This window comes from Secundilactobacillus hailunensis (genome assembly GCF_005405185.1).
Lineage (GTDB): Bacteria > Bacillota > Bacilli > Lactobacillales > Lactobacillaceae > Secundilactobacillus > Secundilactobacillus hailunensis.
On sequence record NZ_BJDO01000001.1, the window covers coordinates 60,139 to 117,809 of the forward strand.

The 57,671-nt window shown below is 45.8% G+C and carries 57 protein-coding genes and 1 other annotated feature (1 of these 58 running past the window's edge); of the genes, 6 read left to right on the top strand and 51 right to left on the bottom strand.

What is annotated here, in order from left to right; all coding sequences use genetic code 11:
• A partial coding sequence (locus tag FFM73_RS00265; protein WP_137629875.1) for a KxYKxGKxW signal peptide domain-containing protein occupies positions 1-4,455 on the bottom strand: 4,455 nt, incomplete at its 3' end.
• Between the two features lie 410 nt (positions 4,456-4,865).
• Between FFM73_RS00265 and FFM73_RS00270 the strand changes: the two genes are divergently transcribed.
• Positions 4,866-5,468 (top strand): TetR/AcrR family transcriptional regulator, encoded by a 603-nt coding sequence (locus tag FFM73_RS00270; RefSeq protein WP_171001133.1) that lies wholly within the window; start codon positions 4,866-4,868, stop codon positions 5,466-5,468.
• A 161-nt stretch (positions 5,469-5,629) separates the two neighbouring features.
• Here FFM73_RS00270 and glpK read toward each other — a convergent pair whose 3' ends face one another.
• The 3 genes from glpK to FFM73_RS00285 all read right to left on the bottom strand — a co-directional run bounded on the left by glpK (position 5,630) and on the right by FFM73_RS00285 (position 8,457).
• Positions 5,630-7,141 (bottom strand): glycerol kinase GlpK, encoded by a 1,512-nt coding sequence (glpK, locus tag FFM73_RS00275; RefSeq protein ID WP_137629806.1) that lies wholly within the window; start codon positions 7,139-7,141, stop codon positions 5,630-5,632.
• A gap of 172 nt (positions 7,142-7,313) precedes the next feature.
• On the bottom strand, positions 7,314-7,502 hold the full coding sequence (gene thmT, locus FFM73_RS00280; protein ID WP_137629807.1) for a 2-hydroxymuconate tautomerase: 189 nt from the start codon (positions 7,500-7,502) through the stop codon (positions 7,314-7,316).
• 64 nt (positions 7,503-7,566) lie between these two features.
• Complete coding sequence (locus tag FFM73_RS00285; protein ID WP_137629808.1) at positions 7,567-8,457, bottom strand: YitT family protein; 891 nt, start codon at positions 8,455-8,457, stop codon at positions 7,567-7,569.
• Positions 8,458-8,628: 171 nt separating this feature from the next.
• Here FFM73_RS00285 and FFM73_RS00290 point away from each other — a divergent pair, with 171 nt between their 5' ends.
• On the top strand, positions 8,629-10,050 hold the full coding sequence (locus tag FFM73_RS00290) for a C69 family dipeptidase (protein WP_137629809.1): 1,422 nt from the start codon (positions 8,629-8,631) through the stop codon (positions 10,048-10,050).
• A 42-nt stretch (positions 10,051-10,092) separates the two neighbouring features.
• On the opposite strand, the gene FFM73_RS00295 is transcribed toward FFM73_RS00290, so the two are convergent.
• From FFM73_RS00295 to recG, 17 genes are all read right to left on the bottom strand, one after another.
• Complete coding sequence (locus tag FFM73_RS00295) at positions 10,093-10,413, bottom strand: hypothetical protein (RefSeq protein ID WP_137629810.1); 321 nt, start codon at positions 10,411-10,413, stop codon at positions 10,093-10,095.
• A 139-nt stretch (positions 10,414-10,552) separates the two neighbouring features.
• A complete protein-coding gene (gene rplS / locus FFM73_RS00300) occupies positions 10,553-10,915 on the bottom strand; it encodes a 50S ribosomal protein L19 (RefSeq protein ID WP_054656370.1) in 363 nt (120 codons plus the stop codon).
• A gap of 126 nt (positions 10,916-11,041) precedes the next feature.
• Entirely contained in the window at positions 11,042-11,794 is a 753-nt protein-coding gene (gene trmD, locus FFM73_RS00305; RefSeq protein WP_137629811.1) for a tRNA (guanosine(37)-N1)-methyltransferase TrmD, read from the bottom strand.
• Entirely contained in the window at positions 11,794-12,315 is a 522-nt protein-coding gene (gene rimM, locus FFM73_RS00310; protein ID WP_137629812.1) for a ribosome maturation factor RimM, read from the bottom strand. The genes trmD and rimM overlap by 1 nt, the downstream gene beginning before the upstream one ends.
• Before the next feature lie 75 nt (positions 12,316-12,390).
• Positions 12,391-12,648, bottom strand: coding sequence for a KH domain-containing protein (locus FFM73_RS00315; protein WP_089136571.1), 258 nt, complete (start codon positions 12,646-12,648; stop codon positions 12,391-12,393).
• Between the two features lie 9 nt (positions 12,649-12,657).
• Positions 12,658-12,933, bottom strand: a complete 276-nt coding sequence (gene rpsP, locus FFM73_RS00320) for a 30S ribosomal protein S16 (RefSeq protein ID WP_054656367.1) — start codon at positions 12,931-12,933, stop codon at positions 12,658-12,660.
• Positions 12,934-13,076: 143 nt separating this feature from the next.
• Positions 13,077-13,364 carry a hypothetical protein gene (locus FFM73_RS00325; protein ID WP_137629813.1) on the bottom strand — a complete coding sequence of 96 codons (288 nt, stop codon included), beginning with the start codon at positions 13,362-13,364 and terminating at the stop codon, positions 13,077-13,079.
• Between the two features lie 3 nt (positions 13,365-13,367).
• Positions 13,368-14,618, bottom strand: a complete 1,251-nt coding sequence (locus tag FFM73_RS00330; RefSeq protein ID WP_137629814.1) for a vWA domain-containing protein — start codon at positions 14,616-14,618, stop codon at positions 13,368-13,370.
• Positions 14,619-14,633: 15 nt separating this feature from the next.
• Complete coding sequence (locus tag FFM73_RS00335; RefSeq protein ID WP_137629815.1) at positions 14,634-15,791, bottom strand: ATP-binding protein; 1,158 nt, start codon at positions 15,789-15,791, stop codon at positions 14,634-14,636.
• A 65-nt stretch (positions 15,792-15,856) separates the two neighbouring features.
• On the bottom strand, positions 15,857-17,305 hold the full coding sequence (ffh, locus tag FFM73_RS00340) for a signal recognition particle protein (RefSeq protein ID WP_137629816.1): 1,449 nt from the start codon (positions 17,303-17,305) through the stop codon (positions 15,857-15,859).
• A gap of 18 nt (positions 17,306-17,323) precedes the next feature.
• Positions 17,324-17,665, bottom strand: coding sequence for a putative DNA-binding protein (locus tag FFM73_RS00345; RefSeq protein ID WP_137629817.1), 342 nt, complete (start codon positions 17,663-17,665; stop codon positions 17,324-17,326).
• 132 nt (positions 17,666-17,797) lie between these two features.
• Positions 17,798-19,285, bottom strand: coding sequence for a signal recognition particle-docking protein FtsY (gene ftsY, locus FFM73_RS00350; RefSeq protein WP_137629818.1), 1,488 nt, complete (start codon positions 19,283-19,285; stop codon positions 17,798-17,800).
• A 21-nt stretch (positions 19,286-19,306) separates the two neighbouring features.
• On the bottom strand, positions 19,307-22,858 hold the full coding sequence (gene smc / locus FFM73_RS00355) for a chromosome segregation protein SMC (RefSeq protein WP_137629819.1): 3,552 nt from the start codon (positions 22,856-22,858) through the stop codon (positions 19,307-19,309).
• 24 nt (positions 22,859-22,882) lie between these two features.
• Positions 22,883-23,587 (bottom strand): ribonuclease III, encoded by a 705-nt coding sequence (gene rnc / locus FFM73_RS00360; protein ID WP_137629820.1) that lies wholly within the window; start codon positions 23,585-23,587, stop codon positions 22,883-22,885.
• 100 nt (positions 23,588-23,687) lie between these two features.
• Positions 23,688-23,936 carry an acyl carrier protein gene (gene acpP, locus FFM73_RS00365; protein WP_137629821.1) on the bottom strand — a complete coding sequence of 83 codons (249 nt, stop codon included), beginning with the start codon at positions 23,934-23,936 and terminating at the stop codon, positions 23,688-23,690.
• Positions 23,937-24,007: 71 nt separating this feature from the next.
• Positions 24,008-25,045 (bottom strand): phosphate acyltransferase PlsX, encoded by a 1,038-nt coding sequence (plsX, locus tag FFM73_RS00370; protein WP_137629822.1) that lies wholly within the window; start codon positions 25,043-25,045, stop codon positions 24,008-24,010.
• 16 nt (positions 25,046-25,061) lie between these two features.
• On the bottom strand, positions 25,062-27,095 hold the full coding sequence (recG, locus tag FFM73_RS00375) for an ATP-dependent DNA helicase RecG (protein ID WP_137629823.1): 2,034 nt from the start codon (positions 27,093-27,095) through the stop codon (positions 25,062-25,064).
• Between the two features lie 574 nt (positions 27,096-27,669).
• Here recG and FFM73_RS13155 point away from each other — a divergent pair.
• On the top strand, positions 27,670-27,942 hold the full coding sequence (locus FFM73_RS13155) for a helix-turn-helix domain-containing protein (RefSeq protein WP_373278611.1): 273 nt from the start codon (positions 27,670-27,672) through the stop codon (positions 27,940-27,942).
• 146 nt (positions 27,943-28,088) lie between these two features.
• Entirely contained in the window at positions 28,089-28,604 is a 516-nt protein-coding gene (locus tag FFM73_RS00385) for a hypothetical protein (protein WP_137629824.1), read from the top strand.
• A 985-nt stretch (positions 28,605-29,589) separates the two neighbouring features.
• On the opposite strand, the gene fakA is transcribed toward FFM73_RS00385, so the two are convergent.
• A complete protein-coding gene (fakA, locus tag FFM73_RS00390; RefSeq protein ID WP_137629825.1) occupies positions 29,590-31,293 on the bottom strand; it encodes a DAK2 domain-containing protein in 1,704 nt (567 codons plus the stop codon).
• A gap of 19 nt (positions 31,294-31,312) precedes the next feature.
• Positions 31,313-31,675 carry an Asp23/Gls24 family envelope stress response protein gene (locus tag FFM73_RS00395; RefSeq protein ID WP_137629826.1) on the bottom strand — a complete coding sequence of 121 codons (363 nt, stop codon included), beginning with the start codon at positions 31,673-31,675 and terminating at the stop codon, positions 31,313-31,315.
• Positions 31,676-31,883: 208 nt separating this feature from the next.
• On the opposite strand from FFM73_RS00395, the gene rpmB reads away from it, so the two are divergent.
• Positions 31,884-32,069 carry a 50S ribosomal protein L28 gene (gene rpmB / locus FFM73_RS00400; RefSeq protein WP_137629827.1) on the top strand — a complete coding sequence of 62 codons (186 nt, stop codon included), beginning with the start codon at positions 31,884-31,886 and terminating at the stop codon, positions 32,067-32,069.
• A 165-nt stretch (positions 32,070-32,234) separates the two neighbouring features.
• Here rpmB and FFM73_RS00405 read toward each other — a convergent pair whose 3' ends face one another.
• The 11 genes from FFM73_RS00405 to gmk all read right to left on the bottom strand — a co-directional run bounded on the left by FFM73_RS00405 (position 32,235) and on the right by gmk (position 44,194).
• A complete protein-coding gene (locus FFM73_RS00405; RefSeq protein ID WP_137629828.1) occupies positions 32,235-32,882 on the bottom strand; it encodes a thiamine diphosphokinase in 648 nt (215 codons plus the stop codon).
• On the bottom strand, positions 32,883-33,533 hold the full coding sequence (rpe, locus tag FFM73_RS00410) for a ribulose-phosphate 3-epimerase (protein ID WP_137629829.1): 651 nt from the start codon (positions 33,531-33,533) through the stop codon (positions 32,883-32,885). It lies immediately after the preceding gene.
• A gap of 10 nt (positions 33,534-33,543) precedes the next feature.
• Positions 33,544-34,446 (bottom strand): ribosome small subunit-dependent GTPase A, encoded by a 903-nt coding sequence (gene rsgA / locus FFM73_RS00415; RefSeq protein WP_137629830.1) that lies wholly within the window; start codon positions 34,444-34,446, stop codon positions 33,544-33,546.
• Between the two features lie 84 nt (positions 34,447-34,530).
• On the bottom strand, positions 34,531-36,528 hold the full coding sequence (gene pknB, locus FFM73_RS00420; protein ID WP_137629831.1) for a Stk1 family PASTA domain-containing Ser/Thr kinase: 1,998 nt from the start codon (positions 36,526-36,528) through the stop codon (positions 34,531-34,533).
• Positions 36,528-37,271 carry a Stp1/IreP family PP2C-type Ser/Thr phosphatase gene (locus FFM73_RS00425; RefSeq protein ID WP_137629832.1) on the bottom strand — a complete coding sequence of 248 codons (744 nt, stop codon included), beginning with the start codon at positions 37,269-37,271 and terminating at the stop codon, positions 36,528-36,530. The genes pknB and FFM73_RS00425 overlap by 1 nt, the downstream gene beginning before the upstream one ends.
• A gap of 12 nt (positions 37,272-37,283) precedes the next feature.
• Entirely contained in the window at positions 37,284-38,630 is a 1,347-nt protein-coding gene (gene rsmB / locus FFM73_RS00430; RefSeq protein WP_137629833.1) for a 16S rRNA (cytosine(967)-C(5))-methyltransferase RsmB, read from the bottom strand.
• Positions 38,627-39,574: a methionyl-tRNA formyltransferase gene (gene fmt, locus FFM73_RS00435; protein ID WP_137629834.1), complete on the bottom strand. Its 948-nt coding sequence runs from the start codon at positions 39,572-39,574 to the stop codon at positions 38,627-38,629. The genes rsmB and fmt overlap by 4 nt, the downstream gene beginning before the upstream one ends.
• An 18-nt stretch (positions 39,575-39,592) precedes the next feature.
• Positions 39,593-42,007 (bottom strand): primosomal protein N', encoded by a 2,415-nt coding sequence (gene priA, locus FFM73_RS00440; RefSeq protein WP_137629835.1) that lies wholly within the window; start codon positions 42,005-42,007, stop codon positions 39,593-39,595.
• A gap of 2 nt (positions 42,008-42,009) precedes the next feature.
• Positions 42,010-43,221: a bifunctional phosphopantothenoylcysteine decarboxylase/phosphopantothenate--cysteine ligase CoaBC gene (gene coaBC / locus FFM73_RS00445; protein WP_137629836.1), complete on the bottom strand. Its 1,212-nt coding sequence runs from the start codon at positions 43,219-43,221 to the stop codon at positions 42,010-42,012.
• Positions 43,222-43,359: 138 nt separating this feature from the next.
• Complete coding sequence (gene rpoZ, locus FFM73_RS00450) at positions 43,360-43,572, bottom strand: DNA-directed RNA polymerase subunit omega (protein ID WP_137629837.1); 213 nt, start codon at positions 43,570-43,572, stop codon at positions 43,360-43,362.
• Position 43,573: 1 nt separating this feature from the next.
• Positions 43,574-44,194: a guanylate kinase gene (gene gmk, locus FFM73_RS00455; protein WP_089136590.1), complete on the bottom strand. Its 621-nt coding sequence runs from the start codon at positions 44,192-44,194 to the stop codon at positions 43,574-43,576.
• 164 nt (positions 44,195-44,358) lie between these two features.
• On the opposite strand from gmk, the gene FFM73_RS00460 reads away from it, so the two are divergent.
• Entirely contained in the window at positions 44,359-44,694 is a 336-nt protein-coding gene (locus FFM73_RS00460) for a hypothetical protein (protein WP_137629838.1), read from the top strand.
• A gap of 104 nt (positions 44,695-44,798) precedes the next feature.
• On the opposite strand, the gene recN is transcribed toward FFM73_RS00460, so the two are convergent.
• The 17 genes from recN to FFM73_RS00545 all read right to left on the bottom strand — a co-directional run.
• Entirely contained in the window at positions 44,799-46,511 is a 1,713-nt protein-coding gene (gene recN / locus FFM73_RS00465; protein ID WP_137629839.1) for a DNA repair protein RecN, read from the bottom strand.
• A 92-nt stretch (positions 46,512-46,603) separates the two neighbouring features.
• Complete coding sequence (locus FFM73_RS00470) at positions 46,604-47,056, bottom strand: arginine repressor (RefSeq protein WP_089136593.1); 453 nt, start codon at positions 47,054-47,056, stop codon at positions 46,604-46,606.
• Between the two features lie 80 nt (positions 47,057-47,136).
• Positions 47,137-47,952 (bottom strand): TlyA family RNA methyltransferase, encoded by an 816-nt coding sequence (locus FFM73_RS00475; protein ID WP_137629840.1) that lies wholly within the window; start codon positions 47,950-47,952, stop codon positions 47,137-47,139.
• 9 nt (positions 47,953-47,961) lie between these two features.
• Positions 47,962-48,864, bottom strand: coding sequence for a polyprenyl synthetase family protein (locus tag FFM73_RS00480; protein ID WP_137629841.1), 903 nt, complete (start codon positions 48,862-48,864; stop codon positions 47,962-47,964).
• Positions 48,857-49,123 carry an exodeoxyribonuclease VII small subunit gene (locus tag FFM73_RS00485; RefSeq protein WP_137629842.1) on the bottom strand — a complete coding sequence of 89 codons (267 nt, stop codon included), beginning with the start codon at positions 49,121-49,123 and terminating at the stop codon, positions 48,857-48,859. Before FFM73_RS00485 ends, FFM73_RS00480 begins: the two co-directional genes overlap by 8 nt.
• Positions 49,120-50,475: an exodeoxyribonuclease VII large subunit gene (gene xseA / locus FFM73_RS00490; protein WP_137629843.1), complete on the bottom strand. Its 1,356-nt coding sequence runs from the start codon at positions 50,473-50,475 to the stop codon at positions 49,120-49,122. The genes FFM73_RS00485 and xseA overlap by 4 nt, the downstream gene beginning before the upstream one ends.
• 1 nt (position 50,476) lies before the next feature.
• Positions 50,477-51,328 carry a bifunctional 5,10-methylenetetrahydrofolate dehydrogenase/5,10-methenyltetrahydrofolate cyclohydrolase gene (locus FFM73_RS00495; protein WP_137629844.1) on the bottom strand — a complete coding sequence of 284 codons (852 nt, stop codon included), beginning with the start codon at positions 51,326-51,328 and terminating at the stop codon, positions 50,477-50,479.
• A 165-nt stretch (positions 51,329-51,493) separates the two neighbouring features.
• The gene (nusB, locus tag FFM73_RS00500) at positions 51,494-51,916 is read right to left on the bottom strand and encodes a transcription antitermination factor NusB (protein ID WP_137629845.1); all 423 of its coding nucleotides are present in this window, start codon (positions 51,914-51,916) and stop codon (positions 51,494-51,496) included.
• Positions 51,913-52,356 carry an Asp23/Gls24 family envelope stress response protein gene (locus FFM73_RS00505; RefSeq protein WP_137629846.1) on the bottom strand — a complete coding sequence of 148 codons (444 nt, stop codon included), beginning with the start codon at positions 52,354-52,356 and terminating at the stop codon, positions 51,913-51,915. The genes nusB and FFM73_RS00505 overlap by 4 nt, the downstream gene beginning before the upstream one ends.
• A gap of 30 nt (positions 52,357-52,386) precedes the next feature.
• Complete coding sequence (gene efp, locus FFM73_RS00510; RefSeq protein ID WP_137629847.1) at positions 52,387-52,953, bottom strand: elongation factor P; 567 nt, start codon at positions 52,951-52,953, stop codon at positions 52,387-52,389.
• 85 nt (positions 52,954-53,038) lie between these two features.
• Positions 53,039-54,094, bottom strand: a complete 1,056-nt coding sequence (locus FFM73_RS00515) for a M24 family metallopeptidase (RefSeq protein ID WP_137629848.1) — start codon at positions 54,092-54,094, stop codon at positions 53,039-53,041.
• 65 nt (positions 54,095-54,159) lie between these two features.
• Complete coding sequence (rpmA, locus tag FFM73_RS00520; RefSeq protein WP_054655079.1) at positions 54,160-54,456, bottom strand: 50S ribosomal protein L27; 297 nt, start codon at positions 54,454-54,456, stop codon at positions 54,160-54,162.
• A gap of 21 nt (positions 54,457-54,477) precedes the next feature.
• Positions 54,478-54,807 (bottom strand): ribosomal-processing cysteine protease Prp, encoded by a 330-nt coding sequence (locus tag FFM73_RS00525; RefSeq protein ID WP_137629849.1) that lies wholly within the window; start codon positions 54,805-54,807, stop codon positions 54,478-54,480.
• Between the two features lie 17 nt (positions 54,808-54,824).
• Positions 54,825-55,133: a 50S ribosomal protein L21 gene (gene rplU / locus FFM73_RS00530; RefSeq protein WP_054655075.1), complete on the bottom strand. Its 309-nt coding sequence runs from the start codon at positions 55,131-55,133 to the stop codon at positions 54,825-54,827.
• Positions 55,134-55,153: 20 nt separating this feature from the next.
• Positions 55,154-55,228: a sequence feature (ribosomal protein L21 leader region), on the bottom strand.
• Positions 55,229-55,301: 73 nt separating this feature from the next.
• Positions 55,302-56,060: a carboxyl transferase domain-containing protein gene (locus FFM73_RS00535; protein ID WP_373278610.1), complete on the bottom strand. Its 759-nt coding sequence runs from the start codon at positions 56,058-56,060 to the stop codon at positions 55,302-55,304.
• On the bottom strand, positions 56,057-56,917 hold the full coding sequence (locus FFM73_RS00540; RefSeq protein ID WP_137629850.1) for an acetyl-CoA carboxylase carboxyltransferase subunit beta: 861 nt from the start codon (positions 56,915-56,917) through the stop codon (positions 56,057-56,059). The genes FFM73_RS00535 and FFM73_RS00540 overlap by 4 nt, the downstream gene beginning before the upstream one ends.
• Positions 56,918-56,920: 3 nt before the next feature.
• A protein-coding gene (locus FFM73_RS00545; RefSeq protein ID WP_137629851.1) for an acetyl-CoA carboxylase biotin carboxylase subunit crosses the window boundary here: on the bottom strand, positions 56,921-57,671 show its 3' portion. It continues 626 nt past the right edge of the window; the window shows 751 of its 1,377 coding nt (coding positions 627-1,377); the start codon falls outside the window, past its right edge; the stop codon is at positions 56,921-56,923.

Below are 57,671 nucleotides of genomic sequence, written 5' to 3' on the forward strand. Positions count from 1 at the left end.
TACGTCGTCACTGTACTCGCCGGAATCGCTCTGGTAATTACTATTATCATTGCTCAACTGCGTACTGTCGCTGTTGACAGCCGTTTGCTGATCCGAAGTTACGTTGGAACCCAGATCACTCTTTTCCTTCGTATTATCCGAAGTCAATTTACTGTTATCATCACTGAAGTTGCTCAGATCATTGCTCGTCTTGTTCTCATCGCTGGTCAAGGTGCCCGAGGTGGTATTGCTATCACTTAAGTCCGAAGCCACGTTGCTCTGATCACTCTGGAACTTATTCGAGTCGCTGTTGACCTTCGTCTGATCACTGTTGATCGCGCGCTGGTCATTGCTCAACGCATTCGACTTCGCACTGGCGGCACTCGTGACGTCGTCACTGTACTCGCCGGAATCGCTCTGGTAATTACTATTATCATTGCTCAACTGCGTACTGTCGCTGTTGACAGCCGTTTGCTGATCCGAAGTTACGTTGGAACCCAGATCACTCTTTTCCTTCGTATTATCCGAAGTCAATTTACTGTTATCATCACTGAAGTTGCTCAGATCATTGCTCGTCTTGTTCTCATCGCTGGTCAAGGTGCCCGAGGTGGTATTGCTATCACTTAAGTCCGAAGCCACGTTGCTCTGATCACTCTGGAACTTATTCGAGTCGCTGTTGACCTTCGTCTGATCACTGTTGATCGCGCGCTGGTCATTGCTCAACGCGTTCGACTTAACCATAGCTTGATCACTAGCGTATGCATTTTTATCATTATTGTTGGGAACATAGACTGCATTATAATCACTAGTGAACTGTGCAGCATTAGTAACAGTAAGTGCTGATCCAAGACCGTTTTCTTCCTTGCCGACATCACTAACTACGGTACTTTCATTAGTACCCACTCCACCTAAGTCACTATTTAAATTACTTAAATCATTCGAAACCGTCCCAGATGTTGTATCCGAAACCGCAATGTCGCTCATAAACTTCGTTTGATCCGAGGTGAAATCGCTCTGGTTAGGAGTGAAATTGCTTAAATCACTGTTAAGTTGGGCATCATCACTCTTCAGTACCCCGTCATTAACATAGGTGCTGTGACCATTAGAGGCATTAGCACTATCCGTATTGAATATAGTCGTATCACTAGTTAACTTGGCAACTTCATCAGAGGTCCCATTTGAGCCAACGTCTGACTTCTCATTACTCAAATCAGAACTAACTGTACCCAAATCAGAATTCATATTGTTAACATCGCTAAGAACATTAGCTATATCACTGGAAAGGCCAGCTGAATCGTAGTTGCTTTTAACTAAATCTGAAACAAAGTCAGATTGATCATTTGTTAATTTATCAGAAACACCATTAAAGATACCGGCATCTGAAGCTAAAGCGGAGGAATCCTTGGACTGGTTGTTAGTATACGCAACAACTATGCCAGCCTTACCATTATTCGCACTATCAAGAAGCGCATTATCATATGTCAAACTCGTTGCTGGTGTGACTGTTGGCTGCTCAGTACCAGTTGCATAATTTGAAATTGTTAACGTCTGTCCTAAATCAAGAGTCAACCCATTAGCAGAAGCTGTACCATACGCTACTTTGCTTCCTTGTGAAACAGTCGCACCATCACTATTAGTAATGGTATAGTCAAAGGTTTGACCTGCAGGTACATTAGTTGCTGTAACTGAAACCGCCTGGGTCTGTCCCTCTTTAATTTTCTGGGAGCCATAAATAATCTTAATAACCCCACCATTTTCTGGAACAGCATACGTACTTAAATCTGCTGGTTTAGAAATAGGCTTACCATCAAATGTCAAACTTGCAGGTAAATTGGAAGTATCAATACTGCCACCATATACGCCAGTCAAAGCAGCACCACTAACATTAGTGGTAATTGGTTTGCTGAGATTTGTATCAGTCGTACTGATAACATCGCCATCACTGTTCGTTAATGTTGTCCGATATATAGGCTGTTCTGAATAAGCCAGTGCGTTAGCCTTCACTGCAGCATTATAAAAACTCGTGAAGTATGCTTTAGACTGTGGGCTGACATAGTTTGCCTGCTCATGAGGGTTAGTTTCTGATGTATCAACGCTAGCATCAGGAGTTAAAGTAAGCGCTTGACCAGCACTATCTGTAAGTGTTTGGCCACCCTTAGCTGGATTAGTGACCCGATCCCAAACAGCATCCTCTGTTGCTTGCGGAGTATCACCTGTTACTTTTCCAGTTGCTAAATCTTTTAGAGCAGCATCATAAAATGGCTTGATGTAGTGGTAAACATCCCAAGCACCTTGTTGGAATGTCTCTACCTGAGTCTCTTTAGTTGTATCAATAGTTGAATCTAGATTTGCAACTTTAATGTCCTTGGGTGCCGTAGTTGCAGTAATTCCAAGCGCTGTCCACGCAGCATCAGGATCAGCTGCATTTTCTGAGTACATAATTGAAAGCGCCTTATATTTCCCGAGCATAGCTGAACCATACAGCGTACTTACAAGTGCTTTTGAATAAGCATAATAAATATCATTAAAAGCAGAAAAGTTACTGAATGCTTTCATATTCCCAGTTTCAGTCTGAGCGTTCCAATCACTAACTGAGCCGGGAGCTGCAGCCCCAACGTATTCTGCCAGCGTTTCTGTATCATTTACGCCAGCAATACCTTCCATAATACCTAAGCCAGACAAAGCTTTTTTTGCATTCTGATACATTGCTTCTAGGTGAGGCAAAATAGTTGTCAATGAATAAGAGCCATCAATCGTCATTAATGAATGTACCAACGGATAAAGGTTAGCATCTACTTCACCCTGAACCCCAGTATCCGTTGTTGAAGTCACTCCACTAAGATCAGAAATCGTATTAACAGCGGGCATTATCTGATTCAGCACATATTTTTCAGCAGAAGGCACAATCGCATCTATATACGTTGCAAAAATACTATCGATAAACTGACTAAAAACACTGTCATAAAAGTCTTGACTCATTCCTGCAGGCAATTTAAAGGTACCAAGTGACCCCTTTAAATCATCAGCAGTAGCTTGCGGATTTTTATAATCCGTTGAGTGTAAAATGTTTTTTAATGAAAAAGCATGCACATCCTGTTCAAGGGATTGCAAGACACCTGTTCCGGAATCGTCCATACCAGTTTGGGCCATCGCAGCTTTTTGCTGAGGTGACATGCCGTCAATAGCTTTATTCAACTGGCTAACATAACTATCAGAAGCACCATCAAAGTAATAGTAGATTTCCGATAAGTAATTCATATAGGTTCCGAAAGTGGTCGCGTCATTTTTAACTGGCTTCAAGAAGTTACTAAACCTCAATGCATCAGTCGAACCGGAACTATACTCAGTTTCAAGTTCGTTATAATAATTCTGCAATTGAGAAACACTCGCGTTAGTCACAACTTGCTTGGTAGTTAAATCCGTATATGATCCAGTTCCAGCAGCACCCATCAGTGCAATATCACCCATTGTTACAGGAGTTGAAAAAACAGTTTGAACCGAACGCGCTTGTTCATCAGATACCGTACTTGTAGAATACGTCCGCCAAGTTTCTCCTGCCGCTGAAACCGTTAAATTAACCGACTTAAAACCGGCAGTTACCAGTCTCGATTGGATCGAGGTAATTGTCGTTTCGTCAGTAGCTGAGTTCAAGGCTATCGTTAAGGTACCATCTGTGCCAACCTTATAAGTGGATCCAGTTGGTAGACTGGTCAATACCGCAGTTTGAGCAGCAGTTAAATCAACAGGAGCTGTTTTAGCTGCATCACTAGTGGCTGTTTTAGAAGCACCTTGACCCAACTTAACTGAATTTTGAGTTAAATCTAGGGTTGTCGTATCTGAATCAGATGAAGTCTGTCCTGTTTTTACGTTATCACTGCTGTCTGTTGTAGTAGTCTTGCTGGTTGTATCAGCTGTAGCGTTACTGTTATCAGGCAGTGTCTTCGCATCGGACAAGGTACTAGTACCAGATAAAGCGCTGGAATCAGTACTGTTGGTCCCATTGGAAGCAGGCGTGACCGCAGTTTTAGCTGATGTCACATTACCGCTACTGGCATCAGATGCGCCAGAGTTTGTAGCCTTGGTGGCAGTTTTATCCGTGTTCGTTTTTGTTGAGTCAGTAGTTGCTGTATCAGCCGTACTCGTTTTTGTTGAATTGGAAGTTGCTGTATCGGCTGTTGTCGGCGTATTAGCTGCAACATCGCTACCGCTAGATTCATTGGAACTAGACCGTAAAACAGCCGTTGTCGATGATTGGTCAGCTGCTGACACCGTTCCAGTAGATTCTGTTTCTGCATCCTGTTGCGTATCGGCGCGAACAGTATTTGGTGAAAATGTCGCTAACACCGCTGAAAAGCCTAAAGTTAACAAGCTGGCAAATACAAAATTCTTACCAACTTTATACATCTTGTAATGTAATTTTTCATCCGTTAAATCATGAACTAATTGTCGTTCTTTGCGTTGATTTTTTTGCATCATAAAATTCCCCCCAATTCTAAAATTCAGGACCGGCAACTAACTACACTAATAGTTGCAAAATCGGGCATCCGTTTGGCCCCACTCCTCCAAGAAAGGGACTTCTACTCGAAATTAACGATCCATATCATACACTTACCTGACATTGTACATTATTTATACTTAATGTATATAAACACTTCGGCTAAAAGTGTCTATTTTTACTAATTTTTTAATAGTAAATTATTATGTTTTAAAAATAGCGTATCTAACAAGTTGATTGTAAAAAAGGTCTTCTCTTACATAGCTATCGAATTTAATGAAAGCATGATTAACCAGTGTTTTAGCCCAATGAATGCTTACTAAAAGTAATATAAAGTGGTATAATGCTGACATTGAACACTGAAGCATCACTTAAAAAGGCGGCGAACAATATGGCTGACAATTCCTTATCAAGTAATCATCAATCACATCGAACCACTGAACAACTGATTGTTCAATCATTCATTAATTTGTTAAATAAGACACCCAATCACCCACTGAAAGTGACTGATATTTGTCGGGAGGCTTCCATAAATAGAGGCACTTTTTATCATTATTTTGAAAGTGAAGCGGAACTAATTGAAGCCTGTGAAGACCATTTAGTTAATAAATTTTTTTTATTCGGACAACAGATTTTTAAACACCAAACCCTGACTTCCTTTACAAAGCAGCTATCAACTATTCATCTTAATTTTTTCAAACAATTTGTTGATGAACTGCCGCTAATCGATGTATTGTTGCATAAATCACCCAGATCTCACCTAACCGATAAATTAATCGAAGTCATTGAAAATAGCGGCACTGCAGGTTTAGCAATGTTAGCGCCGCACTCAAATAAACAGCTTAGAACCCTGATTGCAGTCGATAGTGCTGCAGAGGTAGTCGGTCTGCTTTCATATTGGAGTATGCATCCCGATATAAAACCTAACGTGCTAGCTGATTTATTATCACTTAGCGAAAAAGGTCAATTTACCCTGCTTCAAGCTAAAAATTAATGTGCTACATAGAAACTAAAAACTGGTATTGGTGAATAACCAATGCCAGTTTTTTTAACATATATAGAAAAAGTACAGCCACAAAATTGTGACTGTACTTTTAAGACACCATCAATATGATTTGATAATAACCCAATTAATATTCAATGTTCATTTAAATTTTACAGATTCTTCTTCGGTTTAAATAACTGAGTGGCCTTAACCGCTTGCTGCCAGCCGGAGTAACAATTCTCGCGGTCTTTAGCAGACATTTGCGGATCGAATTCTTCGCCAGCTTTATGCATCTTTTTAATTTCATCCATATCCTGCCAGAACCCGGTTGCTAGGCCCGCCAGATAGGAAGCACCCAGCGCAGTCGTTTCAGCAATCGCTGCCCGTTGAATATGGGTATTTAAAATATCAGCCTGGAACTGCATCAAGAAGTTATTGTTGGCAGCTCCGCCGTCCACACTCAGCGTCTTAATATCAATGCCGGTATCAGCGGCCATGGTATCCACGACATCACGGGTCTGGTACGCAATGGCTTCCAGCGTGGCTCGGATAAACTGTTCTCGAGTTGTCCCACGCGTCAATCCAAAGACCGCCCCACGGACTTCCTGATCCCAATAAGGGGCACCCAGTCCAGTAAAGGCTGGTACCACGTAGACGTCGTTAGTCGTTTTGGCTTCCACCGCCATTTTTTCGGATTCAGAAGCGTGTTTAAATAGCCGCATGCCGTCTCGCAGCCATTGAACAGCTGAACCGGCAACGAAGATACTGCCTTCTAGAGCGTAAGTCACTTCATTATTGATCCCGTAAGCAATGGTCGTTAATAATCCCTTGTCAGACAGCGTCGGTTCGGTACCGGTATTCATCACGATGAACGCCCCGGTGCCATAAGTGTTCTTAACGGATCCCTTGTCAAAGGCGGTCTGTCCAAACAACGCCGCCTGCTGGTCACCGGCGATCCCGGCAATTGGCACCTGCAGGCCAAAGAAAGTAAACCCAGCCGTGTAACCAAAGGTGTATGACGATGGGTGAACCTCAGGCAACAGACTAGCCGGAATGTTTAACAGGTCTAGAATCTCCTTATCCCACTTTAAATCGTGGATGTTAAACAGCATGGTCCGTGAGGCGTTGGTATAGTCAGTCGCATGTACCCGGCCACCAGTGAGCTTCCACAAGATCCAGGTATCGATCGTGCCAAATAATAATTCGCCCTTTTCAGCCCGTTCACGCACGCCAGGCACGTTATCCAAGATCCACATGATCTTAGTTGCTGAGAAGTAAGAGTCGATCACCAAACCGGTCTTTTTGTGAATTAGATCAGCGTAACCCTTGGCTTTCAGTTCATCCGCGATCTGACTGGTCTGCTTTGACTGCCAGACCACGGCATGGTAGACCGGCTCACCCGTATTCTTGTCCCAGATAATGGTCGTTTCACGTTGGTTGGTGATCCCGATACCCCGAACTTTGTAGGGCTGAATCTTTGCGTCAATGACCGCGTCTGAAATCACCGACTGTACGGCACTCCAAATCTCATTGGCGTCATGTTCCACCCAGCCAGGCTTTGGAAAATGCTGTGTGAATTCACGTTGCGCCTGACCCACAATTTGACCATCCCGGTTAAATAGAATTGCCCGTGTACTCGTCGTACCCTCGTCAATTGCCATTATATACTGTTCGTCATTCATCGATAAGTCTCCATTCGTTTACGTTCTCAAGATAGTTAATCAACCTATAGTATACCGAAGAACGGCGAATTAGCCAACTAAATTTCATTTAAAAGGGGTGATATCAGCACTGTAATCGGTTACACAAAGCCCATCAAAAAAGGGTTAACGCAGTTTCGTTAACCCTTTTGAATTACTTTTCATCGCTTTTAAGAACACCGGCAACACCGTAACGGTTCTTGGCCATTTCTCTCAAAATAACGTGAACGTGTTCAGCGGGTGCACCCGTATCTTTAACAACTGCATCCGTCACGTCTTTAACTAAGTCTTTAAGCTGTTCTTGTGAACGGCCTGCGATTAAATCAATGTTTACGATTGGCATGTGCAATGTCTCCCTTGTTTAAGATGTTAAAAGTATACCCTGTTTCCAGTTTTCAGGCAAGTTTCTAAGATTGTTCCTGCCGTGCCTTTAACTGCTCCGTTTCATCGTAGAAGTTACCCTCAATATCCACGGTGCTGACGAGGTTCACAAACGATTCCGGATCCACCGTTTTGACCACGTGTTCCAGTTCGTACAGTTCATAGCGGGAAATAACCACCATTAAAACTGCTCCTGGCCGCCGCTTATACGCCCCTTGAGCTGGCAGGATCGTCACCCCGCGGATCAGCGTGGCTTTTAGCCCATCGATGACATCATCCGGCTTAGTAGTCACAATAAACGCGGTCAGTTTTTGGTGCCGGGTATGAATGGCATCCACTACCCGCGACATGCCATACAGCGAAATAATCGTGTACATGGCATTTTCCCAGCCAACCAGTGTGCCGGCAACCAAAACAATCACCATATTAATGGCGATCATCAACGTCCCAATAGTTTTACCCGTGGTCTTCTCCAGGATCACCGCGATAATATCCATCCCACCAGTAGAGAAGCCATACTTGAGTGGATAAGCTACCCCGACACCGGTCAAAATACCACCAAACAGCGCACTTAGCAGCGGATTATGTGACAGAGTCTGAATCGGCAGTACCACGGCTAGAATAGAAGTGAGAAATGAGGTCAAGAAACTGTAAATCGTAAATCCCCGGCCAACTTTTAACCAGCCTAGGATGCCAATCGGCACGTTAAATAACAGGATCAGCCAACCGGTATTAATATGGAAATGAAACCACTGCAGCGCCAAAATGGATAGAATTTGCGAAACCCCATTGATCCCCGCGCTAAAAATATTACCTGGAATCAGAAAAAAGTTCAGCGCAATGGCGTTGATCAACGCTGATCCAACGATCAAAGCACATTTAATTGCGAAGTCTTTACGGTCGATAATTGCCTGCATATCAAGCACCCTTTCAACTAATTTGAGTCACAGCATTTATTTAATCACATTTTAGTGGCTTTGCCTATATCAATTAGCCGCTTGGCTTACTTTTAGACTGGTTTATGATACCATGCTTTGGACTGATCTATGATAGAATGCACTTAGCAATCAAGCATTGGAGGAATTCACATGACAGTTACACCTTATTCAGCCTGTACCAGTATTTTAATCGGTAAACAGGCCTCGGTTGATGGCTCAGTAATGATTGGCCGAAATGAAGATTCACGTCCGGCCTGGCCGAAACGCTTTCTGGTTCATCCGGCTGCCACGACCAGTCAAGCTAATTTTGAATCAACGGATAACGGTTTTAAAATGCCGTTACCGGATACCGCTTATAAATACACCGCTACTCCTGAATGGACCGATAAATACGGGTTGTTTGAAGAAGATGGCATCAACGAATACGGCGTGGCAATGAGTGCCACCGAAAGTACGTATGCCAACGACCGGGTATTAGCTGCCGACCCCTTAGTCAAAGATGGCATTGGTGAAGAAGCCATGGTCACGGTTACCTTGCCCTACGTCAAAACCGCCCGTGAAGGCGTTAAACGACTGGGTGCCATCGTAGCGCATTACGGCACGTCTGAGTCCAACGGCATTTTGTTTGCTGACCGTGATGAGGCTTGGTATTTTGAAACGGGTTCCGGTCACTACTGGGTCGCCCAGCGGATCCCGGATGACAGTTACGCGGTGGTAGCCAATCAAATGGCGATTCAAGAGGTTGATTTTGACGACCCTGAGCACTTTATGTGGCAGCGTCACATTAGTGATTTTGTCCGTGAAAACACACTGAATCCGCACCGTAACAGTTTTAATTTCCGGGAAATCTTCGGTACTAACAGCCAAATGGATGCCTACTATAATCTGCCACGGGTCTGGTACGGTCAAAAAATGTTCAATCCAAGTAGTGAACAAGCGACCAACAGCCATCAGTTACCCTTCATCCGCCAAGCAGAAAAATTATTATCGGTGGACGATGCCAAAGCGTTCTTGAGTTCTCACTTCCAAGAAACCCCCTATGATCCAATTGGTGCGGGCTCTGAAGCGGATAAGAAACGTTTCCGGCCAGTTAGTCTCGCTACGACACAGGAATCCCACATCCTGCAACTACGACAATTTAATCAACCTGGATTGTCTGGCATTCAGTGGCTGTCTATGGGGCTTACCGCTCAAAGCGTCTACGTGCCGTTCTACGCCGGTATTACGGAAACGCCGGCCGAATACCAGCGTGGTCTGGAAACGTACAGTCCAGACAGCGCCTACTGGGTCTTCAAACAAGCTGGCGTTTTGGTTGATGCGCACTACGACCAATTTGGTGACCTATTAAAACAAACGCAAAAAGAGTTGAACCAGCAATTTGGACGTTCAGTATTACAGACGGATCAAAAAGCGCAGCACTTAAATGGGATTGAACTGAGTGCATTACTCACACAAGAAAGTATGGCAAATGCGGCACTCGCTTTAAAAAAATACCGTGAGTTAACCGCCGAATTAATTACCCAAGCCACTGCTTTTTCACCATTAAGTTATAAACATGATGCGAATTTGTAACAAAAAGGCACCCACCTTTGAGTGGATGCCTTTTTGATTACCTTAAACTTGAGATAAGAAGTAAATGCCTAGGATCAGAAACAGCGCTGCTTCAAAACTCATGGCAAGTTTTGGCAGCCAATTTCGACTGACTTTAGTGATTTTTCCAGCCCGTTTTTGTGCACTGGCAATCACTGCGCCTAATCCCCACTGCATCAGTATGATCACCAACATTGCTATTAATACGCTACCAGTCAGAAATTGAAAATGAGAATCAACCATTTTAAATAACAGCGTGACCAGTGCCACCAATGCGCTGCCCTGAACCACTAATTGCGTGCTGAAAAGGTGGCGCTGCCGCGGTGTAAATTGATTACCAGACATCTCTGTCACTTCCTTTAGTTAAACCTGTTAACCTCAGAATACAGGTTCAAGTGACAGAACTCAAGAATTTCAATGACACAAAAAAGCGTTCACGTCAGCTAACTGCTAACATGAACGCTTTTTTAACAGAAACGGTCGACTACTTACGAGGACGACGAGCTTCTGGGATACGAGCTGCTTTACCGTTTAATGCACGGATGTAGTAAAGTTTAGCACGACGTACACGGCCGTAACGGATAACTTCCACTTGGGCAACACGTGGTGAGTGAACGGGGAAAGTCCGTTCAACACCAACACCGTTAGAAATCTTACGAACAGTATACATTGATTGGATACCAGTACCGTGACGTTTAATCACGACACCTTCAAACAATTGGATACGTTCGTGAGTTCCTTCAACAACCTTGGCGTGAACACGAATGGTATCCCCAGGGCGGAAGTCAGGAATATCTGTCCGTAATTGATCCTTGTTGATCTTTTCGATTAATTGGTTTTGGCGCATATTGTTTCTCTCCTTCAATCAACATTCATACTCATTCTCGACAGCGGAATGTTGTTAATTGTGGCTAAACAGCCAGTTACTAGAATATCATATCTAAATACCTGAGTAAAGGTTTATTTATAATTACTACTGGTTATCATCTAAATCAATCTGAATATCGCGTAATTTGCGCTTTTGATCGCCAGTCAGGTCTAATTTCTCCAATAGATCTGGCCGTCTGAGCAGCGTGCGTTTCAGCGACTGAATCTCCCGCCATTCATCGATTTTCTGATGGTTGCCGGAGATCAGCACATCGGGTACCTTCATGCCCCGAAAATCAGCTGGCCGCGTGTATTGCGGGTATTCCAGCAAACCAGTCGAAAACGAGTCGCCGGGAGCAGATTCTTCGTTGCCTAATACTCCGGGTAACAACCGGGAAATGGCATCGATCATCACCATGGCCGGCAACTCCCCGCCAGTTAAGACGTAATCGCCCATGGAAATCTCATCCGTAACTAAGGTTCGAATCCGTTCATCGTAGCCTTCATAATGGCCGCAAATAAACGTCAGGTGGTCTTCATGAGCAAAGTTTTCGGCAACCTTTTGCGTAAAGGGTACCCCAGCTGGGTCCATTAAAATAACCCGGCCTTTTTCATGGCCTAAGTCTTGCGCCTTTTTCTGCGTTGCTGCCATGGCATCAAACAGCGGTTGGGCTTGCAATAGCATTCCCGCGCCGCCACCGAAGGGATAGTCATCTACGTTGCCATGCTTGTTGGTAGAATATTGACGAAAATCAGTTACTTCAACTTCCAGCTCATCGCGATCCAAGGCCTTGCCGACAATCGAGTCGTGCAGCGGACCGAACATATCTGGAAATAAACTAAGTACATCGATTCGCATTACTCCAAGCCCTCCATCAGTTCGACAATCACCTGTCCAGCTGACAGATCGATTTTTTTAACCACTTGGTCGATCACGGGTAACAGCAGATCATCCTTACCAGGTCGGGCCACCACCCAAACATCGTTAGCACCAGGTGCCATAATTTCTTTAATGGTACCGATTTTCTTGCCGTCTTCAGTGACCACGTTGAGGCCAATTATCTGATGATAGTAATATTGACCATCATCTAAATCCTTATCACTAAGATCTTCTTCTGCAACTTTCAAAATCAGACCCTTATACTTTAAAACATCGTTGATATTGTCATAGCCGGCCAGCGTAATGAGGATAAACCCCTTGTGCTGACGCGCACTGTTGATCGTAATCGTGCCAATTGGTTTTTGATCCTGGTCGTTTTTAAAGAGCGCTAACTGGCTGCCCTTCTTAAACCGCTGTTTGGGAAAATCGGTTTCGGCAACCACGCGCAGTTCACCACGAATGCCGTGGGTGTTAACAATGGTTCCAACTTTATAGTACATTTAGGCACCTGCCTTCCACTTGATAATTTATCTACGAGAATAAAGAGTAACAAAAAAGCCCCCGAGACATGAGTCTCATTTGGGAGCTTTAGACTCATCGTTAATGACAAGTCGCACACGCTTGGGATCATTGATCCGTACGCTATATACGATTGTGCGAATTGCAGAAGCAACGTGCCCCCGCTTACCAATTACACGACCCACATCGTCACCGGCAACCGTTAAGTGATACTCGTAAAACCGATCAGTTTCAACGCGCTTGATCTCAATGGCTTCTGGATGTTCAACTAGGGGTGTTACAATCGTGGTAATTAATTTTTTAAAGTCAGTCATGACTGATCACTACTTTTTTGAAAACTTAGCTTCGTGATACTTCTTCATGATACCTGCTTGGGAAAGTAATGTCCGAACAGTATCTGAAGGTTGGGCACCGTTGTTTAACCAGTTCATGATACTCTCTTCTTCAAGTTCAACTTGAGCTGGTTCTACAAGTGGGTTATAAGTCCCAACTTTTTCGATGAAACGGCCATCACGAGGACTCCGTGAGTCCGCAACAACAATACGGTAGAATGGGCGCTTCTTAGAACCCATTCGCTTTAAACGAATCTTTACTGACATGCATGACACCTCCTGTTAATTCTTTCAACGATAAATAATATACCAGTTATCTAGTGGGTTGTAAAGGTTTTTTTCTTTACACCTTGAAACAATGTGGCTGTAAGCCTGAATAACCTTTTTAAATTTAATCACGCAAAATAATTTCACTTAAAGGGTTGCAGTAAAAATTCCCGGCTGCCCGGCGCAAAATCAGCTTGATGCTGATGAATAAATGCCATGACACTGCCATAATCGCTGGGATCCGCAAACTGGTGATCAGTTTGAACGGCCTGCAGCGACAGTGCAAATTGTAAATCGTCAACCGTCATGAACTGTCTGGCTAACGGGTTTTCGTCGTTTACGCGCTGCCAGTCATTTTTCAAAATACTTTGTGCCCGCTTAAACGGCAGATCTTGCTGGATCACGGCACGTAATTGCTGTCCTGTCAGCATAAGCTACTTCCTTTCACGAATCACGGTGACCATTCCAATGGCTTTTTTAACCGACAGATCAGCCTTGGTGGTCGTTAAACCCCAGATCAAATTGGTTAATCCATGCGTATCCACCGCATCTTCACCATGCCCATCGGTTAGAATCAGTACCAGCGCATTACTATCGTTAGCACCCCGTTTAAGTAACCAATCAAAAATCGGCTGGTAAGCAGTCCCGCCGCCAGCAACCCGCTGAAAGATCACTTGGTTGCCGTGCGAAACGGATTGCTGCCGGTCATCATACACAACCGCGTCAAACGGAATTATCGTTATTTTATCACGATAGCGCTTTAATAGCTGGACAATCTGTCCGAGAATGTTTTGGACTTCATCATCCGTCATGGAACCGGATTGGTCCACAAATAAAAACAACTGGCGGGTCGCCGCTCTAGTCACCCCTGGTAATTCCAGTCGGTATGGCTGCCGGCGGTTAAACCGGTTAAACGCCGGTTCCTGTAATTTTCGCGGTCCGTTTAGACCAACCATGACGAGTTTGCGCCAGTCCAAGCCCAATTTTATTGGTCGCCGATTCAGCCGGTGTTGTAATCGAGTCGGTATTAAGCCCCGCTGCTTGGTCGGGGTCTCCTGCCAAGAACTCACTACCAGTTGATCTAACTGTAATTGCGCCTCTTGATCCAGTTTCTGCCAACCAACGTGAGTTTCCGGTGACTGGCCCAGCATTTTTTTGACCTGTTGTACCTTGGTTCCATCTTGATCTTTTTTTAAGACTAGTTTCAATTGCGCCAAATATTCTGCCGATCCCAGATCAGCCGCTAAATGCAACCCTAATTTAAAATTAACCTGCTGGCGCGTGACAGCCCCTGGATATAGCGGATGCAGGTGGTCGTTGATCGCCATATCCGTTGCTAATTGAACCAGCTGGTCCGCACCTTGTCCTGCGTAACGCTGAGGGTGCTGCCAAGCTAAATGGCTCACCACGTGTTCCACTAGACTCAACAGGTCTTCGTCCGAACGCACCATCTCATTTAAGCGCTGTGGGTTAATTAACAAGGCTGGCCGCTTAGCTGTGGTAAGCGCAATGGCTACTGGCAGCTGCGGATCAACCCGTTTATCTAGACGTAGCAGTAACTCACCGTAAAAGCGCTGAGAATTTAGCAGCTGACTGGTAACAGCTGCAAACAGTCTTTGAGTCTGCTGCTGGGTTTTTTTCGGCTCTTTTTGGGTCGCCAAGTCGTTTAACTGCGAATGAAACATCAACTAGGCCTTCTTTTAGTTAACGTCATTTTTCAATCCAATCGCCGTCAGCTGATCGTACAGCTGCTTAACGACCGGATGCTGCTGAGCTGCCTCATAAAGCTGTTCCAACAAATTAGGCACTTCGGCGAGTTTCAGTGCCACCGCAAACTGACCGTCCACCGGCATCAAATTTAACAGCGTGGTAAACCGCGCGGCATAGGTTTCCTTAGTCAGTGGAAATTCACCGGCCTGCTGAATCAAACTGTTCATGATCGACTGCTGCTGGTCAATGCCAGCTTCATTAAAAATCTGGGTCACTGTCGGGTCTAATAGATCGCCAGTATAGATTTCTTGTGCGCTGAGGCCCACCTGCTGCTGACGGACGAACTGTTCGAAGCTGCGAGCCACCGTGACCCCAAGATCACCTTGAAGCAGGTCTAAGCGCAATTTTGACTGCTGATCAGCAGGTAATTGATTAAGTTCTTGTAAGTTACGCGACACGCGCTGCCAAGCTCGAGGTGTGGGATAGAGATCATCATCGTGGTCAGCCGGAGCCAGTTGCTGTGGATTTTCTTCAATATACCGGCGCACGCTTTTAACGATGTTGCCCGGACCTTGCGCCCACTGCAGCCAATCCGCTGTATCAGCCCGCATCACTAGGCGCACGGTCCGGTCATTAATGGCGGCGTCTCCCACCGTCACACCATAGTCGCTGGTTTCAAACCCCGTCATGGTCGCGTCAGGATTTTCAGCTAACACCATGCGGACTTGATCAGGCAGCCGCAAGGAATTGATCTGCCGCTGAAGTACCAGGTTCATTAACTCACTTTGCACCGCCTGCGTACCGCGATTAAACTCATCCAAAAACCAAATGATCGACTGCTGCGGATGCGCTTCGGCCCACTGAATAATTTCAATCAGGGTATGGGTATAACCAAACTTAACGTCGGCTAATTCACCATACTGCGAAGTTTTCACAAATGCCGCATCCGTCATGGGCGGTACTGGGATGGCCAGATCACCTTTTTCAGATAGGCTGACCACAGTTGTAAACAGTTTGGCATTCATTTTCGCCGCAACCGTTTGAATTAATGCTGACTTGCCAATTCCGGCCTCACCAACCACGGCTGGTACGTTACCAGCTTTGATCACCACCGGAATGGCTGTTACTAATTCTTGAAACGATAACATCTATCCGCCTTCTTCTTATTTCCAAAAAAGAGCCCAGGATATGCACCCCCGACTCCATAGCTGACTTATTTACGACGCCGCTTTAATTTGTTACGTCGCTTTTTATTTTTCTTAATGCGCCGAGACATTGACTTCATTGCCATCTGGCCCATTTTGCCGCCCATGGCGTTACCCATGCCGGCATTGTTCATCATGTTTTGCATTCCGGACATATTCCCATTAGAAACTTGATTCATCATCTTTTTCATTTGGTTAAACTGCTTGATCATCCGGTTGACTTCTTGAACTGGCCGACCAGAACCAGCTGCAATTCGCCGCCGCCGTGATGGATTCAGCACGTCTGGTTCCGTCCGTTCCTGTTCCGTCATCGAGTAGATGACCGCCTTCACGTGTTCCAGATCTTTAGGATCCATTTTGGCATTGGCCAAAGCTGGGTTATTCGCCATTCCAGGAATCATCTTCATGATCTGATCCATGGGCCCCATCTTTTGAATCTGCTGCATTTGATCCAAGAAATCGTTGAAATCAAACGAGTTTTCCCGCATCTTTTCGGTTAATTCCTGCGCGTGCTTCTCATCAACGTCCTTTTGGGTCTTTTCAATCAGGGATAGCATATCCCCCATACCCAGGATTCGTGAAGCCATTCGGTCGGGATGGAAGACGTCCAGATCAGACATCTTTTCACCTTCACCAACAAACTTGATTGGTTTGCCAGTTACCGCACGAATTGACAGTGCAGCACCACCACGGGTATCACCGTCTAACTTGGTTAAAATGACCCCGGTGACATCGAGTTTCTCATCAAAACCCTTGGCAGTCGCCACGGCATTTTGACCAGTCATGGCATCCACGACCAGCATAATTTCATCAGGATGGGCTAACTCTTTGATCCGCGCCAGTTCGTCCATCAGCTGTTCGTCGATCTGCAGCCGACCAGCAGTATCAATAAAGACGTAATCGTTATGGTCAGCTTCGGCTTTAGCCAGCCCTTGACGCACGATTTCCACTGGGTCAGTGTCCGTTCCCATTTCAAAGACGGGCACGTCGATCTGTTTACCAACGGTCACTAATTGGTCAATAGCGGCTGGCCGGTAAACATCAGCAGCAATCATTAACGGACGGGCCTTTTCTTCGGTTTTAAGCCGGTTAGCTAATTTACCGACCGTGGTCGTTTTCCCAGCCCCTTGAAGCCCAGCCATCATAATAACGGTGGGAATCTTCGGTGACTTATTTAGTGGGACGGCCGTTTCACCCATCGTTTTGGTTAATTCTTCGTCAACGATCTTAACGATTTGCTGGGCGGGGTTTAAACCTTCCAGTACCTTGGTACCGACTGCTCGGTCACGGACCGTTTTAACGAAATCCTTCACCACGTCAAAGTTAACGTCGGCTTCTAGTAAAGCCAGTCGAATCTCACGCATGGTGTCGCGTAAGTCGCTTTCAGAAATTTTACCCTTGCCACGAAGTTTCTTCATGGCGTTTTGTAAACGCTCGGTTAGTCCTTCAAATGCCATTTGTTATGCACCTAACTTTCATTCTTCTTCAGCCGATTCCAATTGGTGGACCAGCTGGTTAAGTTGTTGATCTTTTGGATAATGTTTTGCGACATAGCTCTGAATCTCGTCCGCTAGCTGATTGCGCTGAGTGAACTCTGCCAGCAGATGGAGCTTTTTTTCATAGGTTTCCAGAATTTTTTCAGTCCGTCGAATATTATCATAGACTGCTTGACGGCTGACATTAAAATCCTCCGCAATTTCGCCTAGTGAATAATCATCGCCGTAATAGAGCTGCATGTAATCATTTTGCTTCTTAGTCAACAGCGGCTGATAAAAGGCAAACAGCGAGTTGATCCGGTTATTTTTTTCAATCTCCACGTTGCCACCTCCATTCGCCTGCAGATAAGTTTAATCTAGCCTATTCATTATACCAAATTCTAACTATTACGATAGGGTTTCCTTGGAAAAGTCAAAAAGTCGTTAAGTCCCGATAGACTAACGACCTCTTGTCTATTTAACATCGATCAACCCTTTGAACAGGCCATAGACAAATTCACTTGGTTCAAATGGCCGGAGATCATCCACTTGTTCACCTAAGCCCACGTACTTAACTGGTAAATGCAGCTCGTTTCTAATGGCCAAAACGATCCCGCCTCGCGCGGTCCCATCCAGTTTGGTCAGGACAATGCCGGAGACGTTGGTCGCTTCCTGAAACAGCTTGGCTTGGTTCAAGGCGTTTTGACCAGTAGTTGCGTCCAGCACCAGTAAGACTTCGTGAGGGGCATCCGGAATTTCGCGGGTGATCACGCGCTTCATCTTCTCCAATTCGTTCATCAAATTGGTTTTGTTCTGCAGCCGGCCAGCCGTATCCACAAATAAAATGTCGTAGTTTTCGCTCTTGGCTTTTTTGAGGGCGTCATAGACCACGGCAGACGGGTCACTTTGCTCTGGCTTTTTAACAATGTCCACGCCATCCCGCTGCGCCCAAACATTCAATTGCTCGATTGCACCGGCACGGAAGGTATCTGCTGCGGCTAACAGCACTTTTTTACCCTGCTGTTTGAACAGGTTGGCCATCTTACCGATCGTAGTGGTCTTCCCGACACCGTTAACGCCGACAAAAAGAATCACGGTTGGCCCCTCTTTAGCAAAGTTCAACCCATTATTTTCGTTGGTGCCAGCCTGATCGTAAAGTTCAATCAGTTTTTTAACCACCACGTTTTGAACGTCTTTAGACTTCTTCACGTTTTTAAGCTTCACTTCTTCACGCAGCTCATCGCTGATCTTCATGGCCATATCGTAGCCAACATCCGCGCCAATCAGCGTTTCTTCCAGATCATCGAAGAAGTTCTCATCAACGGAACGGAAATTAGCCAGCAAATGATTCAACCGCTGACCAAACGTTAGCCGCGATTTTTCTAGACCTTTGTCGTAGCGCTCAGCATCGGTTGTTGCCGGCTGTTCGTCATCGCTAGATTCAGCATTGTTGGTTCCAGTATTGTCAGCAGCTAGTGTCGGTTGTTCGACGTCAGTTTCAGCTTGTTTTTTTTCTGGTTCAGCCGATTCCGCTTGCTGCGATTCAGGCTCCTGAGATTCAGATTTTTGTGACTCAGGTTCTTGATCAGTACTGGTTTCAGGTGTTTCAACTGTTTCTGTCTGCTGCTCGTCTTGATCAGCAGGCGTTGCTGACTCTGCTGGTTTTTCTGGAGTCGCTTCAGTCGCTTTAACCGTTTGTGGTTCTACTGGTGATTCAGCTTCATCAGACTGATTTTCATTAGTAGGTGTTTCAGCAATTTGAGCTGGCTTTTCCGCTGCTGGTACATCTGATATAGTGACAGTCTTAGCAGCCGATTCATCCGTTTTAGGCGTTTCTTTTACTGTTTCTGCTGTTTCTGTTGAATTGTCGGTTTTTGGTGTTTCCACTTTTGGTGCTTGTTCGTCAGTTTTTTTCGACTTATCCTGCTTGGCACGGCGTTTGAAAAAATCAAATAATCCCACAAGATCACATCCTTTATCACATTATTTTGAGGCTGGTACTTGATCTAGATCTACGGAAACCAGTTTAGACACACCGGATTCCTGCATCGTGATGCCGTATAGACGATCAGCTTGAACCATGGTTTCCTTCCGGTGAGTGATCACAATAAACTGTGTATCATCGTTAAAATTATTCAAGAAACTTGCAAATCGAGCGGTATTAGCTGGATCCAAAGCCGCTTCTGCCTCATCCAGCACGCAAAATGGCGCTGGCTGAACTTGCAAAACCGCAAACAAAAGCGTAATGGCCGTTAATGCCCGCTCACCGCCAGAGAGCAGCCGCATATTTTGCAGGCGTTTGCCAGGTGGTTCAGCCATGATTTCAATGCCGGTCGTCAGTAAGTTCTTGGGTTCGGTCAAAACTAGCTTGGCTTCACCGCCACCAAACATTTTAATAAAGGTTTCCTGAAACTTCTGATTTAAGACTTTAAACGTTGTATCAAAGCGTTCGATCACTTGCTGATCCATTTCAGTCATCGTTTCTAACAAATTATCTTTTGAGGCGCTGAGATCTTCTTTTTGCTGGGTCAAAAAATCATAACGAGTCTTGACTTGGTCATACTGATCAATGCTGCCAACGTTCACGTCTCCTAAATCAGCCAAGCCGCGCTTAAGTAGCTTCAACTTTTCTTGGATCTTAGCCAATGGTAACGCCACTTGATGCTGCCTGGCAAAGGCCAAACTCACGTGGTAAGTTTCGGCCAGTGTTGTTTGGTGCTGATCGACTTGCGAACTGAGCTGTGAACAAGCCACGTCTAATTTCTGGACTGCTAACTGTTCGTTATTTAGCGTGGCCGTCGCCAATTGGTTGGATCGTTCCAAAGTGGCCTGCTGGTCATTTGCAGTACCCAGGTCCAAATTCAGCTGTTTTAAAGTGGCCTGCAAATGTTGCTCCTTGTCAGTCAGCTGCTTCAAAGTGGCTTCGTGCGTCTGAGTCGACTCGCCAGTCTGAGACTGGGCCGCGTTCAGCGTATCAATGCGTTGCTGCAGCGTCTCAATCTCATCTTTCAGCGTCTTGACACGCTGGGCTTGTTCCGTGGTCTCTTTACTTAGTTGTTTGGCTTGCACCGACTTGGTAGTCACGACTGCCCGCTGATCTTGATACTGCGTACTCAGTTGCTGAACCGATTCACTGCGTTGATCCTGCTGCTGTTTTAGCGTCGCCATTTGGGCTTTTAACGCTGCTAGTTTTTGTTCAGCAGTCGCTGTGTCTTGCTGGTTATGTTTTAACTGACCAGCAAAATCTTCACCATCCTGGTCAAGGCCCCACTGCGCTTGGTGAGTCGCAATTTGTTTTTTAATTGAGGCCACGCGATCCGACAGTAATTTAACCTGATTTTCGGCTTGCTGACGCGTTGCGTTTAACACATTGAGCTGGTCTTGATAATCACTGGGATCCGCTTTTTCTTGGACAGCTTTCAGCTGCTTTAATTCGGTCTGTTTAGCTGCCAGTTGACTGGTCATTTGCGTAATGTTGGCCTGCAACTTAGTCAGTTCTTGTCTCTGACTCAAAATGCCATGGTGTTCGTGTTTATCCTTACCGCCAGACATGGCCCCGCTAGTCGAGATCACTTCCCCAGCTAGTGTAATGATGCGATAACGGTGGTGAATCAGGTTAGCTAAAGCCACGGCATGGTCTAAATCAGCCGCAAAAATCACGTTACCCAGTAAATGATCCACAACTGGTTTTAACTGTGTCTCGCTGACCTGCACTAAATCTGCAGCCACGCCTAAGAACCCAGGCGCCTGCTGACATTTGGCTAACACATTCTCGGCCACGTAAGTGATCTTCAGTTTATTCAGTGGCAAAAAGGTGCTACGGCCAAGCTGATGTTTGGTCAAATACCTAATCGCCGCCTTACCAGCCGTTTCATCGCTGACCACCACGTGTTGCTGCTGAGCCCCAATGGCCGCTTCAACCGCCTTGGTGTACTTTGCTGGCACATTTAAGATCTCCGCTACGGGACCGATGATGCCAGTCAGCTGGCCAGCAGCTTTTAACACCGCTTTAGTTCCTTGATAAAAGCCGGTGTAATTTTGCGCTAATTCCTGCAGACTTTTCAAGCGGGCCTTAGCCTGCTGGCTGATCTCCAGAGCAGACAGCCACTGCTCATTTAACTGATCAATTTGCTGCTGCCGTTTTTGGTGCTGTTCTTTAAGCTGCTGACAATTAGCTTGCAGGTCGTCAAATTGCTGCTGCTGTGTCTGCAATTGCTGCTTAGCTGTGTTTAATTTAGCCTCCTGCTGGGACCGCTCAGTCTGCAATTCACGCAGTCGCTGATTGGCTTGCTCACTGGCAGAAGTTGCCCGTTGCTGATTCTTTTCTAAAAACTGTTTTTGATTATGCAGCGTCGTTAGCGTCTGTAGCTGATCAATGTAATCGTTTTGCAGTTGGTCAGCTTCATCCGCCAATTTTTGCTCATCCAAGGCCGCCAGCTGAGTCTTCAACTGACTAGCACTGCTACGATCAGTTTTCAAAGCTTGTTTTAACGTTTGCAACTGCATCTCAGTTGCCGTTAGTTTAGCCTGAACCTGTTTCAGGTTCGTTTGGGCAGCGTTAACCCGTGTACTTAACTCACTTAAGGTTTGCTGCTGGTGTTTTTGGCGTTCTGAATCAACCGCCTGCGCGCCAGCCATTTGCTGTCTGCGCGACGTGATATCCAGTAACTGCTGGTTAGTGTCGTCCTTTTGCTTGGTGAGTGACTGTGTGGCTTGACGGGCCTGCTCTAACTGCGCAGAGTTGTCGGCCAGCTGTTTTTTAGTGTCCGTTACTCGTGACTGCTTTTCCTTTAGTTCAGCTCGTTGATCTTTCAAACGTGTCTGTAAGTCATCACTCTCAAGAACAAGCCGCGTCTGGTCCAGTTCATCAAACTGCTTTTTTTGCGCTACGTATTCCTTAGCTAAACTAGCTTGCTGCGCTAGAGGTTCAATTTGACCCCCTAGTTCTGTCATGAGATCGTCGACCCGATCAATGTACCCCGCTGTTTGGTCCAGTTCGCGCTTGGCTTTTTCCTTACCCAACCGGTACTTAGAGACGCCAATCAGTTCTTCAACGATAAACCGCCGTTCTTCGGGTTTACTGTTAAAAATCGCTTCCACGCGACCTTGTGAGATCATTGAAAAGGCATTATCGCCAATCCCTGAGTCCATAAACAGGTTCAAAATATCTTTTAACCGGCAGTCTTGGCCGTTGAGCTGATAACTGCTGTCGCCATTGCGAAACAGTTTTCGAGTGACGTTGATTTCACTGTATTCTGACTTTAAATACTGGTCAGAATTATCCAAAACCATGGTGACGCGGGCCCGATTCAACGGCTTGCGCTTGGCAGAGCCATTAAAAATCACGTCTGGCATCCGGCTGCCACGCAGATTCTTGGCGGATTGTTCGCCCAGCACCCAGCGAATCGCTTCACTGATATTGGATTTACCACTCCCATTGGGGCCCACGATGCCAGTAACGCCATCCTCAAATTCGATTTTGGTATCGTCCGCAAACGACTTGAAACCACTAATTTCTAGCGATTTTAGTTTCATAGCTGTTCCCCACTAACTTCAATATTAGACTTCGTGATCCGGTTCAAGTTTAAACAAGGCCTGCTTGGCAGCACCCTGTTCCGCGTTCTTCTTGGAATGGCCAACGCCGACACCCAGTTCTTTACCGTCAATTTTGACGGCCACTTTAAAGGCCCGGTCATTATCCGGTCCATTTTCAGACAGTAATTCGTAATCGATTACCGCAGGACCGTTCTTTTGCGCAACTTCCTGCAGTTCCGTCTTGTGGTCAAAGAATTCATCAAACCGACCCTCATCAAGTTTTGGAAAAATGACCTGGTCAGAAAATTTACGGACTGGTTCCACTCCTTGATCAAGGTATAAAGCGCCAATAAAGGATTCAAAAATATCGCAAAGTAATGAATCCCGTTCCCGAGCGTGCGCCTTCTCTTCACCCTTGCCTAACCGGATGTACTGGTCAAAGTGGCATTCCCGAGCGAAGCTGGCAAAACTGTCTTCGTTGACCATGGCTGCCCGCAGACGGGTCAAGCGGCCCTGCGGCATTTTGGTGTAACGCTTATAAATGTAGTCGGAAACAACTAACTGCATGACCGCGTCACCTAAAAATTCGATCCGTTCGTAAAACTTTAAATTCTGATTAGGATGTTCGTTGACGTAAGACGCCTGAGTAAATGCCTCGTCCAGCAAACTCTTATTTTTTATTACAATATTAAAATTAGTTTTAAGTAACTCATCTAATCCCTTAATCAAGATTCGTAACGCTCCTTTTTAATTTAATTTGATACAAGGAAAAAGGCTGTGACAAAACAAATCGTTTCACCGCAACCTTTCCGTTTATTAATCGATACTGCTATTTCTTAGCACTGTTAGACGCAATGTAATCAACAGCTTCACCAACAGTGTTCAAGCTTTCGGCCGCATCGTCCGAAATCTCCGCACCAAAGGTATCTTCCAGTTCCAAAATAAATTCCACAAAATCAATGGAATCCGCATCAAGGTCGGTCTTAAAGTTTAAGTCTAACGTGATCTTGTCACGGTCAACTTCAAACCGGTCCGCAATGATGTCAGCTATTTTATTAAAAATTTCATCTTTAGACATAATTTACCTCACCCTAATTTAGTTCAACAATCAGTTTAGCACAAACCATTCAGAAACGGTAGAACTACTGCTTACTTCTGCATGTCAGCCTTGGCCTGCGCCATCTCTTCACTGTGGGCGTTAAAGTACTCGACCACGTTATCAACGGAATGGTTTTTAAGCATAGTCTGGATCTGACCGATCGTGTTGGCAATAGTTTCAGCCTTAGCTGAGCCATGGGTTTTAATGACCGGGGCCTTCACCCCCAGCAAAACGGCGCCACCATACTTTGAATAGTCCATTTTAGACTGAATATCTTTAAAGACCGGTTTCAGCATGGCTGCTCCCAGCTTACTGGAGATTCCGCCAGCCATAATGCTGCTCTTGATCAATTTTAGCATGGACAGTGCAGTGCCTTCAGTGTTCTTAAGCACGGCGTTGCCAGTAAACCCATCCGTAACCACCACGTCAGCTGCTCCGTTTAAAAGTTCACGCGACTCCACGTTACCGATAAAGTTAAGGTCTTTGGCAGTCGCCAAAACTTCATGAACGGCCTTGTGGACCATATCGCCCTTATCCGCTTCGGTCCCGTTATTGAGCAGGCCAATGCGAGGATTTTTAACGCCCATGACGGTCTGGGCATAATACTTGCCTAAAATAGCGTACTGGTACAAATTAAACGGTTTAGAATCGGCGTTAGCACCTACGTCCAGCATCAAAAACTGATTCTGATCTGGATTATTCAACACGGGTAGTGTCGTAGTCAATCCGGGACGGTCGATCCCTTTGATCCGGCCAATGATCAGCAGACCGGCTGCTAACAAAGCCCCGGTATTTCCTGCTGAAAAGAAGGCGTCATCCTTCCCATCACGAACCGCCTGCGCAGCCAGCACGATACTGGACTGCTTTTTACGCCGAATGGCACGGACGGGTTCGTCTTCCATCGCAATCACTTCATCCGCCTGAACGAGATTGATATGATCCGCGTTGTTCAAAAACGGTTTGACTTTGTCAGTTTGACCGTAGAGATCAAACTCAATTTCTGGATAGCGGTCACGGGCAAGTTCAATCCCCGCAACAACTTCTTTAGGGGCGTAATCACCGCCCATTGCATCAACAGCAATTTTCAATGTTATTCATCCTCTCTTAATCAAACATATAAGCGTGTTCTTCAGCTTGCTTGAGATAATTGACCAAGACTGCGTTTTCTGGTTGATCCTGCCAGCCAGGCGTACTGGTCAATTTTTTAGCTTCATCTTGGGCCACACTCAGCATGGTTAGATCAGCAATCGGATCACCAACCTTAAAATCAGGCAATCCGGACTGCTTTTTACCTAACACATCACCTGAGCCTCGCAACTCCAAATCTTTTTGTGACACGACAAACCCGTCGTTGGTCTCGGTCATGACCCGCATTCGGTCGACGCCGTTTTTATTCTTGGGATCAGCAATCAAAATACAGTAAGACTGCTGATCAGACCGGCCGACCCGACCACGAAGCTGATGCAGCTGCGCCAGCCCAAAGTGGTCGGCATCATAGATCATCATCACAGTGGCGTTTTTCACGTCCACCCCAACTTCAATCACCGTCGTGGCAACGAGTACTTGGTATTGGTTATCCTTGAACGCCTGCATGACCGCTTCTTTTTCATCGTTTTTCATCCGGCCGTGCAGTAAACCGACCTGATAATGCTGCGGGGCGAAGTAAGCGGAAAACCGTTCGTAAATCGCTTGGGCGTTCTTCATGTCCACTGCTTCGGATTCTTCAATCAGCGGAGTAACCACGTAAGCTTGATGCCCAGCGGCTAACTCCCGTAAAACAAACTGAATGGCGGAATCGATTTGAGCATTCTTGATCCAATGCGTGGTAATCGGCTTTCTGCCAGCTGGTAGCTCATCAATCACTGAAATGTCCATTTCACCATAGCTGGTAATCGCCAACGTTCTGGGAATCGGTGTCGCGGTCATCGCTAGGACATCCGGATTATCACCCTTTTGCCGTAGTGCTTGCCGCTGAGCCACGCCAAACCGGTGCTGCTCATCAATGACCACTAACCCCAGACGGTGATAGTCAACGCCCTCTTGAATCAGGGCGTGCGTGCCAATAATCAGGTTGATCTCACCAGACGCTAACCGGGGTAAAATTTCTTTGCGCACGGCTGGCTTGGTAGAGCCGGTCAATAACACGATATTCACCGGCAAACCTTCAAATAACGCCTGTAAGTTATTGGCGTGCTGTTCTGCCAAAATTTCGGTTGGCGCCATCAAGGCCGCCTGGTAACCGCCAGTAATGGCCGCATACATACAAATTGCTGCCACAACGGTTTTTCCACTGCCAACGTCCCCCTGTAAGAGCCGGTTCATGTGAATCGGCCGTTTTAAGTCAGCACAGATTTCATTGACCACCCGTTTTTGGGCAGCCGTCAGTTCATAAGGCAGCGCTTGAACGAAGCGCTTTAGTCGCTGATTATCATAGTCAATGGCGATGCCAGCCTGAGTTTCGTCACGGCGTTTCAGCAGTTGCAGCTGCATTTGAAAGCGAAAGAACTCTTCGAATTTTGCTGATCGCCGGGCCGCCTTAGCTGCCTTTAAATCTTTTGGAAAATGCATGTCGTGAATCATCTGCGCCCGGTCAAGCAGGCGGTAGTGCGTTTTAATCGTAATTGGAATTAAATCGTGAATCTCCGTGTGGTATTTGTCCCAGGCCGCAACGACTAATTGTTGAATGGTCTTTTGGCGAATCCCCTGATTAGACGGGTACACGGAGGCCATGGGGTCAGCTTTGCCACTGCTAAGGATCTTCATACCGTTAAGCTGCTTACGGTTAGCATCAAATCGGCCGTAGACCATAATCGGTGATTCAACTTCAATACTCTTCTTTAACCATGGTTGGTTGAAGAAAGTCACGGGGACCACGTCTTGACCAATCAGCAGCCGAAAATTCAGTCGGCTTTTTTTGCGGCCAAAACGACTTAAGGTCGGCGGTGCGGCCACAATGCCCTTTAAGGTCACTTGCTCCTGATCGCCGATTTCGTTTAACGCCTTCACCCGCAAATCTTCGTAGCGAAACGGATAGTAAGTCAGTAACGATTCGATTGTCGTAATACCCAGATCTGCCAGTGCCGCAACCCGCTTCGGTCCAACGCCTGGCAATACCGTTACGGAATCAGATAACCCCACGAAACTCCCTCCTAACCTAACAATTAACAAACAAAGTGCCGGTTCTATTGAGCCGCCACTTGATGAAGCTGAATGACTTTAATTATTCGACACCGTTTGTGGCGTTCGAAGTTTAAATTATCAAACAATATTTTAGTTTACAACGTCCTACATTATAATCGAAATAAACCGAAAAAACCAGCCGGCCATCGCATGACTCTGGGGATGGTTCACTGATTTAATCACACAAATGGTCAAAATAACTTAACGTTAATTACTTGACTAACGCCCTCTTTTTCTACTAAGTTCCGTTGGCAGAAAAACTATCTTGACATGTACTTTGTTCTAAGCAATGTAATACTTCCGTTTTCAAAACTAGTTTTCTCAATTTCATCTTCTTTTACTATTTGTAATAGAGTATAGTATTCTAAGATTAGTAAAACACCTGCAAATATAAACACATAAATCAGATAATATTACTGATCGTAATAATACAATTTGATTTGAAAGGAGAATTCAAATTATGAACACAAGCCTACAAATTGAAAAATTACGAACATCACTTGGATGGCCATAGCCACAGTTGACCGACCAAGTGTCAGTAAGTCAAAGTACAGTTGCAATGTGGGAATCTAATAAACGTAAAGTTAACACTGAGAATTTATTAAAAACATCTCAATTGTTCATTGTCTCTACTGACTATCTGCTTGGCAATAATTCCAAGCCCAACAGTGCTAATAAAAATACCAACGATTTGTATAAGTTTCTGAAAACCAATTTCAGCTCAATAACTTGCCAAGGTGAGATCATCACCCAAGAAGAAAAAATTAAAACTTGCTATAACATTGATTTTCTGAGAACGACATGACAAGCATTAGAAATTATGATTTATGACAAATGGCTAAATCAAACAGTTGTTTAATCTCAAAAATTTAATTTATCTAACCCATACACAATGATTAATGTATTCCAAAACAACACACTAAGTGAAAAACAAAAATGGAGATATTTCAAATGAAATTAAAACAATATGCGTTCGGAGCAATCACAGTGCTATCACTAGAAATTGGTTTTCAAATTAATCTGCAACATGCTAAGGCGGATACATATTACGCAACAACTGGAGTAAAACATTATATGCCTAAAAGTTGGCGTGGAACATATTACACTACTGCAGGTGACGTAATGAAAGTAAGCACCTACTCTATTTCGCAAAATGGCAAAAATGTTTACAAAAGCAGTTGGCATGGTTGGCGGAAACTCGCTTTTGGCCGAATTAACCCTTTATACGCAACTACTCGTAAACATAAAGTTTACACACTTAATGCATCAGCAAAATATGGCTACGAAACTAGTCACGAATGGAGACTGACTCGGAAAAATGGTAAAGCAGAATTAATTCACTATGGTGCTATGGGCTCTTTATCAATCTGGCATAAATATTATGCAAAAAGATCGTCAAAATCAAGAACCACAATTGTAAATACTGATAGCTACAACTTAAATTATACTACCGCAAAAAATCTTTGAATCGATGCGTAGGTGGCACAGTATTTACTAGAATAACTGCTTCCCCTAATCATCGGTTTGGACTGTCAAACACGTTAGATGATTTTGAAAGTGATGTTTTTGCAGTCCGTTTGATTCATGGTGGTATACCACTAAAACTCAACCGCTTATCCCGTGAAGATAATTATATGTATCAAGGAGTCTACGTCACATACAACGGACAGCAATATGTAACCAACGGTGAACCTGACTATGGCGACATAGTACCCTACAACACAACTGTATCGAATGGAGTAGTAAATTCTGGATGTAAACCAACAGACACTAACTCAATTCTAGTTCAACATGATTACAGCATTAATGTATCCGACCTGTGGACATACACTAATCCACAAACAGGAAGTCAGACCAATTATAAATTCTCTCTTAAACAAAATAAGTGGCTTGTAACTGACTGATAAATTGATTTACTTATAAAAACCAAATAAAGCCAAAGAAAATTATTATTAGGTATTACTTTGGGGCAATGCTAGGAACCTGTATTCCTTACAGACACTAGCAAACATATCACCTTGAATTCCAGCTTTACTCGGAGCCATTATGCTGTCTGACTATTGTAAAAACTGACTAATGAGTAGAATATCACGAAAAGAATTCAACAAGACTAATCGTGATTACGTGTAATTATAGTGCATATTTAGCTTATAATATTTATGTCAATTTCACTTCAAACAATAGATTTATCGTTCAGTTAAACTAATTCAATATGCCCAAAATAGAATCAAAGTTAGCGAACTTATTATGATGTTTCTAAATCTTAGTGCTATTACTATCTACATCACTAACAAAAGCCTGCATTTAGTTATTTTGGTGTATGCGAGATTTCACCAGCATGGCATAAAAACATTGAATAACATATGAACTGGAATAAAATGGAGACACTCGCTAAACGAGTGTCTCCATTTTATTCCAGTTCAATTTAATTTAACTATATTGATTCTGGATACTATTCCACCGAGATCACAAACGGATAAACCGGTTGGTCACCCTCGTGAATCTCAACTTCCAGCTCATCATCGATCTTTTCAACGGCTTCCTGAACGTGTTCAGCAGTTTGCTTATCCGTATCAGCGCCGTAAATAATCGTCACAATTTCACTGTCTTCATCGACCATCTTAGTGACCATTTGAATGGCAGCTTTTTCGGTGTTATCAGTTACGACCGAAATCTTACCGTCAATGATGCCCATGAAGTTGCCCTTCTTGATATCAAAGCCATCGACTTGGGTATCACGGATGGCGTGCGTTACCTCACCGCTCTTAACAGTCGACAGGTTGTCTTCCATGGCGGACTGGTTTTCTTCAAGGGTATGATCCGGTTCAAAGCCCAACATTGCGGTCATGCCTTGAGAGATCGTCTTGCTGTGCACGATCACTGCCGGAACATCAACGACCTTAACTGCTTGTTCAGCAGCTAAGAAAATATTGCCGTTGTTCGGCACAATGATGGCTTGCTTAGCGTGGCTTTCTTGAATCGCATCCGCAATGTCTTGGGTACTTGGATTCATGGTCTGACCGCCAGAAATAACGGTAGTGGCACCTAAACTCTTAAACAGGGTCTGCATCCCCTTACCGGCAGCAATCGTAATGATGGCCGTTTCAGGGGCTTCAGCTGGCGCTTCGGCAGTGGCAACTGGTGCTTCATTAGCAGCTTGTTCTTCATCATTTTCAATGATGGTTTCCTGCTGCAGCCGCATATTATCCACTTTGACTTTAGCCAGGTCACCAAATGATTGACCCCAAGCCATCACCTTACCTGGATGTTCAGTATGAACGTGAACTTTCACAATTTCATCATCATTAACCACTAATAATGAATCGCCCAGCTTAGCCAGATAATTGTAGAAGGTATCGTAGTCAAACTTGTGTTCAACTTGCTTCCCCTTACCAATGCGAACCATGATTTCGGTGCAGTACCCATAAACAATGTCGTCAGGGTTCAATTTACCCTGCACACTGCGATGGTGTTCAGCATCGACCATTTCATCCATTTCAGTTGGATTAGGCTGGTGAGCGCCCTTTTGAGCCGTTTCACGGCCATTTAAGACATCATCAAACGCTTGGAACACAAAAGTTAGCCCTTGGCCACCAGAATCCACCACACCAACCTGCTTTAAAACAGGTAATAGATCAGGCGTGGTTTTTAAAGCAGCCGCAGCAGCATCATAAGTGGCATCCATCACGGCCACGATATCATCTTCACGAGCCACCGTCTTGCGAGCCGCCTTAGCAGCTTCCCGAATAACCGTCAGGATGGTGCCTTCAGTTGGCTTCATAACCGCTTTATAGGCGGTTTGAGCACCAGCAGCAATGCCATCGACCAAGTCAGAAGCTGACAGGGTATCTTTGTCCGCAATGGCCTTTGAAAAGCCCCTAAAAATCTGCGATAAAATAACACCAGAGTTACCACGGGCACCCATTAACAGTCCCTTTGCGAGGGCTTGGGCTAATTCACCGACTTTGGTGCTACTTGATTCGTTAACGTACTTTAAGCCGCTATCCAACGACAAACTCATGTTAGTCCCAGTGTCACCATCGGGCACCGGAAACACATTTAATGAATTAATGAATTCAGCGTTTTGATCCAGTGCTGCTGAGGCAGCCTCAATCATTTTGATGAACTCATGATTCGTTATTTCTTTCGTTTGCAACAACTTTATCCTCCGCTTCTTACTCACTTAATACTTGAACGCCTTGAACTGTAATGTTAACAGCATTGGCATTAATTCCAAGCATGGTTTCCAAATTATATTTCACTTTTGATTGAACGGTTCGGGAAACTTCTGAAATCTTCGTTCCGTAGCTGACAATAATATTGACATCAACTGCAACCCCGTTATCTTCTTGACGGACGACAACGCCCTTGGCATAATTATTGCGATTCAAAATAACATTTACGTTATCCCGGATCTGGTTCTTGCTGGCCATGCCTACAACACCGTATGAATCAGTGGCAGCACCACCAACGACTGTAGCAATGACATCATTATCAATATCGATCAAGCCATGTTTTGTTTTAATTTTTACGGCCATCAAAAGTAGCCTCCTTGCATACTAGTCTTCACGATAATTTATATTACCACAAATTGGGCATTACCGTTATGATAATTAATCGGATTGATTGCTGTCAAGTAAAATTACTTGAAAGAAAACTATTGCATTCCACCGGGGGTTATGCTAAATTATTTTAGTGAGCTAAAAAGCAACGTTTTTTAGATAAGTCTAAAAGGAGGTAGTTCCCATGGCAAAAGATTTCATCAACGGCAAGCGCACTCGTTTCGGTAACAAGCGCTCCCACGCCTTGAACTCATCACGGCGTACTTGGAAGCCAAACTTGCAAAAAGTTCAGATTTTAGTAGATGGCAAGCCTAAAAAGGTTTGGATTTCTGCACGGACTTTGAAGTCAGGTAAAGTGACTCGAGTTTAGTTAAGAAAGTTTGGCACGGTAGCCAAGCTTTTTTTGTGAATTTTTAAAATCTTTCTTTCAACCAAAAGAACCACTGCTAACGATCAATTTCGTTAACGGTGGTTTTTTTGTGCAACTAAAAAAGATCAGGTGCGATCAATCAGCACCTAACCTCTTTAAAAACGATTAATCTTTACTTTGAATAACAGCCACCATGCCGCTATCAAATGAAAAATGGTTCGTCTCACCGATAAATTCATTACTAGCGTAAGAAATTGGTCGGGTCACGTTGGCATTTTTCAAATTATACTTTTCATCAGGCAAAGTCAAATTATTGACCGGTTCCATGGTCACGAAAGCCAGATATTTTTTATCGGGTTCCTTAGTGATCTCGTAGGCCCCTGGTACATAAAACGTAATGGTATTTTGTTTATCAATGAAGCGAATATGCGGTGCAAATTTCCGGTACCGCGGTTCCAAAACCATCCAAAGATTGGCCAAAAAATGGTCTAAGCGACCACCAGTCGCCCCGTAAATGTCTAACCGGTCGTAGTGGAATTCATGTAGTGCCACGGTCACAGCTAGCTGCGTATCGGTTTCGTCTTTTTCCGGCTTGGCCTGCCGAATATCAGCAACCGCACCTTTGACGCGCTTCAGTTCATCAGCAGTCAGCGAATCAAAATCGCCAATGGCCACTAATGGCGTGATACCCAGCTTTAATAAGCGCAGGGTTCCGCGGTCAGCACCGATCCAGTCACCGCTCACCTTACCGGCAGTTAGCTGGTCAGGCCATTGACTGGTAGGACCACCTACCAGTAAGTTAAGATGTGTCATTTACTTGGTCGCATCCTTCAAAGCTTTAACTTTAGCAGCAGGATCAACCCCATCAAAGACGTATGAGCCAGCAACAGCAACGGTTGCACCAGCTTTTTGGCAATCCACGATGGTCGTGTTCTTAACACCGCCATCAACTTCGATGTCAAAGTCATAGCCTTCAGTTTGTTTCAACTGATCCAATTGGGTAATCTTCTTTAACGTTTCAGGCAGGAATTTTTGACCACCGAAACCGGGGTTAACCGTCATGACAAGCACTTGGTCAACCATGTACAGTACTGGCTTGATTGCTTCCACGGGAGTCCCTGGGTTGATGACCACTTCAGCCTTAGCACCAGCGTTTTTGATCAACTGCAGTGCCCGGTGAATGTGTGGCGTTGATTCAACGTGCACACCAATGATGTCAGCACCGTTTTCAGCAAACTGTTCAACGAACCGTTCTGGATTTTGAACCATCATGTGAACATCCAAAGTCATGTTAGTAATTGGGCGAATGGCCTTTAACCAACCTGGACCATAGGAAATAGCGGGTACAAATGAGCCGTCCATAACATCAATATGGAGGTATTCAGCACCGGCCTTGTCCACTTTTTCAATATCTCTTTGAAGATTAACATAATCAGCACTTAAAATTGATGGTGCGATTTTCATACATAATCCCTCATTTCTCAGATTTGCGATAATTTGGTTTTTGATTCTTCAGAGTCTGATACAGCTGCAGGTAATTGTCATAACGCGATTGTAAAATATCTCCTGACTCAACTAATGCCTTCACAGCACAGCCGGGTTCATTGACGTGGACACAGCCCCGAAAACGACAATCGACAGAAGCGCGCCGGAACTCCCGGAAATACTTACCTAATGATCTGGCGTCCATTGAAAACGTATCGTACGACGAAAACCCCGGGGTATCAGCGATCAAGCCACCAGCTACTGCTAATAATTGAACGCGCCGGGTCGTATGCTTCCCACGATTCAGGGCAGCAGAAATCTCGCCGGTAGCCAACTTTAAATCAGGGGCCACGTGGTTCAGCAGGGTCGATTTACCAGCCCCAGTCTGCCCCATGATGACACTGACCTTACCGGTTAACAGGTCGTCCACTTCTTTTAGTGCCACCGCTGAAAATGGTTCGGCCGTATACACGACCTGATAGCCAATTTTACGGTAAGCAGCTGCAATACCAGCAAATTCAGTCTGTTCCGCTGCCGTCAGCAGATCGGTCTTGGTCAGATAGATCACCGGTTCAATATCAGCGATCTCCAGTGCCAATAATTGCCGATCAAGCAGATTAGTTGAAAAGGCTGGCTGGCGCACAGCTGTTGCCACGATTGCCTGATCAACGTTGGCCACCGGTGGTCTGACCAGTGAATTACGCCTGGGCTTAACCTCTAAAATATAGCCTTCGTGATCGTTAGGCGCATCGATCACAACACGATCCCCTACTAACGGCGTAATTTTCCGGTTTCGAAAATTGCCGCGAGCACGGGTCCGTACCAGTCTTCCTGAGTCCGTCATGACATCATAGAAGCCACTTAATGATTGTCGAATTTGGCCTTCCGCCACATCAACGCCACCTTTCATAATTCTGGATAATTAAAACCAGTTCTCTTATATTATAAAAGAACTGGTTTTAAAATGCAGTAATTATTAATGAGAATTTTTAGTTACGTTGTTATCGGATAAAATAACCTTACCATCCCGAATGATCTTATAGCCACCATTCTTGCCAGAAGCCACCGCAAACGGAATCGAGACTTGGGTATCCTGAGCAATAGTTAATTGCTTATAAACCGTCTTGTAGTCGTGATCGTGATCCCGAATGTAGATTTGAACGGTATTCACGTCATCGCTGGACGATGAACTGTTGCTCGTACTTGAATCACTCGAGCTAGAAGAACTGGCTTCAAAGGGAATATCCACGTCAACGTTAAAGTCTTCAATTTTGGGCTCAGACTTAGAGACTGGCTTTTTCCCTCTGGATAAAGTAACGACAACGGTTGAGCCTTCCCTGACCGTACTGCCGGCCCCGGGAGTTTGGTCAATGGCCGTATCTTTAGCCCGATTATTATATTTGTATCTATAGGAGATATTGATCGATTCACGTGTGGCATACCGCTGAATCTGGGCCTTGCTTTTACCAGTTAAATCAGCCAATTGCAATTGCCGCTGACCAGCTGAAACCGTTAAAGTCACCGTCGTATTCTTCGGATCGATGCGCTGCCCATTTTCGATACTCTGCTGCAGCACGTTGCCGATTGGCACTTCATTAGACGACTCATTTTGCCGCCTAACGGTCACACCCTTGGCCTTTAATAGGGCTTCCGATCGCGTATAGGATTGACCCACATAGTTGCCAACTTTGACTAACCGGGGTCCCGTACTGACATAGAGACTGACCTTAGCGTTCTTTTTAGCCGTTTGTTCCGCTGCCGGTGACGTTTTAATGATCAGGTTCTTCTTAATATCCACACTGGATTGCCGCTTAATTGACCCAGTATTTAAATTATTATCGGATAATTTTTGCTGCGCCTCATTCACCGTCAGACCACTCACATCCGGTACCGTTACCGATTGGGGACGGCCCAACCAAAACGCCAGGCCCACCGCTGCCAGCAAAATAACCGCTAACCCCAGTAAAATGTAGCGTAAGCGCCGTCGATGCCGACGCTTTTTTTTCGGTTTAACCGGTGGCGTGTCATCTTTTTTCTGTGTCAACGGGTCCTCATCTTGCGCCACTTGCGAATGTAACGCAGCCGGATCAAGTACCTTAGTTTCACCATCATCAATTTCTGAATTAGGGACAAACTTGGGTTCTGATGCCCGTCTCGGCGATAACGACGTCTCCAGATCATTGGCCATATCGGTTACCGTTTCATAGCGGTCAGCTGGCCGTTTGGAGGAGGCTTTTAAGACCACGTTTTCTAACGCCTGGGGAATCCGCGGGTCAAATTCACGGACAGAAGGAATATCGGATTGAAAATGCTTAATAGCAATTGAAATCGCGGTTTCACCCTTAAAGGGCACCGTTCCCGTCAAAAGCTCATAGAGAATGATCCCTAACGAGTAAATATCGGACTGCTTAGTGGCCATGCCGCCACGGACCTGTTCAGGAGATAAATAGTGAACTGAACCCAAAACCGTGTTCGTTTGGGTCAGCGCGTTCTCTGATAGGGCCACTGCGATTCCAAAATCGGTAATCTTGGTAACCCCATTTTCATCGATCAGAATGTTTTGCGGCTTCAGGTCTCGGTGAATAATATTATGTTCGTGCGCGACTGCCACGGCGGACAGCACCTGTTCCATAATGTTGATGACTTCTTGATACGGAATGGGAAAGTGTTTTTTGATGTAAGCTTTTAAGTCCATCCCCTTCACGTATTCCATCACCATGTACTGCATGCCGTTTTCTTCACCCACGTCATACACACTCACGATGTTTGGGTGAACCAGCTCAGTTGCCGCTAGTCCTTCCCGCTGAAACCGCTTGATGGTATGGGGATCATCGCGTAGATCAAGTCTCAATAGCTTCACGGAAACGTCCCGGTCTAAAATGAGGTCATGGGCTAAATAAACGTTTGCCATGCCACCTTCACCCAAGGCCTTAACGATTCGGTATCGGCCACCTAAAACGTAATTTGGTCGCATTAGTCAGCCACCTCCGATTGGTCATCGATCAAGATCACACTAATATTATCCAAACCGCCAGCATCGTTAGCTAACTTAATGAGTTCATCACATTTTGCCTGCAACGCTGCGTCGGATTCAAGGACGGCTTGAATCCGATCATCATTGACCATATCGCTTAATCCATCTGAACAAAGCAGAAGCATATCGTTATCCGTCAATTCTAAGTAATGCATGTCAATTTGGACCGCTTTTTCAATCCCTAAAGACCGGGTAATGACGTTTTTCTTAGGGTGCACCCGGGCCGCCTGTTTTGACAGTTCGCCCCGTTTGACCAGTTCATTGACCAGCGAATGGTCTTCCGTCACTTGAGAAAAAACGTGATCACGCAACAGGTAAGCCCGGCTATCACCAATGTTTCCAATCAGCACCGTCTGATCAAAGATCACCGTTAGCACCACGGTCGTACCCATTCCCTTTAGATCAAGATACTGTTCAGACCGATCGCGAATGTCCTGATTTTCAGACGAGATCTGGTTTTGCAGCCAGTCTTTGGTTTCATCGATCGTTTTAACCTTGGTCGGCTGAAACGAATGGCCCATGTGCGCTACCGCCATTTCAGAAGCCACATCGCCACCTTGATTGCCGCCAATACCATCCGCAATGATGGCCAGTGTCACGCCACTCTGGTTGGTAAATATGCCAATGCTATCTTCGTTATCTTGTCGGCGCTTCCCTATTGCTGTTCGATAAGCAATCTGCATGAATTTCCTCCACTAACGTACCCGCTTAAACTGACCGATAAAGAAACCGTCAGAATCAAAATCATCCGGGTAAATTTCAAGATAATCAGTTGTCCGGTCCGCCTTTAAATCACGGGCAGTTTCCACCCGCTGTGATTCAAAATCAGGGTTTGCAGCCAAGAAGGCCTTCACCACGTCCCGGTTTTCCTGATTAAGTATCGTACAAGTACTGTAAGTAATTATACCGTTAATTTTCACTTTTTGAGCAACGGCGTTTAAAATATCCAGTTGAATTTTGGCCAAGGATGTGACGTCTTTCAGCTGTTTTTCATAGCGAATTTCGGGCTTACGCCGAACTAGGCCAATTCCTGAACAGGGCGCATCCACTAAAATTTCGTCAAAGGTCTGATCTTTAAAGACATCCTGGATCTTACGGGCATCAATAGCCTGAGTAACGACCCGATCACTCACGTTCATCCGGCGAGCGTTTTGCTTGACCAAATGAACTTTGTGTTCGTGAATGTCCAAAGCCACGACCTGGCCCCGCTGATCAGCTGACAGCTGTCCGGCGATCTGAACCGTTTTACCGCCAGGTGCTGAACAGGCATCAAGGATCATCATGTCCGGCTGAATCTGCATACTTTCTGCGGGCAGCATGGCACTTTCATCTTGAATCGTCACTTGACCGGATTTAAAGAGCTTCGCCTGATTAGCGGGCTTACCGCTAAGTACAAATCCCTGAATGGCCACTTGACTGTCCGCCACTTTGTAGCCTTCTTCTTCCAAGGCCGCCTTCGCATCCGCCATGGAAAGCTGTTCCGTAGCGACCCGAATGGACTGGTTAGCCGGGTGATTGATACTCTTCAAAATACTGGTAGTTTTATCGGTCCCCAGCTGGTCAGTTAACTCACTGATCAGCCATTCTGGCACGGAATAGACAAGGCTTTGCCGTTTGATTGGATCATCAATGTCAGCAGGATCCTTGATCCCTACTCGGTCCATTTGGTGTAGCACACCGGTCACAAACCGGCGAATACCCTCATGGCCACGGGTTTTGGCAATTTCAATCGATTCATCAAAGATCGCCCGCTTGGGAACCCGTTCCAGATATTGCATCTGATAAACGGCCGTCTCTAGTAAGATCATGACCCAGTCAGCAACCCGCTTTTGGTTTTTGATGAAGGGTTCTAGCTGGTAATCGATAGTCATACGGTGTTGAATAACGCCGTACACGATGGTGGTCATTAAGCCAGCATCACGTTGGGAAATATTGGAATCATCGATCATTTGATTCAGTTGCAGGTTAGAATAGGCGCCATTTTTGACGCGGGTCAGTGCTGTAACGGCCATTGACCGCGGATTGTTATCAACTTTACTCATAGTTTAACCACCTGTTCGCCCTCTGTTAGGGCATCCTCAGTTCCGTTTAAAAAGTCAGTAATGCTTTGTTTTGGTTTTCCTGCCGGCTGCAGCGCATTGATCTGCAGGGTGCCATGGTCGCCCGTGGACAACACTAAGCGGTGCTTTTCATGCACAACCACTTTGCCTGGTGCTAGATCCGTCTTTTCCGGTAAAACTGTCACGTCCCACAGTTTTGTACGGGTACCTGACAAAATGATATACGACGTTGGAAATGGCCGTAAGCCACGAATTTTCGCGTCGACCATTACCGCTGACATACTAAAGTCCACTTCTTCTTCAGCCGGTTTGATGGTTGGTGAAAAGGTCACTTTTTTCTCGTCTTGTGGAACTGGATTAACGTCACCGTCGATTAACTTCGGCAGGGTTTCCAGCAGTAGATCACGGCCCAGCACACTTAATTTATCAAACATGCTGCCCACGTCATCGGTCTTTTCAATGGGGATCGATTTTTGACTAATAATATCGCCAGCGTCCATCTTTTTAACCATGTAAATGATTGAAACACCGGTTTTAGCATCGTTGTTCATCACGGCATAGTGCACTGGCGCGCCGCCACGGTACTTAGGCAATAACGAGGCATGCACGTTAATGGCAGCCGTTTTAGCCGACTTTAACAGCTTGGTGGGCAAGAATTGCCCAAAGGCCGCGGTGACGATAAAGTCCGGTGCCAGTTCAATGGCCCGAGCCATTTCTTCACTGCCGCCAATTTTTTCCGGCTGCAGAACTTCAATATCGTGTGCCAAAGCCACTTTTTTAACTGGTGAGGCAGTCAGCACGTGTTTGCGGCCAACTGGTCGATCCGGCTGTGTCACAACGGCTTTAACTTCGTAATGGTGTTGAATCAGCGCTTCTAGAATTGGCGCTGAAAATTCGGGTGTTCCCATGAAGACAATTGATGTCATACTTGTTCTCCTTTTGGCTTACATAAAGCTCATTGGATTGCGGTCGATTGCAATTTGCAACCCGCCACGAGACTGTTTTTGGGCCTGTCCTAAAATCTTGAACAGAGCCGAATCCAGTTGTGATTCACGTTTATATTTGATCACTAATTGATAATAATAGCGTTTGTTCACGCGGGCAATGGCGCCTGGCGTGGGCCCCAGAATGATTGCTTGGGGACTTAAAATCGTTTTTAACTGGCGCACGATCTTGACCATGGCTTCAGCTGCTTTACGCTCTTCCACGTCACTAACGGTCAACTTAACCGCAAAATAATACGGCGGATAGTTGCCCCGGTGACGCAGCTGCATTTCCCGACCAAAAAACTGTTCGTAGTTCTGCGTTTTCGCCAGCTGAATCGCGTAGTGGTCCGGATTATAAGTCTGGATAAAGACCTGACCGGGTTTGGACGCTCGGCCAGCTCGGCCGCTAACTTGAGTCAGCAGCTGAAAGGTCCGCTCACTGGCACGAAAATCAGGCAGTCCTAAAGCAGTGTCGGCGTTCAGCACGCCAACTAACGTCACATCGGGAAAATCCAGCCCCTTAGCGATCATTTGCGTCCCTAATAGGATATCTGCCTGGTGGTCGCCGAAACGTTTCAGCAGGCGCTCGTGAGCACCCTTTCGCCGGGTCGTGTCAACGTCCATCCGAATCACCCGGGCAGTTGGCAATAATTCGGTCAATTCTTGTTCAACTTTTTGAGTACCCGTGCCGTAATAGCGGATATGGTGCCCATGGCAGTTGGGGCAAACGTGCGGAATCGGTTCTTCATGGCCGCAGTAATGACACTTCATCGTTTTGGTATCCATGTGCAGTGTCAACGAAATATCGCAGTTGGGACATTGCAAAACAAACCCGCAGTCCCGACACATCACAAATGACGAATACCCGCGACGATTTAGCATCAATAGCGACTGTTCCCCACGTTCCAGCCGGGTCTGCAGCGCCTGCAGCAACACACCAGAAAAATTACTTTCCTTGTGGTGCCGTAATTCCTCAGTCATATCAACGATCGTAACTTGCGGCAACGCCTGGTGATTGACCCGGTTGGGCAACAACAATCTAGTATACACGTTCTTTTCGGCCCGTGCCCGACTTTCTAGTGACGGCGTGGCACTGCCTAAAACCACTGGGCAATGATGGTACCGCCCACGCCACAGCGCAACGTCGCGGGCGTGGTAGCGGGGATTGTCCTCTTGTTTATAGCTGCCTTCATGCTCTTCATCCACAATAATGACACCTAAATGTGTCAGTGGCGCAAACACCGCGGAACGCGCGCCGACTACTACTTGAGCCTCGCCACGCTGGATTCTGCGCCATTCATCAAACCGTTCACCGCTGGACAAACCGCTGTGCAACACTGCCACTTGTTTACCGAAACGACCACGAACCCGGCCGACAATTTGCGGCGTCAACGAAATTTCGGGCACCAGCATCAAAGCCTGCTTCCCCTGTGACAGCGCGTTAGCCATCGCCTGCAAGTAGACTTCGGTTTTACCGCTGCCGGTAACTCCCTCTAACAGAAACGTTTCAGACTGTTCATGATCAGTAGCCGAACAAATTGCACTGACCGCTTTATTTTGATCCGGGTTTAACTTTAAAGGCTTCGTTTTAACCACGGCCGTCTGAAACGGGTCGCGATAAACTTCCACGGCCTTTCGAGTCAGCCAGCCGTTTGCTTCGCCAGTCTTTAAACTGCTGCTGGAAAGCTTTAATTGATGTTCTAAGTCCGGCTGGCTGATGGTGTCGCGATGGTCAATTAAATAATCGAGCAACGTGGCCTGTTTCACCGCCGTTTTTCTCAGTGATGAACGCGCAGCCGTTAATTCGGACACGGTCATCGCCGGTTTGATCATCATCATTTTTTTAACTTTAGACTGGTTACTAACTTCATAACGCACAGTAATTAAGTGCTGGCGATTTAGGGCCAGTAACTGTTTGACCGTATCCGTGGATAATGAATCATCCCACAATAGTTCTGATTGGTCGCCAAATAACTGCTGGCGAATATTGGCAGCCAGCTGCTCAGTGGGACTGACCCACTTTTGATACTTCGCTTTTAAAGCGTTGGGTAACATGGTTTGCAGACACGTAATGGTAAACGCATACGTGGTGTGCGCCAGCCAATCCGAAAGCTGCATCAGTTCGGCATTCACGATGGGTGCCGGATCCATGACGGTGTCAATGGTCTTCAAAACCACATCCGGATCTGGTTTAGCGTCCGGCTTGACCTGCCAAACAAACCCCTGTACTTTCCGGCTGCCATTGCCAAAGGGAACCACCACCCGCATACCGGGCTGCAGCTGGTCCACTAAGGCTGGCGGTATTTCATACGAATAAGGCGTATTGGTCTGCATCGTTGGTACATCCACGATGACCTCAGCGATTTGCGTCATGCCTACCCCTCTTTTTGTAGCCGTTGGCTGATTTGATCAACCACTTGCTTAGCAATGGTGTGCTTATCCGCCAAGGTGGTTTTAATGGGCGCCTGATCCGGCTGTAAAATGGTGACTTGATTCGTATCACCATTAAACCCAACCCCTGGTTTGGAAACATCATTAGCAATTAACAGATCAAGCTGTTTGGCAATCAACTTTTGATTAGCGTTATCCAGTAAGTTTTGCGTTTCAGCCGCAAAGCCCACAGTGATTTGACCCGGTTGCTTTAACCGCGCCACCTGCTTTAAAATATCGGTCGTTTTGATCAGTTTGATCGTCAGTTGATCATTATCAGCGGACTTTTTAATTTTTTGATTTGACGTATTCACGGGCTTAAAATCAGCGACCGCCGCGGCCATGACTAAAATGTCGGTTTGTTTAAACGCCTTAGTCACCGCTTCAGCTAAGTCTTCCGTTGTTAGCACTGGAATCAGTGAAACTCCCGCTGGCGGCGTTAACTTCGTTGGTGCGGAGATCAAGGTCACCGTGGCGCCACGCTGCTGCATTTCTTCGGCAATAGCGTAACCCATCTTGCCCGAAGAATCGTTGGTTATAAAGCGCACCGGGTCGATTCGTTCACGGGTACCGCCGGCGGTCACCAGGACTTTTTTACCGGTTAACGGCGTCTTCTGTGGGCGTAAGGTTTCAATTTGCTGCATGATAGCTGCGGGCTCTGGCATTCTGCCGCGACCGCTATAGCCTTCAGCTAAGAACCCTGTCGCTGGTGTCATCACGGTGACGCCATCCTGTTTTAGTTGCACAATATTACGGCTAGTCGCCGCACTGTCTAACATGTGCTGATTCATTGCCGGCACGACTAACTTAGGTGCCGTAGTGGCCATCAGCGTGAGACTGGCCATATCATCCGCAATGCCGTTAGCCAACTTGCCAATGATATCAGCGCTGGCTGGCGCGACAACCGCTAAATCAGTCCAGTCAGCCAGTTCAATATGGTCGACTGCCTTAACTTGCGTGCCAGCAAACATATCGGTTGCCACAGCGTTTTTGGATAAGACTTGAAAACTGAGTGGCGTCACAAAGGCTTCAGCCGCTTTCGTCATGACCACTCGAACTGCTGCACCGGCTTTAACCAGTAGGCGGGTCAAAGCCAGCGCCTTATAAGCCGCAATACTGCCAGTGACATACAGTGCAACGTGTTGTTGTTTCGCCATTTTTAATGCCCCCAAACGTTTCGTTAATTAATCTTTATTATTGTACCAGAGTAAATGCCACCTTGCACAAACAAAACCGCCGTCTTAACACCCACTTAATTGGGGGTCAAAACAGCGGTTCAGTAGTGGTGAAGCTTATTAGATCTGGTCAGTTTCATCTGGGTCGATAATAATTTTACCAGCCGCAATTTCTTCCAATGCTTGGCCAATCGTTTTTGGTGATTCATAGTGGTCCAGTAACGGCTTAGCGCCAGCATCTAATTGGTGAGCACGCTTGCTAGCAAGCATGATCAATGAATAACGGGAATTAACACGTTCAAGTAACTTATCTACTGATGGGTATAATAACATTCTATTCGTCTCCCTCTAATAACATCTGTTCATAATCTGGCATCACCCGATTAACTCGTAAGCGCTCTGAACGAATAATCGTCCGAATACGAGCTACCGCGTTTTCAACTTCATCATTCACAACGGCGTAATCATAGTTACGCATCATTTTAATTTCGCCAACCGCTTTTTTGATTCGAGCGTTGATCACGTTCATCTCTTCAGTCCCACGGTTGATCAGTCGGTGCTTTAATTCCATTAAATCAGGCGGCGTCAAAAAGACAAAGACGGCATCCGGTACGTTTGCGCGAACCTGCATCGCACCATTGACTTCAATCTCTAGAAAAACGTCCTTACCCGAATTTAAAGTCTCATTTACATATTTTAATGGCGTTCCATAGTAGTTGTCAACATATTTGGCGTATTCGAGCATCTCACCATTCTTGATATTCTCTTCAAACTGCTCTTTTGACACGAAAAAATAATCAACGCCATCCTTTTCACCTTCGCGCGGCTTACGGGTAGTCATGGAAATGGAGTACTGAAAATCAGTGTCGGGCTCGTCAAACAAAGCCTTACGAACAGTCCCTTTACCAACACCGGACGGCCCGGATAACACAATCAACATTCCTCTTTTAGTCATTACTTGAGATCCCCTTATATAATAATAAAAACCATTATCGCACGCCAGACCGCGGTTTGACAAGCTCTAACTCAGGCTTTTAAGAATAATCGTGATTTAGGCTTGCAAAGACAAACATAGGTTCGTATAATAATAAATGCAAACAAATGTTCGAGGTGATTAAAATGTCCAATCAAGTATCTGCAATTAAAAAATTCTCGTCCCAGTTAAACGACCGTTACCGCCAATTTTTAGTCATTGATCCTACCGAACCGTTAAAAATGCCACAGACACAACGCGATTACTTTTTAGACCAAGCGTTGACCCGTCACTATCACGTGACCTTACACCTGAATTTGCCAAGTGAACCAGGTGAACCTAGCGAAAATGAAGCGTTGATGTCTGGCTACCTTACTCAAGGTCCTAAAGACACACTGTTAGTCACTAATGCCAGTCAAAACATCACTCAAGTCGCCCATTTGAATCAAATCAAGTTTGTTGAAAGAAACGATTATCGCTAAATTAAGTCACATAATAAGCATCATCAACTGAGTTTACATTTAAACAGAATATTAATGGCGTGTTAACCCCTCTCAAACGAGAGCTGCTGACACGCCATTTTAGGTTACCTGCTTGGAGTCCGTTGCTGTTTTTCTTCAGTCGCCATGTCCAATAATTCTTTCGCATGGTCCAGCGTTAATTCCGTCACTGTGGTCCCAGCTAGCATCCGTGCCAGTTCTTTGACTCGCGCTGACTGATTCAACCGTTTGATGTGGGTCACCGTTCGATCACCCGTCACCTGCTTATCAATAAAGTAGTGGTGGTCACTCATAGCAGCCACTTGCGGTAGATGGGTAATGCAGAGGACTTGCGACTCGTTCGCGATCCCACTGATCTTTTCGGCAATCGCCTGTGCCACACGACCGGAAACCCCGGTATCGACTTCATCAAAGATGATCGAAGTGACCCCCTGTGATTTCGAAAAAATCGTTTTTAACGCTAACATCAACCGTGACAGTTCCCCACCGGATGCAATCTTGGCTAAGGGCCGAATCTCTTCACCCGGGTTAGGCTGAATGTAAAACTCAACGTCATCCATCCCCGTGGCAAAATACTGCTGATCATTGGTTGGCTTAAAGCGCACTTGAAAGACCGTTTTAGCCATGTAAAGGTCCTTTAGTTCGCCCTTGATTGCCGACTCCAGCTTGGTGGCAATTTTTTGTCGCTCGGCGGTCAGTTGCTGACCATACTTAAGCAATTGCTGTTCTTTTTTAGCCAGCTTTTCATCAAGATCGCCTTCGTCAATTTCAGCAGCTTCCATATCAGCTAATTCTTTTTTGATTCGTTCCAGATAGCTTAAAATCTGTTTTTCGGAATCGCCATACTTGCGTTTTAGTTGGTGAATCACGTTTAAACGGGCTTCAATCTCATCTAACTTATTATCGTCCCACTCTAGCTGGTCGACTTGTTTAGAAATCTCGCCAGAGGCATCCTGTAACGCGTAGTAAGCCGACTGCAGCGATTCAAACAACTGCTTAAACGCCGGGTCCAGATCCGCAATCGACGACAGTGAATTCATCGCTGTCCCGCTAAGATCCAAAGCACCAGTGGACTCCTCATCACCATTTAAGGCCAAAAAGCCCTCCTGCAATGACGTGTTGATCTTCTGATAATTCATTAACCGATCGCGCTGCTGACTTAACGCGGTCTCTTCATCCGGCTGCAGCTGGGCATCCTCAATTTCTTTAACTTGAAACCGCAGCATATCCAGCCGCTGAGCCCACTCTTTTTGGTGGGTATTGCGCGATACCATGGAATGGTGCAGGTGCTGGTAATCTTGATAAGTGGCTTGGTAACGCGATCTAATTGAAGACAGCTCGTCACCGCCAAATTCATCGAGTAGCCGCAAGTGCTTGTCTGGCTGCATCAGTTCCTGGTGTTCATTTTGCCCGTGAATATCAACGATGGTCTCCCCCAGTTGTTTCAGGGTACTGGTGTTCACTAACATCCCGTTGATCCGACAAACATTTCTGCCTGAACGATAGATCTCGCGTTGCAAGATCACTGTACCATCATCATGGTCAATGCCCAGCTGATCCAGTTGGCCATAAGTCTGACCGCCCTTAGGAAAGACGAAGGCACCCTGAATAATAGCTTTATCGGCACCGGTTCTCACGAAATGCTGCGAACCGCGACCACCAGCTAACAGTCCGACAGCATCAATGATGATTGACTTGCCGGCACCCGTTTCACCCGTCAGGACCGTCATGCCATCCTCAAATTCAACGTCTAAGCTAGCAATAATCGCAAAATTTTTAATTGAAAGTTCCTGAAGCACCGGATTACCCCCTGTAAGTTGTCTAGACTAATTATACCCGATAACTTAAAAACGAGCTAGACCAGACACTTAAAACTGGCCTAACTCGTTTGCTATTCTAATAAATCATTAATGGCTGCCTGCAGCTTCTGCGACCCTTCATCATTCGTACAAATCGCCAAAACCGTTTGGTCATCACCAATCGTACCAAAAACAAAGTCGTAATTCATCTGATCGATCAATGCGGACATGGCCGGACCATTACCAGGTAAAACTTTAATAATAACGTCTTTTCCCTGGGCCGCGATACTTACATAAGCATCTTGCAGGGTCCGTTTTAACTTCTTTTTGGTATCCAGCGTTTTTTGAATCGGCATATTGTACCGATAGCCGCCGGAAGCAGCTGGTACTTTAACTAACTGCATTTCCTTAATATCTCGTGAAATGGTAGCTTGAGTCACGTGAATATTCTGTTCTTCAAGCAAACGAACAAAATCTTCCTGTCGTTCAATGTCTTGTGAACTTAGTAATTGACGAATCAAACGTTGCCGGTCTTGCTTCTTCACGCCGCACCATCTCCAATCGAGAAATTTATTTAGTTACATCATACAGCTAAGCCACTGATTTTAAAAGTAAATTGCAGATTTTATGCAGTTAATATACGGTGAGCTTTTTCGACCGTGCTAGCTACATCGATTTCTGGTGCCACTTCAGGCGTCCCAGCAACGGATTTCAAATGAATCAAGAATTCAATGTTGCCTTCGCCACCAGTAATTGGTGAAAAATCAAGGTGGAGGGGACTAAAACCGCTATCCACAGCCAGTTGAATCACCTTTTGAATCACACCTTCATGAATCTTAGGGTCCTTCACGATGCCGTGCTTACCCACGTGTTCCCGGCCGGCTTCAAACTGCGGCTTGATCAGCGCCACGACTTCACCATTGGGTTCAAGGATCTGTTTCAATGGAGGCAAGATCAAACTGAGTGAAATAAACGACACGTCGATCGATGAAAAGCTTGGCTGGCCCTTGGTAAAGTCCTCAGCCTTGCTGTAACGAAAATTAGTGTGTTCCATGACGACTACTCGCGGATCCTGACGCAGTTTCCAGACCAGCTGATTGCTGCCGACATCTAAGGCATACGACATTTTGGCACCATTTTGCAACATGACATCCGTAAAGCCACCAGTTGACGACCCAATGTCTAAAACGATCCGATCAGAAACATCGATCTGGAACACTTTAAGAGCCTTCGCTAACTTGAAGCCGCCGCGACTGACATAGGGAATCGGCTTGCCTTTGATATGTAAATCAGTATCGATGGGGATCTTGACCCCCGGTTTATCCAACCGTTCCTCATTTTTACCCAGTACTTCACCCGCCATCACAGCACGCTTAGCCTGTTCACGGGATTCAAATAATCCTTGAGTTACTAATAATACATCAACGCGTTGTTTTTCCATAACGGGCTCCTATTCTTTAATCTTAAAATAACTGCAAAAAGCGTTCAGCAAACTGAAGTCGCGGCCAGTAGCGTGGTTTAAAGCCACTAATTGCGCCTCAGCATCACTTACAACTTGTTTGAGCCGGTCTTTAGTCCCAGCCACCCCAAATAAGCCTGGATACGTATTCTTTTCCTCATCGGCATCCTTGTGGGTCTTCTTACCCAGTTCCTCGGTGGTCGCCGTCACGTCCAACAAATCATCATAGATCTGATAGGCCAGCCCAAACTGGTCTGCAAATTTCAACAGTCCCTGCCGTTCTTCACCATTCACCTCAGCCATAATGCAACCGGCTTCAACGGCGTAATGCAGCAGCGCACCCGTTTTATGACGGTGCAGATCAGCCAGCTGATCAATGTTCAATTGCAGATGTTCACTGGAAATATCCTGGGCTTGACCAGCATCCATGCCAGCTGGACCGGCAGCGTGACTTAAGGCTCTGACTAACGCTAACTGCTGCGCATCGGGAATCGCCGCTTTACTGAGCCATTCAAAGGCCAGTGTCAACAACCCGTCACCGGCTAAGGTCGCCATGCCAGCACCAAACTTCATGTGATTGGTGGGTACACCGCGACGCAAAGGATCATTGTCCATTGCCGGCAGATCATCGTGGATCAGTGAATAAGTATGCAGTAACTCCAAAGCACTGGCCGCCATTAACTGACCATCAGTTGGCTGATCATGGTAGGTTCGCAGTACCGCTAACGTCAATAGTGGCCGCAAGCGTTTACCACCGGCATTGACGGAATAGGTCATTGCGGACTGCAAAATTGGCTGGTCAATCCAGCCATCATTTAACTGCTGCAAGGTCTGGTTGATCTGCGGCACATATTGGGTTTCGAAATCCTTTAAAATTTGTGACGCATCACTCATTCTTATCATCCTCGGAAGCTTCAAACGTTTCGGTCTGATCATCATCGTTCATCATTTCAGCTAACGTTTTTTCCGCATCCGTTAACTTGACCTGTAAATCATGGCTTAAAGAAACCCCTTGCTTAAACTGCGACAAAGCTTCTTCTAGTGGCACATTGCCCTTTTCAAGCGCCGTCACAATTTCTTCCAGGTGATTTAAATTCTCTTCAAACGTTGGTGTCTCGTTGGAAGTCTGTTCATTGGTTGGTTTTTCACTCATGATTGTCCATCCTTTTTAGTTGATTGAATTGATTGAATTGTCGCTTTGGCCTGGCCATTTGTCAGGTGCATGACCACTTCATCACCTTGATGAAGCTGTTTCACATCAGCAATGACTTTTTCATGGCTCGTCACGTAACTGTACCCTCGGCCCATAATTTTCAGCGGACTTAGATAGTCCAGTGACTGGACCAGTTCAGCTAACCGCTGTTTTTGCTGCTGAAAATCTTGTTGCATACCTCGGTTAAGCCGGTCAGTCAATGCTTGTTGATCCTGCTTCAATTGGCTGATCTGACTCGCCGGAGAAGCTACTTTTAGCCGCTGGTCAACGGCGTCCACCTGAGCGCGGACCAAACTTAGCTGGTGTGACATAGTCTGCTGCAACTGGGTGGTGAGCTGATCGACCTTTTGGCTGTACCCTTCATACAGACGCTCAGGCTGCTGGAAGACATAGGCTTCACGCAGTTTCTTCAACTGTTCTTGATACATCGCCAAATGATGGTGGAAAGCGTGGTAAATTCTAACGCGGTCTTGTTGGATCTCTAGTAAAACATCACTTAAGACCGGCACCGCCAGTTCAGCAGCAGCTGTTGGGGTCGCTGCCCGGACATCCGCAACCAGATCCGCAATCGTGGTATCCGTTTCATGACCCACTGACGAGATCACCGGAATTTGGCTGTCAAAAATAGCGCGAGCAACCGATTCCTCATTAAACGGCCAGAGGTCTTCAATTGAACCACCACCCCGACCGATGATCAAAGTATCAAAGTTACCGATCCGATTGACCCGTTCAATCTGACGCACAATGTCGCCAGCTGCTTCGTTACCTTGAACTAGAGCTGGAAAGAGGATGATCTGAGCAATCGGATAACGGCGCCGGGTCGTGGTAATAATATCTCTGATCACGGCCCCACTAGGACTGGTCACCACCGCGATTCGTTTAGGAAAACGAGGCAACGGTTTCTTGGGTGCTGAAAAAACACCCTCTTGACTTAACTTCCGTTTTAACTGCTCGTAGGCCTGATAGAGCTGACCTACGCCATCCGGTTCCATATGATCCACGTAGATCTGGTAGCTGCCGCTGGGTTCATAAAGGGAGATTCGACCAGTGACGAGAACCTTCATCCCCTCTTCCGGCGTGAACTTCACCCGCGAAAAAGCTGATTTAAACATAATGGCACTGATCTTAGCGTGATCATCCTTGAGGCTAAAATACTGGTGCGCACTGGGACGCAGCCGGAAGTTAGAGATTTCACCCGTCAGATAGACTTTGCCCAAATACGGATCCACATCAAATTTGCGTTTAATATAACTCGTCAGCGCACTGACGGTTAAATAGTCGCTAGGTTCCAAATTATTCACTCCATTTTGCTAATTCAACGGTCTGCTGCATCAGAGTGGCAATGGTCATGGGACCAACCCCACCGGGTACCGGCGTAATCTTACCAGCTACCGGCTGGGCGCTGTCAAAATCAACGTCACCCGTTAAATGATTATTTTCATCCCGGTTCATGCCCACATCAATGACAGTGGCACCCGGCTTAATAGCGTCACCCTTAATCAAATTAGCGATTCCCGTTGCCACCACTAAAATATCCGCATTCCGCGTATAGGTTGCCATATCCTTAGTATGGCTATGAACCACCGTGACGGTTGCGCTAGCGTTTAATAACAGTGCTGCCATTGGCCGGCCAACGATGTTAGAACGGCCAACGATGACGGCATTTACCCCCGCCAGTTTCACCTGATAGGCCCTTAACATGGTCATGATGCCCTTAGGCGTACACGAAACCGGATAGTTTTGATCCGAGTTGGTGTAGAGTTTGCCAACATTTTCTGGGTTGAACCCGTCCACATCCTTCGCGGGTAAAATCGCCCGCGTAATGGCTGCTTCATCAATTTGTTCAGGCAATGGTGACTGAACCATGATGCCATGAACCGTTTTATCCTGATTATATTGATCGATCAGGGTCAAAATTTCTGCTTGCGTGGTGTCTTTAGGTAACCGCTTGGTCTCAGAAATTATGCCGATCTGAACGGCCTTACGGTGCTTATTACGCACGTAAATTTCACTGGCTTCATCGTCGCCAACGATGATCACGACTAATTTAGGATCGATACCCTGTGCTTTTAATGTCGTTACTGATACTTTAGTTTGTTCATTGATCTTTTTTGCTAACTGTTTGCCATCAATTAATTCTGCCATACTTTCACACTCACTATCTTCGTTAATTTGATGGCTGCCCATCACAATTCATAAATCTACTGCATTTTATTTTATCACATTTCAATTCGTTAGGCGCTATGAGCCGATAATTAGCAAAAAGGCATGAAATAATCACTAGGATTATTTCATGCCTTCTTCAAATACTTATTTATCTGGTTCAATTTCGTGTGATAGCACACCGTTAACAAACCGGCGTGAACGGTCATCACTAAATTGTTTAGCTAACTCCAAAGCTTCGTTAACGGCAACTCGCTTAGGAATATCAGCTTGATAATCAAGTTCATAAAACGCAATTCGCAAAATTACCAAATCAGTTTTCGCAATTCGCTGTAGCGTCCAGTTAGTCGTCAGATACTTTTTAATTTGGGCATCCAGCTCATCTTGTTTATCCAAGACGCCGTCGACCAAAGTCTCCAAGTATGCTGGGACCGCTGCTGCTTGCCCATCCTCATCAGCCAATAGCTGCTGGTAGATCACGTGCCGATCAGCTTCTGGATTAGCATTCATGGCAAATAACGTTTGAAAGGCACGAATGCGGATCTGGTGTCGAGTTAATTCTTCAGTCACTTATCCTCACCATTTTCACTTTCGTCATTATCGTCAAAAAGATTATTAGGATCAACAGCCTGCGTCGTCTTTTCAGGGATCACACCTTGAATGTGAACGTTAACTTCACTCACACGTAGATCAGTCATGAACAAAAGCTGCTGTTTGACCTGTTCTTGAATGGCCAAAGCAACCTTGGGTACTGACACGCCGTAGTTCAGATAAACATACACATCAACGTTCAGCGCATCACCAGTTACGGATAATTTAACACCTTTACCGCGTTCTTTTTTGCCGAACAGCTCGTTGACACTATTGGCGATAGAACCGCGCATTCGAGCCACGCCGTCCACGTCACTGGCAGCAATGCCGGCAACGATTTCAAGGACTTGCGGTGCAACTTCAATTTTACCCAGAGTAGGCTCGCTCGCTTTTAAAACAATGTTTGTATCTTCAGCCAATTTCAAGCCTCCGTTTCAAGAAGTCAGTTGTTAGTTAGCACGTGAGATGTATGAACCGCCGTCTTGCGTGTTGATTGAAAGTTTGTCACCTTCGTTAACGAAGAATGGCACTTGAATCACCAAACCAGTATCCATAGTAGCTGGCTTGGAACCACCTGAAGCCGTGTTCCCTTTAATACCGGGTTCAGTCGACTTAACCGTCAAAACAACGGTGTTAGGGACTTCGATGTTGATGGTTTCTGAACCGTATTGCATCAAGTTAACTTCCATATTTTCTTGCAGGAATGGGAGTTGATCCTTAATGTTTTCATCCGGCACTTCGATTTGTTCGTAGTTGTCAGAATCCATGAAGACCCGTGAATCGCCATTGGCGTACAGATACTGCATCTTACGCGTGTTGATTGGTGCTTGTTCCATCTTAGCGCCAGAACGGAAAGTTTTTTCTTGAACGGCACCAGTCCGTAAGTTCTTTAATTTTGAACGAACGAAAGCGCCACCCTTACCAGGCTTAACGTGCTGGAATTCAACGATCCGCCAAATTGCGCCGTCAACCTCGATGGTTAAGCCGTTTTTAAAATCTGCTGTAGAAATTGCCATATTATGTTTCCTCCTAAATAATTCTTACTAATAATACCAATTAAGTGCGTGCAATTGCAAGCTACACCCGTAAATAATTGGCGAATCACAAACTGATCAGGTCGGTTGGACCGGCCGTTAAAATGCGATGACCCGTTTGAGTGACCAAAATATCGTCCTCGATGCGAATTCCACCAAGCTCTGGTAAATAGATCCCGGGCTCTACGGTAATGACGTTATTGGCCATCATTTGGTCATCTGACCGGGTAGATAACGCTGGTCCCTCGTGAATATCAAGACCGATGCCATGACCGGTACCATGATTAAAGTACGGTCCGTAACCGGCAGCTGAAATCAGGTTACGGCCAATCTCATCCAACCGCTGGCCTGACACCCCTGGCTTCACCGCATCAATAATTGCCCGCTGAGCTCGTTGTACGATACCATAAACTTGTCTGAGTTTTTCGCCCGGATCGCCTAAAGCCACCGTACGTGTCATATCAGAGGTATAGCCCTCAAAATAATAACCGAAATCGATCGTGATCAGTTCACCGTTTTGAACCTGCTTAGCAGTGGCCGCACCGTGGGGCAAAGCAGCTCGCTTACCACTGGCGACAATGGTGTCAAAACTGGCTTTTTCCGCGCCCAAATCGCGCATGATCGCATCAAGCCGATTAGCTAGGTAACGTTCTGTTACACCAGGCTTGATCAACGGTAAAAGCGTATTAAAGCCCTTAATCGTCATCTGGCAGGCATGTTCTAGGGTCTGAATTTCTTCGCTTGACTTAAGTTCGCGCATCTGCTCGATCAAATTAGTCATGGGAACAATGTCTGAACTCATGAGTTCGTCAATTCGGTCATATTCGTGAAACGGAATACTGTCTTCAAACCCCAGAACTGTAATGTGCTGTTTTTCGACCTGCTGAGCCGCAGCTTCGAGGTAGTAACGAGTAATGATCACCTTAAAATCATGGTCAGTTCGGGCCAATGCTGTTTCATACCTCGAATCAGTAATAACATAAGTTTGGTCTGCCGTCACTAAAATCACGCCATCACCATCAAAATCAGTCAGATATTGTTTGTTGACCGTGTCCGTCACTAAAAACGCGTCGATCCGCAATGAATCAAATTGCGCCTGAAATTTTTGAAGCCGATTATTCACGATGAGCCTCCTTTATAAACACCAAATTAAGTCAAATAAAAAAGGCCCCTAAGGGCCCTTTTTTATTATCTAGCTGCAGCTTCTGTCACAGGATAAACGGAAACTTGGCGCTTATCACGGCCTTTACGTTCGAAGCGAACAACACCGTCGACCTTTGAGAACAAAGTATCGTCGTTGCCACGCAAAACGTTAGCACCTGGAAAAATATGCGTACCACGTTGACGGTAAATGATTGAACCACTGGTTACAGTAGAACCGTCAGCAGCCTTCGTACCGAGACGACGTCCGGCAGAATTACGACCGTTGGCAGTAGAACCGCCCCCCTTATGGTGAGAGAAGAATTGTAAATTCATTTCTAACATGAGTTTCACCTCCATAAAAGATTAGTTAATTCGAATGTACTTCGAATATTGTTTTTCGACATCTAAAAGTCCATTTTGAAAACTTTGCAATAACGCTTGACTGATTCGATCCTGAATATAGTCATCCACCGGCGGCATCCGGAGGCTTAAAAAGCCACCCTCTGCCTGTTTAGCAACCACTATGGGCTCGATAGAAGCCACGGCTGCTAAACCGTTCACGGTGCTGATCGATAGTGCTGAAACCGCCGAACAAACGATATCACTACCGTAAGGGCCGCTATCAGCATGACCAGTCAGCTTAAACCCGATGATCCGATCATCATTATCGTAGTCAAATGCTGCTTGAATCATAAGATCACCCACAGATATTAAGCGTTGATAGCATCAATAACAACCTTGGTGTATGGTTGACGATGACCAACTTTAGTGTGTTGACCCTTCTTAGGCTTGTACTTGAAGGTAACAACCTTCTTTTCTTGGCCTTGCTTTTCAACAGTTCCAGTTACTGAAGCACCTGAAACTAATGGCGTACCAACCTTAGTTGAGTCGCCACCAACAAAGACAACTTGGTCAAAAGTAACCTTGTCGCCAGCATTGGCATTCAGCTTTTCAACGTAGACTGCTTCGCCTTGTTGAACGCGGTATTGCTTACCGCCAGTTACGATAATTGCGTACATGTATGTGCACCTCCTTTTTATATATCACTTAGACTCGCCGAGAACAAGCGCTGCATAGCAGACTTAAGACTTGGCCCGTGCGGTTGCAGCTGTGGAAGCCCACAAATACAACAAACTGTATTTTACAAAACATCCAGCCATCCGTCAACCCTTAAAACCAATAAGCCGTTAAAACTTTCGAAAAAAAGCGGCCCGTTTGGCCAGTCTAGTTGCACTATCCTGCTGACAAAGTTCACCAATGGCACTGGTCAAAGCCGTTTTCAGCGATCCATCCGTCAGCATTCTTTCGGGAATAATTCGGTGAATGGCGTGCTGCTTTAATAGCCAGTCTGGAGTCAAACGCATCAATTCAGCGGCTTTATCTGCTAAATGCGCGTCCTTCCACATGATCGACGCAAACCCTTCTGGGGACAGTACTGAATACATACTGTTTTCAAGCATCCAGATCTGATCTGAGCAGGCCAGTGCCAGTGCGCCGCCAGACCCAGCTTCACCCACGATCAGGGTTAAAATTGGCACCCTTAACTTGAGCATTTCGCTAATGTTTTTAGCAATCATCTGCCCCTGTCCGGCGGCTTCAGCATCGGCTCCCGGATAGGCACCGGGAGTATTAACTAACGTAATAATAGGAAAGTTTAATTTTTCAGCTAATCGCATGACCCGTAACGATTTACGATAGCCGGCCGGTTCCGGGCTGCCGAAGTGCGTCGCCATTCGGTCTTCCAAATTATTGCCCTTTTGCGTGGCAATTACAGCAATTGGCCGATCAGCTAATTTAGCTAGGCCAGCCACAATTGCGGGGTCATCACTGGCAATTTGATCCCCGTGCAGCTCAAAAAAATCGGTAAATAATTGATCAATCATGGCATAAACGTTTGCTTTACGGTCACTTCGAGCGCCGGCAATCACTGCTTGGGTATCGGTCACGTCATTTCACCCCACTTTTTGGCTTCTAAAATACTCAGTAACTGGCTCAATCGTTGGGCCAGTTGTTCTCGAGGCACGATCTCATCGATCAACCCCCGCTGATAACCGTTCTCCACACTTTGAAAATCATTGGGCAGCTGTTTGTTGATGGTCTGCTCAATGACCCGTTTACCCGTAAACCCGTATAACGCTTTGGGTTCGGCTAGCGTCACGTCCGCCTGACTGGCAAAACTTGCCGTGACCCCGCCAGTCGTTGGATCCATAATCACTGAAATATAAGCTAACCCAGCTTTTCCGTGGTCGTTAACCGCCTGGCTGATCTTAGCCATCTGCATCAATGAATAGATACCTTCTTGCATACGTGCGCCACCAGAAGCCGTCAGTACGATCACTGGCAGCTGCTGCTCAGTGGCTTTTTCAAATAACCGGGTCAGCCGTTCGCCGTTGGCAGTACCCAAGCTGCCCATGATAAACAGCGGATCCATAATGCCTAAGGCAACCGGATAATCGTCGATCAGTGCTTTACCCGTCAAAACGCCATCCTTAAGGTGCGTTGCAGACTGTGCTTTTTTAATTTTCCGCTGGTAGTCTGGAAATTCGGTGGGATTGCGCGTTTCTAAATCACTATCCCATTCATCAAAATGCTTCGTCAGCATCTTCAAACGCCGACGAGCCGTGACCCGAAAACCATAACCGCATTCCGGACAGACTCGATATTGACCGGCCTTCTTAAAGTAAAACCCAGCATGACAGTGGGGACACTCCTGCCAAATACCGCTGGGTACCTTGGCTTGATCACGTTTTAACTTCGGCACGGAACGCGATGAAAAGCGTTTAACGTGTTCACCAAACAGCATCGGCTACGACACCTCCTGAACATTGTGTTCCATAAATATTGGCATGAATCGCTTCGTCACGTAGGCCGTGGTGGCAGTTCCTTGCTGCACAATGGAATCGGCTAGTAAGGCCTGCAAGAAGTTTTGGTTAGTTGCAATCCCCACTAGTTCAAATTCAGCCAGCGCTTCACTGAGCTTCTTCAGTGCTTCTTGATAAGTGGGTGCATGCGCAATAATTTTGACGATCATTGAATCATAGAATGGTGAAATCATATCACCAGCCTGAATCCCGTTATCAACTCGGATGCCTGGTCCACCAGGTAGTTTAAGCTGCTTAATGACCCCAGCTTGCGGCATAAAGTTCAGCGCAGGATCTTCCGCGTTGACCCGGGCTTCAACCGCAAAGCCCTGAACTTTTAGATCTGCCTGGCCAAATGACAGCGGTGCGCCTGCTGCTACCCGCACCTGTTCCTTCACGAGATCAATGCCGGTTACCGCTTCAGTAATTGGGTGTTCCACCTGAATACGGGTGTTCATTTCCATAAAGTAAAACTGATGCCTGGCATCCATCAAAAATTCAATCGTCCCCGTATTCAAATAGTTAATGGTTTTCGTTGCCCGAATCGCAATTTGCTGCAGTTGCTGTCTTTCCTGTGCCGTCATCTCCGGACAAGGGCTCAATTCCAAGACTTTCTGCTGCCGGCGCTGCAAGGAACAGTCCCGCTCTGGAAAAGCCGTCACGTGTCCAAATTGATCAGCGAACACTTGAACCTCA

Excerpts from the sequence above, each read along its gene's own strand:
- rpe (WP_137629829.1), bottom strand. The coding sequence starts at position 33,533 with ATGAAAATCGCACCATCAATTTTAAGTGCTGATTATGTTAATCTTCAA.
- smc (WP_137629819.1), bottom strand. The coding sequence starts at position 22,858 with ATGAAACTAAAATCGCTAGAAATTAGTGGTTTCAAGTCGTTTGCGGAC.
- FFM73_RS00425 (WP_137629832.1), bottom strand. The coding sequence starts at position 37,271 with ATGCAGATTGCTTATCGAACAGCAATAGGGAAGCGCCGACAAGATAAC.
- pknB (WP_137629831.1), bottom strand. The coding sequence starts at position 36,528 with ATGCGACCAAATTACGTTTTAGGTGGCCGATACCGAATCGTTAAGGCC.
- FFM73_RS00475 (WP_137629840.1), bottom strand. The coding sequence starts at position 47,952 with ATGGAAAAACAACGCGTTGATGTATTATTAGTAACTCAAGGATTATTT.
- FFM73_RS00385 (WP_137629824.1), top strand. The coding sequence starts at position 28,089 with ATGAAATTAAAACAATATGCGTTCGGAGCAATCACAGTGCTATCACTA.
- FFM73_RS00460 (WP_137629838.1), top strand. The coding sequence starts at position 44,359 with ATGTCCAATCAAGTATCTGCAATTAAAAAATTCTCGTCCCAGTTAAAC.
- rplS (WP_054656370.1), bottom strand. The coding sequence starts at position 10,915 with ATGCGCCAAAACCAATTAATCGAAAAGATCAACAAGGATCAATTACGG.
- thmT (WP_137629807.1), bottom strand. The coding sequence starts at position 7,502 with ATGCCAATCGTAAACATTGATTTAATCGCAGGCCGTTCACAAGAACAG.
- glpK (WP_137629806.1), bottom strand. The coding sequence starts at position 7,141 with ATGAATGACGAACAGTATATAATGGCAATTGACGAGGGTACGACGAGT.
- FFM73_RS00290 (WP_137629809.1), top strand. The coding sequence starts at position 8,629 with ATGACAGTTACACCTTATTCAGCCTGTACCAGTATTTTAATCGGTAAA.
- FFM73_RS00315 (WP_089136571.1), bottom strand. The coding sequence starts at position 12,648 with ATGACTGACTTTAAAAAATTAATTACCACGATTGTAACACCCCTAGTT.
- rpmB (WP_137629827.1), top strand. The coding sequence starts at position 31,884 with ATGGCAAAAGATTTCATCAACGGCAAGCGCACTCGTTTCGGTAACAAG.
- FFM73_RS00495 (WP_137629844.1), bottom strand. The coding sequence starts at position 51,328 with ATGGCAGAATTAATTGATGGCAAACAGTTAGCAAAAAAGATCAATGAA.
- rsmB (WP_137629833.1), bottom strand. The coding sequence starts at position 38,630 with ATGAGTAAAGTTGATAACAATCCGCGGTCAATGGCCGTTACAGCACTG.
- FFM73_RS00525 (WP_137629849.1), bottom strand. The coding sequence starts at position 54,807 with ATGATTCAAGCAGCATTTGACTACGATAATGATGATCGGATCATCGGG.
- rpsP (WP_054656367.1), bottom strand. The coding sequence starts at position 12,933 with ATGTCAGTAAAGATTCGTTTAAAGCGAATGGGTTCTAAGAAGCGCCCA.
- trmD (WP_137629811.1), bottom strand. The coding sequence starts at position 11,794 with ATGCGAATCGATGTACTTAGTTTATTTCCAGATATGTTCGGTCCGCTG.
- FFM73_RS00405 (WP_137629828.1), bottom strand. The coding sequence starts at position 32,882 with ATGACACATCTTAACTTACTGGTAGGTGGTCCTACCAGTCAATGGCCT.
- coaBC (WP_137629836.1), bottom strand. The coding sequence starts at position 43,221 with ATGGCGAAACAACAACACGTTGCACTGTATGTCACTGGCAGTATTGCG.
- rplU (WP_054655075.1), bottom strand. The coding sequence starts at position 55,133 with ATGTACGCAATTATCGTAACTGGCGGTAAGCAATACCGCGTTCAACAA.
- FFM73_RS00480 (WP_137629841.1), bottom strand. The coding sequence starts at position 48,864 with ATGAGTGATGCGTCACAAATTTTAAAGGATTTCGAAACCCAATATGTG.
- efp (WP_137629847.1), bottom strand. The coding sequence starts at position 52,953 with ATGGCAATTTCTACAGCAGATTTTAAAAACGGCTTAACCATCGAGGTT.
- rpoZ (WP_137629837.1), bottom strand. The coding sequence starts at position 43,572 with ATGTTATTATACCCATCAGTAGATAAGTTACTTGAACGTGTTAATTCC.
- fmt (WP_137629834.1), bottom strand. The coding sequence starts at position 39,574 with ATGACATCAATTGTCTTCATGGGAACACCCGAATTTTCAGCGCCAATT.
- rpmA (WP_054655079.1), bottom strand. The coding sequence starts at position 54,456 with ATGTTAGAAATGAATTTACAATTCTTCTCTCACCATAAGGGGGGCGGT.
- FFM73_RS00325 (WP_137629813.1), bottom strand. The coding sequence starts at position 13,364 with ATGCTGACAGGACAGCAATTACGTGCCGTGATCCAGCAAGATCTGCCG.
- ffh (WP_137629816.1), bottom strand. The coding sequence starts at position 17,305 with ATGGCATTTGAAGGACTAACCGAGCGTTTACAAAACGCCATGAAGAAA.
- FFM73_RS00330 (WP_137629814.1), bottom strand. The coding sequence starts at position 14,618 with ATGTTTCATTCGCAGTTAAACGACTTGGCGACCCAAAAAGAGCCGAAA.
- gmk (WP_089136590.1), bottom strand. The coding sequence starts at position 44,194 with ATGACTAAAAGAGGAATGTTGATTGTGTTATCCGGGCCGTCCGGTGTT.
- FFM73_RS00335 (WP_137629815.1), bottom strand. The coding sequence starts at position 15,791 with ATGTTATCGTTTCAAGAATTAGTAACAGCCATTCCGGTGGTGATCAAA.
- FFM73_RS00540 (WP_137629850.1), bottom strand. The coding sequence starts at position 56,917 with ATGCTGTTTGGTGAACACGTTAAACGCTTTTCATCGCGTTCCGTGCCG.
- rimM (WP_137629812.1), bottom strand. The coding sequence starts at position 12,315 with ATGTACTATAAAGTTGGAACCATTGTTAACACCCACGGCATTCGTGGT.
- acpP (WP_137629821.1), bottom strand. The coding sequence starts at position 23,936 with ATGTCTAAAGATGAAATTTTTAATAAAATAGCTGACATCATTGCGGAC.
- FFM73_RS00395 (WP_137629826.1), bottom strand. The coding sequence starts at position 31,675 with ATGGCCGTAAAAATTAAAACAAAACATGGCTTGATCGATATTGATAAT.
- FFM73_RS00285 (WP_137629808.1), bottom strand. The coding sequence starts at position 8,457 with ATGCAGGCAATTATCGACCGTAAAGACTTCGCAATTAAATGTGCTTTG.
- FFM73_RS00485 (WP_137629842.1), bottom strand. The coding sequence starts at position 49,123 with ATGAGTGAAAAACCAACCAATGAACAGACTTCCAACGAGACACCAACG.
- priA (WP_137629835.1), bottom strand. The coding sequence starts at position 42,007 with ATGACGCAAATCGCTGAGGTCATCGTGGATGTACCAACGATGCAGACC.
- FFM73_RS00295 (WP_137629810.1), bottom strand. The coding sequence starts at position 10,413 with ATGTCTGGTAATCAATTTACACCGCGGCAGCGCCACCTTTTCAGCACG.
- FFM73_RS00270 (WP_171001133.1), top strand. The coding sequence starts at position 4,866 with ATGGCTGACAATTCCTTATCAAGTAATCATCAATCACATCGAACCACT.